Source organism: Paenibacillus sp. tmac-D7 (genome assembly GCF_006519665.1).
In the GTDB taxonomy this organism is placed as follows: domain Bacteria; phylum Bacillota; class Bacilli; order Paenibacillales; family NBRC-103111; genus Paenibacillus_G; species Paenibacillus_G validus.
The window spans coordinates 1-57543 of the sequence record NZ_VIDW01000012.1; the positions used below are offsets into that span (position 1 = coordinate 1).

53 protein-coding genes and 2 riboswitches (1 of these 55 only partly in view) are annotated in these 57543 nt (G+C 58.7%); of the genes, 10 read left to right on the forward strand and 43 right to left on the reverse strand.

All coding sequences use genetic code 11. The features are described 5' to 3' along the window. The coding region (locus tag FKP33_RS10595; RefSeq protein WP_054797960.1) for a 5'-3' exonuclease at positions 1–888 on the reverse strand (888 nt) is incomplete at its 3' end. A gap of 525 nt (positions 889–1413) precedes the next feature. On the opposite strand from FKP33_RS10595, the gene FKP33_RS10600 reads away from it, so the two are divergent. Both FKP33_RS10600 and FKP33_RS10605 read left to right on the forward strand, forming a co-directional pair. After that, positions 1414–2439, forward strand: coding sequence for a LacI family DNA-binding transcriptional regulator (locus tag FKP33_RS10600; protein WP_127608228.1), 1026 nt, complete (start codon positions 1414–1416; stop codon positions 2437–2439). 13 nt (positions 2440–2452) lie between these two features. After that, positions 2453–4429: a glycoside hydrolase family 15 protein gene (locus tag FKP33_RS10605; protein ID WP_141334958.1), complete on the forward strand. Its 1977-nt coding sequence runs from the start codon at positions 2453–2455 to the stop codon at positions 4427–4429. 265 nt (positions 4430–4694) lie between these two features. Here the strand turns inward: FKP33_RS10605 and FKP33_RS10610 are convergent, their stop codons facing one another. Genes FKP33_RS10610 through FKP33_RS10620 form a run of 3 tightly spaced genes read right to left on the reverse strand, consistent with a single transcriptional unit; the run spans position 4695 to position 7430 of the window. Beyond that, positions 4695–5888, reverse strand: a complete 1194-nt coding sequence (locus FKP33_RS10610; protein ID WP_141334960.1) for an aminotransferase class I/II-fold pyridoxal phosphate-dependent enzyme — start codon at positions 5886–5888, stop codon at positions 4695–4697. A gap of 55 nt (positions 5889–5943) precedes the next feature. Next, entirely contained in the window at positions 5944–7020 is a 1077-nt protein-coding gene (locus FKP33_RS10615; RefSeq protein WP_127608231.1) for a site-2 protease family protein, read from the reverse strand. Between the two features lie 23 nt (positions 7021–7043). Then, complete coding sequence (locus tag FKP33_RS10620) at positions 7044–7430, reverse strand: arsenate reductase family protein (protein ID WP_141334962.1); 387 nt, start codon at positions 7428–7430, stop codon at positions 7044–7046. Positions 7431–7589: 159 nt separating this feature from the next. Here FKP33_RS10620 and FKP33_RS10625 point away from each other — a divergent pair, with 159 nt between their 5' ends. After that, positions 7590–8336, forward strand: coding sequence for a YdcF family protein (locus tag FKP33_RS10625; protein WP_141334964.1), 747 nt, complete (start codon positions 7590–7592; stop codon positions 8334–8336). Positions 8337–8399: 63 nt separating this feature from the next. Here the strand turns inward: FKP33_RS10625 and FKP33_RS10630 are convergent, their stop codons facing one another. From FKP33_RS10630 to FKP33_RS10730, 21 genes are all read right to left on the reverse strand, one after another. Further along, positions 8400–9317 (reverse strand): RluA family pseudouridine synthase, encoded by a 918-nt coding sequence (locus FKP33_RS10630; protein WP_141334966.1) that lies wholly within the window; start codon positions 9315–9317, stop codon positions 8400–8402. Further along, the gene (locus FKP33_RS10635; RefSeq protein WP_054797958.1) at positions 9314–9883 is read right to left on the reverse strand and encodes a cob(I)yrinic acid a,c-diamide adenosyltransferase; all 570 of its coding nucleotides are present in this window, start codon (positions 9881–9883) and stop codon (positions 9314–9316) included. Before FKP33_RS10635 ends, FKP33_RS10630 begins: the two co-directional genes overlap by 4 nt. A gap of 22 nt (positions 9884–9905) precedes the next feature. Beyond that, complete coding sequence (locus FKP33_RS10640; RefSeq protein ID WP_141334968.1) at positions 9906–12701, reverse strand: cobyric acid synthase; 2796 nt, start codon at positions 12699–12701, stop codon at positions 9906–9908. A gap of 21 nt (positions 12702–12722) precedes the next feature. Beyond that, the gene (gene cobS / locus FKP33_RS10645; RefSeq protein WP_141334970.1) at positions 12723–13571 is read right to left on the reverse strand and encodes an adenosylcobinamide-GDP ribazoletransferase; all 849 of its coding nucleotides are present in this window, start codon (positions 13569–13571) and stop codon (positions 12723–12725) included. Beyond that, the gene (gene cbiB / locus FKP33_RS10650; protein ID WP_127608236.1) at positions 13550–14536 is read right to left on the reverse strand and encodes an adenosylcobinamide-phosphate synthase CbiB; all 987 of its coding nucleotides are present in this window, start codon (positions 14534–14536) and stop codon (positions 13550–13552) included. The genes cobS and cbiB overlap by 22 nt, the downstream gene beginning before the upstream one ends. 23 nt (positions 14537–14559) lie before the next feature. After that, positions 14560–15105, reverse strand: a complete 546-nt coding sequence (cobU, locus tag FKP33_RS10655) for a bifunctional adenosylcobinamide kinase/adenosylcobinamide-phosphate guanylyltransferase (protein ID WP_141334972.1) — start codon at positions 15103–15105, stop codon at positions 14560–14562. A 118-nt stretch (positions 15106–15223) separates the two neighbouring features. Then, the gene (gene cobT, locus FKP33_RS10660) at positions 15224–16306 is read right to left on the reverse strand and encodes a nicotinate-nucleotide--dimethylbenzimidazole phosphoribosyltransferase (protein WP_141335055.1); all 1083 of its coding nucleotides are present in this window, start codon (positions 16304–16306) and stop codon (positions 15224–15226) included. After that, a complete protein-coding gene (locus FKP33_RS10665; RefSeq protein ID WP_141334973.1) occupies positions 16299–17090 on the reverse strand; it encodes an ABC transporter ATP-binding protein in 792 nt (263 codons plus the stop codon). The genes cobT and FKP33_RS10665 overlap by 8 nt, the downstream gene beginning before the upstream one ends. A gap of 98 nt (positions 17091–17188) precedes the next feature. Next, complete coding sequence (locus tag FKP33_RS10670) at positions 17189–18232, reverse strand: FecCD family ABC transporter permease (RefSeq protein ID WP_141334975.1); 1044 nt, start codon at positions 18230–18232, stop codon at positions 17189–17191. Beyond that, a complete protein-coding gene (locus FKP33_RS10675) occupies positions 18232–19251 on the reverse strand; it encodes an ABC transporter substrate-binding protein (RefSeq protein WP_373423866.1) in 1020 nt (339 codons plus the stop codon). The genes FKP33_RS10670 and FKP33_RS10675 overlap by 1 nt, the downstream gene beginning before the upstream one ends. Before the next feature lie 174 nt (positions 19252–19425). Continuing rightward, a riboswitch (cobalamin riboswitch) is annotated at positions 19426–19639 on the reverse strand. Between the two features lie 35 nt (positions 19640–19674). Further along, positions 19675–20214, reverse strand: a complete 540-nt coding sequence (locus tag FKP33_RS10680) for a hypothetical protein (protein WP_230876052.1) — start codon at positions 20212–20214, stop codon at positions 19675–19677. A 121-nt stretch (positions 20215–20335) separates the two neighbouring features. After that, positions 20336–20605, reverse strand: coding sequence for an aspartyl-phosphate phosphatase Spo0E family protein (locus FKP33_RS10685; protein ID WP_054798132.1), 270 nt, complete (start codon positions 20603–20605; stop codon positions 20336–20338). A gap of 129 nt (positions 20606–20734) precedes the next feature. Beyond that, on the reverse strand, positions 20735–21931 hold the full coding sequence (locus FKP33_RS10690; protein ID WP_127608241.1) for an aminotransferase class I/II-fold pyridoxal phosphate-dependent enzyme: 1197 nt from the start codon (positions 21929–21931) through the stop codon (positions 20735–20737). A 15-nt stretch (positions 21932–21946) separates the two neighbouring features. After that, positions 21947–22438 (reverse strand): Lrp/AsnC family transcriptional regulator, encoded by a 492-nt coding sequence (locus FKP33_RS10695; RefSeq protein ID WP_054798133.1) that lies wholly within the window; start codon positions 22436–22438, stop codon positions 21947–21949. A gap of 177 nt (positions 22439–22615) precedes the next feature. Continuing rightward, a complete protein-coding gene (locus tag FKP33_RS10700; protein WP_054798134.1) occupies positions 22616–22915 on the reverse strand; it encodes a hypothetical protein in 300 nt (99 codons plus the stop codon). A 138-nt stretch (positions 22916–23053) separates the two neighbouring features. Beyond that, complete coding sequence (gene cysK / locus FKP33_RS10705; protein WP_141334979.1) at positions 23054–23980, reverse strand: cysteine synthase A; 927 nt, start codon at positions 23978–23980, stop codon at positions 23054–23056. 114 nt (positions 23981–24094) lie between these two features. Further along, positions 24095–25426 carry an MFS transporter gene (locus FKP33_RS10710; RefSeq protein ID WP_141334980.1) on the reverse strand — a complete coding sequence of 444 codons (1332 nt, stop codon included), beginning with the start codon at positions 25424–25426 and terminating at the stop codon, positions 24095–24097. A gap of 139 nt (positions 25427–25565) precedes the next feature. Further along, complete coding sequence (locus FKP33_RS10715; protein ID WP_054798136.1) at positions 25566–26063, reverse strand: hypothetical protein; 498 nt, start codon at positions 26061–26063, stop codon at positions 25566–25568. 206 nt (positions 26064–26269) lie between these two features. Then, on the reverse strand, positions 26270–26689 hold the full coding sequence (locus tag FKP33_RS10720) for a DUF350 domain-containing protein (protein ID WP_127608268.1): 420 nt from the start codon (positions 26687–26689) through the stop codon (positions 26270–26272). 101 nt (positions 26690–26790) lie between these two features. Continuing rightward, positions 26791–27471, reverse strand: a complete 681-nt coding sequence (locus FKP33_RS10725; protein WP_141334982.1) for a PspA/IM30 family protein — start codon at positions 27469–27471, stop codon at positions 26791–26793. A gap of 159 nt (positions 27472–27630) precedes the next feature. Further along, positions 27631–30018: an endonuclease MutS2 gene (locus FKP33_RS10730; RefSeq protein ID WP_141334984.1), complete on the reverse strand. Its 2388-nt coding sequence runs from the start codon at positions 30016–30018 to the stop codon at positions 27631–27633. Positions 30019–30208: 190 nt separating this feature from the next. On the opposite strand from FKP33_RS10730, the gene FKP33_RS10735 reads away from it, so the two are divergent. From FKP33_RS10735 to FKP33_RS10745, 3 genes are all read left to right on the forward strand, one after another. Further along, a complete protein-coding gene (locus tag FKP33_RS10735; protein ID WP_054798137.1) occupies positions 30209–30577 on the forward strand; it encodes a phage holin family protein in 369 nt (122 codons plus the stop codon). 195 nt (positions 30578–30772) lie between these two features. Next, positions 30773–31186: a cupredoxin domain-containing protein gene (locus FKP33_RS10740; RefSeq protein WP_230876053.1), complete on the forward strand. Its 414-nt coding sequence runs from the start codon at positions 30773–30775 to the stop codon at positions 31184–31186. A 148-nt stretch (positions 31187–31334) separates the two neighbouring features. Continuing rightward, positions 31335–32033 carry an SDR family NAD(P)-dependent oxidoreductase gene (locus FKP33_RS10745; protein WP_054798138.1) on the forward strand — a complete coding sequence of 233 codons (699 nt, stop codon included), beginning with the start codon at positions 31335–31337 and terminating at the stop codon, positions 32031–32033. 658 nt (positions 32034–32691) lie between these two features. On the opposite strand, the gene FKP33_RS10750 is transcribed toward FKP33_RS10745, so the two are convergent. The 4 genes from FKP33_RS10750 to pheS form a co-directional block, all read right to left on the reverse strand. Further along, complete coding sequence (locus FKP33_RS10750) at positions 32692–33258, reverse strand: CvpA family protein (RefSeq protein WP_054798139.1); 567 nt, start codon at positions 33256–33258, stop codon at positions 32692–32694. Position 33259: 1 nt separating this feature from the next. Further along, positions 33260–35839 (reverse strand): cell division protein ZapA, encoded by a 2580-nt coding sequence (zapA, locus tag FKP33_RS10755; protein WP_127608247.1) that lies wholly within the window; start codon positions 35837–35839, stop codon positions 33260–33262. Between the two features lie 112 nt (positions 35840–35951). Then, positions 35952–38402 (reverse strand): phenylalanine--tRNA ligase subunit beta, encoded by a 2451-nt coding sequence (gene pheT / locus FKP33_RS10760; RefSeq protein ID WP_127608248.1) that lies wholly within the window; start codon positions 38400–38402, stop codon positions 35952–35954. Positions 38403–38422: 20 nt separating this feature from the next. Further along, positions 38423–39457, reverse strand: a complete 1035-nt coding sequence (pheS, locus tag FKP33_RS10765; protein WP_127608249.1) for a phenylalanine--tRNA ligase subunit alpha — start codon at positions 39455–39457, stop codon at positions 38423–38425. A 497-nt stretch (positions 39458–39954) separates the two neighbouring features. On the opposite strand from pheS, the gene FKP33_RS10770 reads away from it, so the two are divergent. Together FKP33_RS10770 and FKP33_RS10775 are read left to right on the forward strand one after the other, a co-directional pair. Beyond that, the gene (locus FKP33_RS10770) at positions 39955–40428 is read left to right on the forward strand and encodes a hypothetical protein (protein WP_054798279.1); all 474 of its coding nucleotides are present in this window, start codon (positions 39955–39957) and stop codon (positions 40426–40428) included. A 108-nt stretch (positions 40429–40536) separates the two neighbouring features. Continuing rightward, positions 40537–40746, forward strand: coding sequence for a YwbE family protein (locus FKP33_RS10775; RefSeq protein WP_054798278.1), 210 nt, complete (start codon positions 40537–40539; stop codon positions 40744–40746). Between the two features lie 309 nt (positions 40747–41055). Here FKP33_RS10775 and FKP33_RS10780 read toward each other — a convergent pair whose 3' ends face one another. Next, the gene (locus FKP33_RS10780) at positions 41056–42381 is read right to left on the reverse strand and encodes a cytochrome P450 (RefSeq protein WP_141334986.1); all 1326 of its coding nucleotides are present in this window, start codon (positions 42379–42381) and stop codon (positions 41056–41058) included. Positions 42382–42525: 144 nt separating this feature from the next. On the opposite strand from FKP33_RS10780, the gene FKP33_RS10785 reads away from it, so the two are divergent. After that, complete coding sequence (locus FKP33_RS10785) at positions 42526–43485, forward strand: hypothetical protein (RefSeq protein ID WP_141334988.1); 960 nt, start codon at positions 42526–42528, stop codon at positions 43483–43485. Between the two features lie 70 nt (positions 43486–43555). On the opposite strand, the gene FKP33_RS10790 is transcribed toward FKP33_RS10785, so the two are convergent. The 10 genes from FKP33_RS10790 to cobJ are packed head-to-tail and all read right to left on the reverse strand — an operon-like array spanning position 43556 to position 54469. Then, complete coding sequence (locus FKP33_RS10790; protein ID WP_141334990.1) at positions 43556–44977, reverse strand: cobyrinic acid a,c-diamide synthase CobB; 1422 nt, start codon at positions 44975–44977, stop codon at positions 43556–43558. A gap of 47 nt (positions 44978–45024) precedes the next feature. Then, positions 45025–46170: a cobalt-precorrin 5A hydrolase gene (locus FKP33_RS27675; protein ID WP_141335059.1), complete on the reverse strand. Its 1146-nt coding sequence runs from the start codon at positions 46168–46170 to the stop codon at positions 45025–45027. Continuing rightward, positions 46170–46946 (reverse strand): precorrin-4 C(11)-methyltransferase, encoded by a 777-nt coding sequence (gene cobM / locus FKP33_RS10800; protein ID WP_127608255.1) that lies wholly within the window; start codon positions 46944–46946, stop codon positions 46170–46172. The genes FKP33_RS27675 and cobM overlap by 1 nt, the downstream gene beginning before the upstream one ends. After that, the gene (gene cobI / locus FKP33_RS10805) at positions 46943–47653 is read right to left on the reverse strand and encodes a precorrin-2 C(20)-methyltransferase (RefSeq protein WP_127608256.1); all 711 of its coding nucleotides are present in this window, start codon (positions 47651–47653) and stop codon (positions 46943–46945) included. The genes cobM and cobI overlap by 4 nt, the downstream gene beginning before the upstream one ends. Beyond that, complete coding sequence (locus tag FKP33_RS10810) at positions 47650–48921, reverse strand: bifunctional cobalt-precorrin-7 (C(5))-methyltransferase/cobalt-precorrin-6B (C(15))-methyltransferase (protein WP_054798273.1); 1272 nt, start codon at positions 48919–48921, stop codon at positions 47650–47652. The genes cobI and FKP33_RS10810 overlap by 4 nt, the downstream gene beginning before the upstream one ends. Positions 48922–48928: 7 nt before the next feature. After that, positions 48929–50134 (reverse strand): cobalt-precorrin-5B (C(1))-methyltransferase, encoded by a 1206-nt coding sequence (locus FKP33_RS10815; RefSeq protein ID WP_141334992.1) that lies wholly within the window; start codon positions 50132–50134, stop codon positions 48929–48931. 5 nt (positions 50135–50139) lie between these two features. Then, entirely contained in the window at positions 50140–50790 is a 651-nt protein-coding gene (locus tag FKP33_RS10820) for a precorrin-8X methylmutase (RefSeq protein ID WP_127608259.1), read from the reverse strand. Next, positions 50790–51569: a precorrin-6A reductase gene (gene cobK, locus FKP33_RS10825; RefSeq protein WP_054798272.1), complete on the reverse strand. Its 780-nt coding sequence runs from the start codon at positions 51567–51569 to the stop codon at positions 50790–50792. The genes FKP33_RS10820 and cobK overlap by 1 nt, the downstream gene beginning before the upstream one ends. Then, positions 51566–52729, reverse strand: coding sequence for a sirohydrochlorin chelatase (locus FKP33_RS10830; RefSeq protein WP_141334994.1), 1164 nt, complete (start codon positions 52727–52729; stop codon positions 51566–51568). The genes cobK and FKP33_RS10830 overlap by 4 nt, the downstream gene beginning before the upstream one ends. Before the next feature lie 21 nt (positions 52730–52750). Then, positions 52751–54469: a precorrin-3B C(17)-methyltransferase gene (gene cobJ, locus FKP33_RS10835; RefSeq protein WP_127608261.1), complete on the reverse strand. Its 1719-nt coding sequence runs from the start codon at positions 54467–54469 to the stop codon at positions 52751–52753. 266 nt (positions 54470–54735) lie between these two features. Continuing rightward, a riboswitch (cobalamin riboswitch) is annotated at positions 54736–54938 on the reverse strand. Between the two features lie 291 nt (positions 54939–55229). Here cobJ and FKP33_RS10840 point away from each other — a divergent pair. Further along, the gene (locus FKP33_RS10840) at positions 55230–55604 is read left to right on the forward strand and encodes an MmcQ/YjbR family DNA-binding protein (RefSeq protein ID WP_054799403.1); all 375 of its coding nucleotides are present in this window, start codon (positions 55230–55232) and stop codon (positions 55602–55604) included. A gap of 11 nt (positions 55605–55615) precedes the next feature. Here FKP33_RS10840 and FKP33_RS10845 read toward each other — a convergent pair whose 3' ends face one another. From FKP33_RS10845 to FKP33_RS10855, 3 genes are all read right to left on the reverse strand, one after another. Then, positions 55616–55954 carry a hypothetical protein gene (locus FKP33_RS10845; protein ID WP_372813143.1) on the reverse strand — a complete coding sequence of 113 codons (339 nt, stop codon included), beginning with the start codon at positions 55952–55954 and terminating at the stop codon, positions 55616–55618. Between the two features lie 102 nt (positions 55955–56056). Further along, positions 56057–56497, reverse strand: coding sequence for a hypothetical protein (locus FKP33_RS10850; RefSeq protein ID WP_054797732.1), 441 nt, complete (start codon positions 56495–56497; stop codon positions 56057–56059). Positions 56498–56727: 230 nt separating this feature from the next. Next, positions 56728–57543, reverse strand: partial view of an iron-containing alcohol dehydrogenase gene (locus FKP33_RS10855; RefSeq protein ID WP_141334996.1) — the 3' portion only. It continues 342 nt past the right edge of the window; only the last 816 of its 1158 coding nucleotides appear in the window; the start codon falls outside the window, past its right edge; the stop codon is at positions 56728–56730.

Here is a 57543-nt window from a genome sequence, read left to right on the forward strand (position 1 = left end):
GGCCACGACCGAATGGAACGCCGAGATTTCCTTCACTAGGCTGTTGAACTCAAGCTCCAAAAATTTCTCCCGAACCTTATCGGGATCCGGCCGCCACAAGCTGTCTTCGACCGCACAATCGATCGGGGCGTCGCACTTGATGGTAGCGAGCTCCCGGCATAAATGCAGCATGTCCAGATCGGACTCGATCTTCGCCTTGACCGACTTCGATAGCGAAGGCAAATTGGCAACGATGCCGTCAATCGATTCGTATTCGAGCAGCAGCTTGACGGCCGTCTTCTCGCCGATGCCCTTGACGCCGGGATAGTTATCGCTCGTATCGCCGATCAGCCCCTTCAAATCGATGAACTGGGCGGCGGTAAGCTGTTTCTCCTCGAGCAGCGTTTGCGCATCGTACACGGCGTAGTTGGATGCTCCCTTTTTCATAATAATGACTCTTGTGCGATCCGTCACCAACTGAAGCATGTCGTGGTCCCCGGTTAATATATGTACGTTCGTGTCGTCGCTTTCGAACTTTCGCGCCAGCGTTCCGATGCAGTCGTCCGCCTCGAACCCGGCGATGCCGACATTCGGTATGTTGAAGCTCGATACGACCTCTTTCACCAGATCAAACTGCGGCACAAGCTCTAACGGCGCATCCGGGCGATTCGCCTTGTAGCCGTCATATTTCTCGGTACGGAACGTCTTGCTGCCCATATCCCAGCAGCAGATGACGTGGGTCGGTTTAAACCTGGATATCGCATCCAGCATATATTTGACGAAGCCGTACACCGCGTTGGTCGGCAAGCCGGCACTTGTTTTCCGAATGTATCCCCCATAAGAATTGGCATAGTACCCGCGAAAAAGAAGCGCCATTCCGTCGATCAGCATCACGTTATTGTTGTCCATTCCCTTGCATCGCTCCAACCTTTTTCCTCTCATTATAGCATAGGAACCAAGGGCTCGCATTGGAAACGAAACCCGTCTACAGCTCAGCGCTGTCTATTACCGTCCGAACCGATGTCGTAACAAGCGTTCTCCCGGCCGGGGGCAAACATGGCTGGAAGAGAGCCCTGACAAATACACGAAGGCTGTAGAAACGTTTGCACTATTCCTGTTGCCTTGCAGTATGTTCAACTTATGATTAAAAGCTTTTGCTTTTGCGTAAGCTAGCCGCAAATTTTGCGAGTTGACGGTTTACTTTTCCAACAAAATTAAGATAATATAAGAAAAGCAGCTGTTTGCAGCCCTTTCAAAAAACATTCGTGCTCAAAACGAACCTTCGCTTACGATACACCCAGCACTTGGATCCCAGGATAAACATCCACTTTCCGGTTCGTTAATAAAGCAAATGACTTCAAGAGCAGCCGCAATACAAACGTTTGCACCAACTATGCAAATGGCACAGGCTCGCTCCACTTTCGGAGGAACTCCATGAATGTAACCATTATCGATGTCGCCAAAAAAGCCGGCGTCTCGCCTTCCACCGTATCCCGCGTCATTTCCGGCCATCCGCGGATCAGCCCGGCCACCGTCCGCAAAGTGAAGGACATCATGGAGGAGCTCGGCTATCATCCCAATATGATGGCCAAGAGCCTCGTGTCCAAAACGACGCAGACCATCGGATTGCTGCTGCCCCGCTCCGCAGAGGAATTGTTTTTGAACCAATTTTTCTCCGAGGTGATACGCGGCGTCGTTTCTCAAGCAGCCCGTTCGGAGTACGATCTGATGATGACGACGGGCATCACGGAGCGCGAAGAAGTGGAAGCCGTCACCCGCTTGGTGCGGGGCCGCCGAGTCGACGGCGTTATTTTGCTGTACTCGCGGAATTCCGATCCGGTCATTTCGTTCCTGAAGGAAGAGCGGTTTCCGTTCGTATTGATCGGCCGCAGTGAAGAGCATCCCGATGTTTTATCCGTGGACAACGATAATGTACAAGCCGCTTACGACGTAACCAAGCATTTACTCGCGCAAGGCCACCGGCGAATCGGCTTCGTCAGCGGACCGCCCAATCTGATCGTGTCGCGAGACCGTTTGGAAGGCTACAAGCAGGCGCTCGCAGATGCCGAAGTGGAATTTCATTCGGAGTGGATTGTCGAGGGCGAGTTTTTGCAGGAAAGCGGATACCGGGCGATGTCGTTCTTTATGACGCTCCCGGAACGCCCTACCGCCCTCGTCGTCATGGACGATCTCGTCGCTTTCGGCGTGCTTCGCGGCTTGACCGAGCTCGGCTACAAGGTGCCTCAGGATCTCAGTCTGATCGGCTTCAACAACATCCCGATGTCCGAGCTCGCCTCGCCGCCGATCAGTTCGGTGGACATCGGCATTTACCAACTCGGCTATACCGCTTCTCAAACGTTAATCCGAGCGGTTAAAGGGGAAGCTATCCATCATACGAGAATGATCATTCCGCATCGCTTGATCGCGCGCGAATCATCTCTGCATCACATTCAACCCTAAGGAGCTGAACGCAATGACACAAGACAAAAAGCCTTATCTGATCGACGCAATTGCAGGAAATTCAAGGTTTCTGGCCTCTCTTGGACGAACGGGACGGCTGTTCCGCCTATGGTGGCCGCACATTGACTACCCGCAGCATGTCGACGAAATTCGCAGCGGTTTGTTCGTGGACGGACATACGACGGCAACCACCTGGTTCGACAGCGAGCAGGACGGATGGCGGCATGAGGCCGGTTATGTGCCGCGCACGAATGTATTCCGCGTCGAGGCGGTTTCTTCGCATGTGCCGGTATCCGTCGAAACGTTAGATTACGCCGTACCTTCCGAAGATATTTATGTGCGCAGCTACCGTTTCACGAACCGGGGCAGTGAAGCCGTGTCGTTCCGGTTCCTGTATTACTCTTCGTTCCGTTCGATGGAGACGTCTTATTACCATACGACATCGTTTGAAGAATCGAACGACGCGCTTGTTCATCTGCGCCACGAGTATATTTTTTCGGTCTCCAGTTCAAACGTTTGCGCAGGTTATCAGGCTGGCTCCGCCTGGAGCGACGCGCAAGACGGCGAGCTTGACGGCAACGTGATCGATATGACTCCGGACGGGGCGCTCAGCTGGCGCTTTGACGACGTGCAGCCAGGCGCCGTCATCGATGTGCCCGTCTATATCGCCGCCGGCTCCACCCGGCAGGAAGCTTACGACACCTTGGCCAAAGCGAAAAGCCAGCCCGAAGCGCACTGGCGCGAGCTGACCATCAGCTATTGGCACGGTTTTCTGGCCGCTGCGGTTCCCGCTCCGGCCGCCAGCGAATCGGTTCGCGAGCTGTATGAACGTTCGCTGCTCGCGATGAAGCTGATGTCCGACGAGCGCAGCGGCAGCGTCGTAGCTGCGCCGGAATTCGACGAAGGCTTCACCCGCTGCGGCGGTTACGCCTACTGCTGGGGGCGCGACGCCGCCTTCATCACGACTGCGCTTGACCGCGTCGGCCTTCAGGAACTGTCCACCCGCTTCTACGACTGGACGCTGACGGCCCAGGATCCGGACGGCTCTTGGCAGCAGCGGCATTACCACGACGGACGCCTGGCACCGTCATGGGGGCTGCAGATCGACGAAGGCGCGTCGATCCTATGGGGCATGTGGCAGCACTACGCTCACACCCGGGACGCCGCGTTCGCGGACCGCGTCTGGCCGGCAGTGGCGAAGGGCGCCGATTTCTTGATCGGCTATTTGGACGCCGAAACCGGACTGCCGTTGCCGAGCCGCGATCTGTGGGAGGAGCGCTCGGCTGAGCATACGTATTCGGCTGCGGCCGTATACGGAGGGCTGACCGCCGCGGCATCGTTCGCCCGGCTTCGCGGCGATGAAGCGCTCGCGGCCGGCTGGAGCCGGGCTGCCGATACGATTGCGCGAAGCATCCGCGAGCGATGCTGGAACGAGGAGCGCGGGGCCTTGTACCGCGCGTTGAAGCTGGGCGTGCCGGAAGGCGTTTACCGCGAAGCTGCGGCTCAAGGACAGCCTGTCTCGACATCGGTGAACGCGAAAGGATATGTCACCTATGCGCTTGAGTTCGATCCGGTTCTCGACATCAGCTTGCTTGGGGTGTCCGTGCCATTCGGCGTCCTGCCCGTGGACGATCCGATCATGATCTCCACCGCGGAAGCGGTAGAGCAGGCCCTTACGGCGCCCGTCGTCGGCGGTATCAAGCGTTACGAGAACGACCCCTACATCGGCGGCAATCCTTGGATTCTGACCACGTTGTGGCTATGCCACTACCGGATCGCGCGCGGTCAATACGACGAAGCTTGGCGTCATCTTCAGTGGGCGGTCGAGCATCGCACTGCGATGGGGCTGCTGCCCGAGCAGGTGGATCAATTGACCGGCGAAACGGCATGGGTCGTACCGCTGACTTGGTCGCATGCGATGTATATCCTTGCCGTACAGATGTTAGTCGAGCATGGACAAATCCCGGCCACGCAAGCGACGGAATCTTAATCCCTCTTGCCTACCAAGCTTAGTCCCGCAGCGTTCTTCTTAACCCCCGGTAACCGCTCGCCTTTTCCCGGAGGTGCTGAATAACTGGGCTTGGATGCAAGCAGAAATCAGACACTTCACATAAATAGCGGAACTCTGGTGCGCTATCTGCCTTACTAATCGGCTTTTGAGCCGATCATAAGGCAAATTAGATCCCATGGTTCCGCTATTTGTTTCAATACGCCCCAACCTGTGCAAATCATGTACTGAAGTTCCGCTATTCGATTTACAGACCGCTCTTCTTGCCGATCACTCGCAAAAACTCGCCGATGCGACGGACTGCCTCCAGCAGCCTGTCCTCCTCTTGTACCAGCGCAATTCGGACATATCCTTCGCCTTCTTTCCCGAAGGCGTCTCCCGGGATTACGACAACTCCCGCGGTGTACAGCATTTCCCGGGAAATCTGTCGAGATGTCCATCCGTGCGGGATCGGCGCCCAGATGAACATCGACGCTTTCGGCTTAGGGATTGCCCAACCTGCGGCGTTTAATCCTTCCACGACGATATCTCTCCGCCTTTGATACAACGCGGCTACCGAAACGCTTCCCGGCTCCATATCTTCCCGCATCGCCTCAATTCCCGCCCGCTGCACCGCGAGAAACACCCCGTAATCAATATTCGACTTCAACGTGCGCAGAGCACGCACCGCCTCCGGCTGTCCGACCATAAACGCGATCCGGCAGCCCGCCATATTAAAGCTTTTCGACAACGAATGAAATTCAACGGCGACGTCTTTGGCCCCTTCCACTTCAAGAACGCTCGGCGGCCGAAAGCCGTCAAACGCCATTTCCGAATATGCGATATCGTGGACGATCAGCAAATCATGCTGACGCGCAAAATCGACAAGCCTCTCGAAGAAAGGCAGCGTGGCGACCGCCGACAGCGGATTGCTCGGGTAGTTGAGCAGTATGAACTTCGCCTGCTTCAACACATCCGCCGGAATCCGGTCCAGCTGCGGCAAGAAATCATGTTCCGCACAAAGCGGCACAAGATAAGGCGTCACCCCCGCGATCACGAGACTCGCCGCATAAATAGGGTAACCCGGATCGGGCACGATAGCCACATCGCCCGGGTCGGTCACCGCCAAGGCCAGATGAGAGAGCCCATCCTGCGATCCCATAAGCGCAACCACCTCCGTCTCCGGGTCAAGCTTGACGCCGAAACGATAGTCGTACCATGCCGCCACCGTTTGCCTGAATGCAAGCGTTCCTTCCGTGCCCGGATAACCGTACAACGTCGGGTCTGCCGCCGCCTCGCTTAACGCTCTCCTCACCCGTTCCGAAGGTCCGCGGTCAGGACTGCCGATCCCCAGATCGATCACGTCTATTCCTCGCGCAATCACTTCGCGCTTCCACTGAGCCACCTCAGAAAAAATGGCCGAACCGAGTTCGGCCAACCGTTTGGACTCCCTTTTTTTCATCGAATCCATCCCCGACTTCCACTTAATATGGTGTATCCCATGAATCGTTCATACCTTAAAAGTTAATGCCCGTCAATTCGTGCACCTGCCACATCATGTACAGCAGAACAACGGCCAGCCCCAAATAAGCGGCGCCGAACTTCCATCTAGCCGCCGTCGGCACTTCATAGTACCGATCGTTCTCGTGTACCGAGTAGTCGATCAGGCAAAGCATTTCCAGCTGCAGCCCGTTCTCCTTCTGTACCCGCGGCAGTCCCATCAAGCGTACCCGATGAATAATCGAGGGCTGGCTCATCGGAACCGTACCTCGAAAATCCAGGCTGTCCCAATAGATGTCGACCAGCTGCTGCTCTTCCTTCAAATCGGTATACGTCGTAAAAGACAAATCACGCTTATGCTCGGTTCCCGGAATGATATACCCTTGAGCGATTAGCGGTTCGGCGTCAATCATGAAGCTTAGCGTGAGGGAGCGCTTCTCCCCGTGTTTGCGGTTTTTCACGTATTTCTTATACAGGTCATAGGCAAATAACGCCCAGATCAGCATCAAAATCGGACTAAACCGGTAAATAATGAACGCGAGCCCGCCGATCAGACCGACCAGCCAAAGCCAGCGCGTAACCGCGGTTGAAATGCGGCCGCCGTCCAGCGGATGAATCGGGAGCAAATTCAGCAAATTGATGAAAAAGCCCACATAAGATAACGTATACAGAAAATCGCTATCCTTCACATAGGCTGCGCCGAACACAGCCATCGCCCCGATTGTCCCCAGCAGCGGCCCGCCGAAGGCGAGATACGCTTCCGTTACGGCATCCCGGGGATGACGCTTCATACTGATCATCGCTCCGAGAAACGGAATAAATACCGGCGCCGTCACCGGCAGCCCCTTTTGCTTGGCGGCAAGCACATGACCGAGCTCGTGCACGAAGATAAGCAAGACAACGCCTACGGCGAATTGCCAAGGATAAATGATCGCATACGCTCCGACGGAAATCGCCATCGAGATGATGGCTCCACCGGCTTTGCCTAATTTAAGCAGCGGAAGCAGCAGCTTCAGCTGCGATAACAAGAACATGACTGCGGCTCCGATGAACCATAGGGGGTTTTGCTTGTTCCTCTCTTTTTTTTGCTGCAAACCAGGCCACGCTCCTTCAGGGTTTATACGGACCGGCTCCAGTTTTCCGCGTACTGCTCCGGCTTGAAGCCCACCGTCACCCGTTCGCCGTCCGTTACGACCGGGCGTTTGATCAGCATGCCGTGGGAGGACAACAGCTTGATTTTCTCCTCCTGCGAAAGATGAGGCAGCTTATCTTTCAATTGCAGTTCTTTGTACACGTCGCCCGACGTATTAAACCACTTTTTAATATCGAGTCCGCTTCGTGCAATTAAATCGGTCAGCACTTCCACCGTCGGCGGATGTTCCTTGATATGATGTTTGTTCACAGTCCAGCCTTCGTTTTCAAGCCATTTCACCGCGCTTCGGCACGTGCTGCAGGTCGGATATTCGTAAATCGTAACCGTGTTTTTATCATGCGTTGTCGTCATTGTGTTCAACCTCGTTTCTTGAATTCCCTTTTATTATACCGATGACCCGGAACGGCCTGCAAATCTACGCGTCTCCAGGGTTGAAAAAAGCGATGCCGCGGTCACATAATGAGGAGAAGCCCAGATTCGAAATCCGCTGATAAAGGAGAGCGCCGTCACGTGATTTACGTCATTAAATTTGTATACGCGTTTTTGCTGCCGCCGGGCCTCTTCGTCGCGCTTCTGCTGCTCGCCGCCGGATGGCTGTACCTCAAAGTAAACCGCAAAGCCGGATGGACGATGCTGGCAGCGGCCTTGCTGCTGTATGCAGCTTCGATCCAGCTCGTGAGCGACCCGATCGTGCGCAGTCTGGAGAACCGGTACACTGTTCCTGACCGGCTGGACGGCGACGTATACGTGATGCTGACGGGAGGTGCGCTCGGCGGTGTTGCGAGCCCGGCGGGAGAAGGGCAGCTATCCGGCTCAACGCTTCAACGCGTCGTATCGGCTGCCGAGCTGTACAAGCAGAAGCCGCTGCCGATCCTCGTATCCGGCGGACAAGTGAACGAGAACACCGGGAACGAGGGGCAGCTTTCCAAACGGACGCTGCTCCGCTTAGGCGTACCCGAGCAGGACATTTTGCTCGACGATAAGAGCCGCACCACCCGGGAAAACGCGCAAAACAGCAAGGAGCTGCTGACGAAAACCGGACTGAGCCGCCCGATTCTCATCACGTCGGCCTTCCATATGGCCCGGTCGGTGAAACATTTTGAGGCTCGCCAAGTCATCGTGACTCCGTACCCGGTCGATTTCCGCACGAGTCCGGGCACGCTCCCGCGAACGTACATGCAGCTGTTGACGCCCAAGTCCAGCTCGATGGACGATATCGCGGTCGCGCTGAAGGAATATTTGGGCATGCTCCAGTAAATACGAAAAATCCGCGGGCCGGTTTCTCCGATCGGAGCCGCCCTGCGGATTTTGATTTGCGCTTTACCGTGCAAGTCGTGCCAAGCAATGCTCCATATCGTCCGGCATCGGCGCCTCGAACTCCATCCACCGCTTCAGTGTCGGATGCGTCAAACCAAGCGTGCATGCATGAAGCGCATGCCTGTCGATCCCGGCTTCAGCGGATTCGCTCTTGAAGCCGTACAGCTTATCGCCGAGCAGCGGGTGGCCGAGATGCTGCATATGCACGCGAATCTGGTGTGTCCGCCCCGTCTCCAGCCGCAGCCGGACAAGCGTCGCTTCGGCGAACCGCCGCTCGATCCGGTAGTGCGTGACCGCGGCATAGCCCGTTTCCGTTACGATGCGGAGATGCGGAGCGTCCGGATTGCGGTCGATCGGCGCATTCACGGTGCCGGCATCGTCGGCCATGCGCCCGTGGACGATGGCGAGATACTCTTTCTTCAACTGATGCGCCTGCATCTGCTCGGAAATTTGCTGGTGGACGTAAGGATTTTTGGCTACCGCCAGCGCACCGGACGTCTCCTGGTCCAGCCGGTGAATGGGACGGAAACGGAAGTTTTCTCCGCGCTCGCGCCAGTAATGAACGACGCCGTTCGCGATCGTTCCGGTGTAGTGGCCATGCGTCGGATGCACGATAAGGCCTGCCTCTTTATTGAGCACGAGCAGTTCCTCATCCTCGTATAAAATGTTGAGCGGCATCGGCTGCGGCATAATGTCGTCCGATTGTTCCTCGATCATGCGGACGGCAACCCGATCGCCGGTTCTCACCTTCACATCGATGTATTTCCGCTCGCCGTTCACGGTTATGCCCTGCTCCGTCATTTTTAAGCGCGAGAGCAGCTTGCGGGACACGCCCAAGCGGCTGCGAAGGACAGTACGCAGCACAATGCCGTCGTCTTCCGGCGGCACTACATATTCTAAAGGCTTATAGTAGGTTGTCATGATTTACGTCTGAACACCTCTGCGCTGCGCGCATACTCCACATCGGGGACTGCTGCGCGATGGTTGGCCGTACGGGCGATCGTGAAGAACAAATCGGACAGGCGGTTCAAATACCGGCGGACCTCTTCGTTGATCGGCTGCGTCCGCGCTAACGTCACGACCCGCCGTTCCGCCCGGCGGCATACCGTCCGGCAGACGTGCAGCGTCGAAGATGCCACGCTCCCTCCAGGCAAAATAAACCGCTTGATATCCGGCGTTTCCGCATCGTATTTATCGATCCATGTTTCCAGGCGATCGACCATCTCCGCCGTTACCTTGTAAGGCCGAAGCTCTTGCTTCAGCAAAGCCAAGTCCGAGCCGCAGTCGAACAGCTCATGCTGAATCTCCAGCAAATCGGCGAGTAAATCGGCATCTCTTCCCGCATCCAGGAAGCCCATCGCTTGCCCGACAAAGCTGTTCAATTCGTCCACCGTCCCGTACGCCTCGACCCGAACGTCGTCCTTATCCACACGGCCCCCGATCACACCGGTTTGCCCCGCATCTCCCGTACGCGTATAGATTCGCATTCGAACGCCTCCTGCCTGTTGATTATTTATTTTGTATCATCTCATATAAACGGTCCATATCCAAGTGCATCCGCACGTGGTCGGCCAGCCGGTCGAACGCCGCTTCGCGCCGCTCCAGAAAGCGCAGGGCTGCGGGCAGCGGCTCCCAGCCTTTGGCCACGCGGATTTGATTCAGAAACGCGCGCCTGAAGCCGTCATTATGCAAGATGCCGTGCAGGTACGTCCCCCATTGGCGGCCATTCGCCGATGCGGCACCGTCCGCGGTCAGCTCATCCGAGTCAGGAACCGTTCCTGCAGCAGCGAATCCGCAAGGGCGCACCCGAAATGCGGGTGTTACCGGTTCGAGAAAGGTTGTCCGCCCCATATGAATCTCGTAACCGGTGACGGGGCAGCCGGCTTCGCCGGCGCCGGCGTACAACGCTGTACGGCCTTCGACGCGTACGGTCCGTTTGTCGCTTGCAAACACCGTTTCGGTAGGGAACAGGCCGAGGCCCGGCAGTTCGGGGCGATCGGACTCGACAAGATCAGGATCGAGCAGCCGGGCGCCCAGCATCTGATATCCGGCGCAAATGCCGACGATCCAACCGTCATGAGCCGCCAGCGTCTGGATTTGGCGGTCCAAGCCCGTTTCGCGGAGAAAGAGCAGGTCGTCGACCGTGTTTTTGCTCCCGGGTACGATAACCGCATCCGGCCGGCCAAACTCGGCGGCTGTCGTGACGAATCGAACCCGCACATCCGGTTCGTACAGGAGCGGATCGATATCCGTAAAATTCGACAGGCGCGGGTGGCGGATGACGGCGATGTCGAGCACACCGTCTTCGTCCGGGGTACCCTTGGGAGCGCCATGTCCGCTTGATTCAGCCAGCTTCCGGTCAAGCGAAGCCGAATCCTCGTCTTCGAGGCCGAGGTCAGGCAAATAAGGAATGACCCCGAGCACCGGCTTGCCCGTACGCGCCTCCAGCCAGTCGATGCCCGGCTTCAGCAGCGTCGCGTCGCCGCGAAACTTGTTGATCACGAAGCCCTGAACGCGCGCCCGTTCCTCCGGGGTCAAAATATCGAGCGTCCCGACGAGCGACGCGAACACGCCGCCGCGGTCGATATCCGCGACAAGCAGCACCGGAGCGTCCGCCCACCCGGCAAGCCGCATGTTGACGATATCGCGGTCCTTCAGGTTGACCTCGGCCGGACTGCCCGCCCCTTCAATCACGACGATATCGCATGTTTGCCGAAGCCGGTGCAGGGCCTCTTTCACGACCCCTTCCGCTTCGGGCAAATATCGCTCCCGATATGCGCGCGCGTCCAAATCGCGGTAAGGCTTGCCATGCACGACAACTTGGGACACCATGTCTTTTTTGGGCTTCAACAAAATCGGATTCATATCGGTCGTTGCCGCGATCCGGCAGGCGTCCGCCTGCATCCCTTGTGCCCGCCCGATTTCTTTCCCGTCGGGCGTCACGTAAGAGTTGAGCGACATGTTCTGCGACTTGAAGGGCGCCACCCGATGACCATCCTGCAGCAAAATGCGGCAAAGCGCTGCGGTCAGCAAGCTTTTGCCGACGTCGGACGCCGTGCCCTGCAGCATTAGCGTCGCCGCGTAAGGCGGCGAACCTGCCGAGCCCGCAGGCCCCGGCCGGGCAGCGGCAGCCGCGGCGATTGTGCGGGCGCTTGCAGGGGAGCTCGCCGCCGCCGAAGCTTTTCCAGCAGCTTGACCGTCCGCAAGCAGCGCCTCGAGCGCTTCCCGCAATGCGGCGATCAGCCTGCGATGGTCTTCCGGCCGCTTGACGGCCAGCCGGCCATAGGAGGCATCCAAACCGGGGAACGTCGAAGCGTCGCGGATCAGGATACCCCGTCGGCCCATCTCCCGCTGCAAATCCCCGATCCGCAAGCCTAACGGCCGCAGCGAGAACAATACGAAATTGACCTCGCTATCGTATACTTGAAGCCCGAGCCCCCTCAGCCCGGCGACAAGCTGCTCCCGCGCGGGCTTCAGCCAAGCGAGCGTCCGCTGCGCATAATCGCGGTCGTCGAGAGCGGCCGCGCCGATCCATTGCGCCGGCGCGTTCACGCTCCACGGCACCTGCAGACGCCGCAGCTCGGCGATCCGCTCCGGATGCGCGACCGCGTAGCCGAGCCGGATGCCGGGAACCGCATAAAACTTCGTCATCGATCGGATGACGATCAACCGCCGGCTTTGCGCCGCAGCTCGCGCCAGCGTAAACCGCTCCTCCTCCGCGACGAAATCGAGAAACGCTTCGTCCACGATCGTATGGGGACTCTCGCAGCCTCCCTTGCCGAGGCTGCCTTCTGCAAGCGCCTGCCGCACATCGGCGGGCAGCAATCGGCCCGTCGGGTTGTTCGGGTGACCGAGGAACAGCAGGTCGCACCCCGATGCGGCCGCTTGAAGAGCAGGCAGCTGCAGCTCAAAGCCGCGGTCCGCTTGAACAGGAATATCGACAATACGGCCGCCGCATTTATGGACCGCTTCTTCGTATTCGCTGAAGGAAGGCCGCACCAGGCCGGTCGTCCCGGGCCGCAGCGCCCGCACCGTCAAATCGATCAGCTCCGCGGCTCCGTTGCCGACGAGTATGCAGGCCGGGTCAACGCCGTGTCTGGCGGCCAGCTTCAGCGTCAGCTCCCGCACAGCCGGGTCCGGATAATGCGCGAGCTCCCGCCACCGATCCGCCATCATCGCTCGTACCGCCTCCGGAGGCCCCAAAGGATTCATATTGGAGCTGAAATCCAGAAACCCGTCCTTCGGCTGTCCGAATATGTCGGCCGCCGTCCGCAAATCCCCTCCGTGTCCGTATTGTTCCAGCATGAGACACGCTCCCTTCTTGTATCATCTCACCGCCATCATCCACAGCAGCAGCAGCAGCGCCGCTTCGATCGTTTCATTCATCGCGCCGTACGTGTCGCCGGTCAAGCCGCCCAGCTTTCTGGCGATATACGTGCTCATGACCGCGCCGAGCATACCTGATGTCAAGCCGAACGCCAGCGCCAACCTTAGGCCTTCTCCGGGCGTCGAGCTTATCCAGCCGGCAGCTGTTAAGCCGCAAATGGTTAGCCAAGACAGCGCCAGAGCAAGCGCCGTTTGCACGCCCGCATGCCGCCATCCGACCCCGCGAAAAAAACCGCCCAGCCCGCCGCTTTGCGACGCTCTCGCATAGGGCCAGCCGACGATCGCCGCCACCATGAACCAGCGGCTCCACAACGGCGCAAGCGAGACGAGCGGCCAGCTGGAGGGCAGTCGTTCGCCGGATGTGCCGAGCAGCTCGGACAACAGCGACCATTTGATGAGCAGCAGCAGCACGCAAGCAATGACGCCCATGGCGCCGACGCGGCTGTCTTTCATAATTTCAAGCATACGCTCGCGAGAGCGGTGACTGAAAATTCCGTCCGCCGTATCCATGAGACCGTCCAGATGCAGCGCGCCGGTCAAGGCGATCCAGCCGCAGAGCGTCAGTGCAGCCGCTACCGTCGGCGGCAGGCCCAAGGCCGTCAGCATACCGCCGAGTACAGCAACGAGCCCCCCCAGCACCCAGCCGACGAACGGATAAAAAACGACGCTCCGCCGAAACAAAGCGTCATCGTACTCGAGCCGGACCGGCACCGGAAGCCGGGTCAAAAACTGAAAGGCCGCCGCGCAAGCGGCACCCCACGCTCCGATCAGAGCGACAACAGCGCGCATATCAGCAGCCCTCCTGCCATGAGATAACTGACGCCGTACAGCATCCCCACCGTGCGGACGATATCGTCCCGTCCGCGCTGCCGCAGCGGCCAGCCCATCCGGGCGCGTTCGCTGGCGCGCCCATGGTAGACGTTCACGCCGCCAAGCTCGATGCCCAGCGCGCCGGCCGCCGCCGATTCAGGAATGCCGCTGTTCGGACTCGGATGCAGCTTCGCGAAGCGAAGCACCGCCATCGCCGCGCGCTTTCCCGACATACCCGGCGCGCAGCACGCCCACACTACGAGCAGCAGGCCGGCCAGCCGGGCGGGTATGTAATTGAGCACATCGTCCCAGCGCGCCGAGGCCCAGCCGAAATCCGCATACTTGTCGTTCTTGTACCCGACCATCGAATCCAGCGTGTTCGTCGCCCGGTACAGCATCGCCAGCGGCGCGCCTCCCAATAAAGCGAAACAAATCGGAGCTGTGAACGCATCGACGATGTTCTCCGCCACCGTCTCCACCGTGGCGCGCGTCAGCTCCGGCTCCTCCAGCTTCGTCGTATCGCGCCCGACGATATAACCGGTGAAGGTGCGCGCTTCGGCAAGCCGTCCTTCCCGCAGCGGCACATAAACGGCCATCGCCGCTTGCTTCAGGCCTTTGACCGCGATGGTGGTCGAGATGAACCATACGTTAACCGCGTACCCAAGCCATGGATGGATCCAAAACGCCGCCCAGACGATGGCGTAGATGACGGCAAACGCCAAACCTACCGTCAGCGCTGTCAATACGAGCCCGCGCCTGCGAAGCGAAGCGGGCGGCAACGGCCGCCCGTCCTCTCTTAGCCGGCGCTCCAGCCATCCGATCCATCGCCCGATCCACACAACCGGATGCGTCAACCAGCGCCAGGCCGGATCGCCGACGATCCAATCCGTGACGATCGCGGCCAAGGCCATCCAGGCCGCTTCTTCCCAACTGTATACAAGCAACTCCGTTCCCTCGCCTTCCCCGGCTACAGACGAAACTCACGGCTTTTCAACTCAACGGCAATGCCGGCCGTAACCAGAAACACCTGGTCCGCTTCCCGGGCCAGACGCTGGTTCATACGACCGGACAAATCGCGGAATAACCGTCCCAGCTTATTTTCGGGCACAAGCCCGCTGCCGACTTCGTTCGTGACAAGCACGACAGGCCGTTCCAGCTCCCGGAAAGCTTCAACCAGCTCCCCGATCTTCCCTTCCAGCAGCCGATCGCGGGCGCTGTGCCCCTCAAAGCGCAGCAGCCAGTTCGACAGCCATAAGGTCAGGCAGTCGACCAGCACGACCGGCGCATCCGCCTGACGCAGCGTCTCCGCCAGCGCGTAAGGCGCTTCCGCCGTCGTCCATGAAAAACCGCGCTCTTCGCGCTCCTGGCGATGAAGCCCGATACGCTCTTTCATCTCTTCGTCATACGCGTGCGCCGTCGCAACGTACAACCCTTCGGGGGCGAGCGTGGCGGCATACCGCTCCGCGAAGGAGCTTTTGCCGCTGCGCGCGCCGCCCGTCACCAACACCTTCATTGCACGAGCCTCCCGATGCTATCTGTTTTTGTGAATGCCTACGCCAAATGCCAAATGCCGAACCTTGAACGAAACCGCTCAGCCGCCTCCCCTATCTCCCGTCCGCGGACCGGTGGGGCTACACCTTCTCCGGCGTACTCTTATCCACCGCTTGCGAGATGCCGGCATCGTCGAACGTCGCCATCTGGCTCATAATATTTACGGCCGCTTCGATAAGAGGGAAGGCGAGCACAGCGCCCGTTCCTTCGCCGAGCCGCATATCCATGCGCAATATCGGCGCAAGGCCGATTCGCTCCAGCAGGCGGGCATGCCCCTGCTCGTGCGACAGGTGCGAAGCGAGCATATACGACGTGCTGAGCGGGGCAAGCCGCGATGCGACCAGCGCAGCCGCCGACGAGATGAAGCCGTCGATCACGACCGGGCAGCGATGCCGGGCGGCCCCGAGAATGACGCCGACAAGCCCGGCGATCTCCAGCCCGCCCACCTTCGCCAGCACGTCGATCGGATCGTCGGCATTCGGCCGATTCCGCTCGATCGCCCGGCGAATGACGTCCTGCTTATGCGCCAGCCGCACGTCGTCAATGCCGGTCCCGCGCCCTGTCGCTTGCACCGTGTCGGTCGCGCCGAGCACGGATAAAATCGCCGAGCTGGCCGTCGTGTTGCCGATGCCCATCTCGCCCGCCGCGAACAGCCGGTAACCGCGCGCGGCCAGCTCGCCGGTCAAGTCGAAGCCGGCGGCAATCGCCGCAATCGCTTCTTCACGCGTCATCGCCGGGCCCTGCGCCATGTTGGCCGTTCCTTTGCGCACCTTGCGCGAGACGAGCGACGGATGGCTCAAGTCGGCATTCACGCCGACGTCGACGCAAACGACATCGGCTCCGACCTGGCGTGCCAGCACGTTGACGGCCGCACCGCCGTTCAAGAAGTTCAATACCATCTGCGGCGTCACTTCCGACGGGAAGGCGCTCACGCCCTCCTCGCACACGCCGTGGTCGCCGGCCATCACAATGACCGCTTTACGCGACAAATCCGGGTACAACTGCCCCGTAATCCCGGCAAGCTGCTTCGCCATATCCTCAAGCCGGCCTAAGCTGCCCGGCGGCTTCGTCAGCCGATCCAGCCGCGCTGCGGCTTCCGCCCACTTGCCGTCATTTATAGGCTCAATACCGGAAACGAAGTCCTTCCACCTGTCGTTATTCATCATGAACGCCCCCTGCCAATAAAATTTGCGGGACGCCCCGTTCGGGATGAGACACCACGAACGGCCGCGTACCGTATACCCTTTCGAGCAAATCCTCCTGCAGCACATCCCCCGCTCCGCCAATCCCGGCAATGACGCCTTCGTGCAGCAGCAGCAGCCGGTCACAATATTGCGCGGCCAAGTTCAGATCGTGAAGCACCGAGACGACCGTCATGCCGCACTCCTTCTGCCACAGGCGAATCCTATCCATCATCTCGAACTGGAAGCCGATATCGAGGAACGTCGTCGGCTCGTCCAGCAGCAGCAGCTTCGGCTGCTGCGCCATCGCCTTGCCGAGCGCGACACGCTGGCGTTCTCCGCCGCTCAGCGCGTCGACCGGGCGTTCCCGCAGCGGCTCGAGCTTGAGCCAGCGAATGACGCGGTCGACCAAGGCGGCGGCGTCTTCCGCTTCATCGCCGAACCAGTTCTGATACGGGTAACGGCCCATCTCCACCACTTCCTGCACCGTGAAGCCAACCGGCGGCAGCGCATCCTGCTGCAGCACCGCGACCTGCCGGGCCAGCGCTTTACGCGAGTACTCGCCGATCGGCTTGCCCGAAAGCTTCACCGTCCCGCCGTCTATCGGCTCGACGCCGGCCATAGCCTGCAGCAGCGTCGATTTGCCGCCGCCGTTCGGACCGAGAATGCCAAACCATTCCCCCGGCTCCACCTGAAAGTCGATGCCGTTCAGAACTGTCCGCGCGCCGTACCGCTTCACCACCCGTTCCATCGCAACCTCGATCATGGCAAGTCCCCCTTCGCCGCATTCGCCAATCTCCGCCTAACCGCCGTCCAGCCTCCTCCTTCGTTTCCTAGCGTCCCCTTACCGTTTCCCTGCTGCGCTCACACCGCTTGGTCCCGAATGATGCGCTTTCGTCGTCGCAACAAATAAGCGAAGAACGGCGCGCCCATGAATGCGGTCACCACGCCTAGCGGAATCTCCGTCGGACTAAACAGCGTGCGCGCAAGCGTATCCGCGAGCAGCACGTAGATGGCGCCGCCTATCACCGATAACGGCAGCAGCAGGCGGTAATCCGGCCCGGCGAGCAGCCGCAGCAAGTGCGGCACGAGCAGTCCGACGAACGCGATCACGCCGGAGACGGATACGGCCGCCGCCGTAATTAACGTGGAAGCGATCAATACGATCAGCTTGGTGCGCTCGATGTTGACGCCTAAGTATGCCGCTTGCCGCTCGCCTAGCGCGAATACGTTCATGGCCCGGCCGTAACCGGTCAGCACCGCTACGCCAATTACCAGGTAAGGCAGCAATATCAACGTATACGACCAACCGCGAAGCGCCAAGCTGCCCATCAGCCAAAATATAATTTCATTGATGACCTGCTTCGACATCGAGACCATCAGCGAGACCAGGGCCGACAAAAACGCCTGCATCACCACACCCGATAAAATCACCGTTTCGATCCGCAGCTTGCCATCCGCTCTCGCCAGCATCAGCACGACCGCAAGCGTTAGCGTTCCTGTACCGAAGGCGACCGCCGGAATGCTCCATTCGCCGAATACATACTGCAAGCCGAATAAGATAAGAAAGGAAGCGCCGACCGACGCGCCCGAGGAAACGCCGAGCGTGTACGGATCGGCCAGCGGATTGCGCAGCACCCCTTGGAAAGCGGCGCCAGCCAGTCCCAAGGCCGCTCCGACGAGCATCCCGAGCACGACGCGAGGCAGCCTGACCTTCCACACGATTTGCTCCGAAGACGTTTGCCAATCTACCGTTAAGCGCCCCTCCATGCCAGGCAGGTGATGCAGCAATATTTTCCAGACGTGCACGAAAGGCACCTGCACCGAGCCGACCGATAATGAGACGGTTGCGGCTAACAGAAGCAAGACAAGGCAAGGTCCGCCCCATAGCATCAGCTTCCGCTTCATTAGTTCACCAGTTCCGGATAAATCCCTTTGGCGATTTCCTTCAAGCCTTCCGTAATTCGCGGACCCGGACGGCTTGTCGTATCTTTATCGATGCCGGCCAGCTTGTTTCCTTTCACCGCTTCGAGCTGATCCCAGCCGCTGCGCTCGCGAATGATTTGGTCGAGCGATTTTTTCGACTTGTCGTCGATCAAATTTTTCGGATACAAAATGACCTGCGGGTTTGCGGCGATGACTTTCTCTTCGCTCAGCTTGACGTACCCTTTCTCCGATGCGTACACGTTGATCCCGCCTGCCGTCTCGATCAGTTCGCTCAAAAACTCGCCCGAACCGACGGTATAGCCCGGGGAAAATTCGATGAACACTTTTTTCCTCTGCTCCGGCTTTACTGATTTTACAGCGTCGACCACGCTTTGCCGATCCGCTTTCATTTGCTCGACGAGCTTCCGGGCTTCTTCTTGGCGATCGAAAATTTCGCCCATTCTCTCAATGTTCGCCAGGACGTCGTCCATCGTTTTCGGCTGTACCTGATACAGATTGATCTTCAGCTCGCGCAGCTTGTCCACCGTCGGCGCTTTCATGGAAACGCCGGTCAGAACAAGATCGGCGCCCGCTCCGATCAGCGCTTCTTCGTTCGGCTTCGTGATGCTGCCGAGCTTCGGCTTCGTCGCAGCTTCCGCCGGGTAATCGCAATAATCCGAGACGCCGACGATTTTACTCCCGAGTCCGAGCGCAAACAAGATCTCCGTTTCGCTCGGCGACGTCGAAGCGATCCGCTCCGGCGCTTTCTCAAACACGAATTCCTTGCCTGTCGCATCCTGCACCTTCAGCGGGTATGTCGTCCGCTTCGCTTGCTCCGTTCCTTCCTGCTGGCCGCTCTGCGCTTTCGGCGGGTCGACGAGCTGACCTTGGTTCGGCGCGGTCGCCTTACTGCCGCAAGCAGCCAATGCGGCCGCAAGCGCTAAGCTGACGACGGCCGTCGTCAGCTTTCGCAAGTGTCGTTTCGTGCTGGTATTCATCATCTTTTCTCTCCTTCATTCATCATTGGCTAGAACGTTCCCTTGACTGAACATACAAAAAAACCTCCGCCTGCGGACGCGAATCCGGAGCAGAGGGCATGTTTCAGACCCGGTCCCGGGTCGTAAAGACCTGGGGCCGGAGCAAACCGCCGCTGCGCTCCTTTTCCGCGAAAGGAACAAGCGTATGAAGTTCGGGCAGGTTTCCTGGCTTCCGGGCTCCTTTCGGCGCTTTCTCGCCTTCCCAACCGGCAATTGCCGGCAAGTGGCTATCAGAGAGAGCTTATCGCCCGGTTACAGTGGCGGGACCGCGCCGGAATCGCACCGGCTTCCCTTTTAACCTGCGAACCAGCGGCTTTCGCCGCCCGCAGGCACCCGAACCTTTATTTAGAACAACGCCGCTTATTGCCCAATCGTTCAGGACAACGGCTATTTTTGCGCAATGTGCTTCATCACTTGCTTCGCTTTTTCAATATCCGGCGCATTTTGCGGAATGAACGCGTACAAGTCTTGGCCGCTCAGGCCCAGATCGGCGAACCATGTCGTCTTCTCGACCGGGATGCCGAATAAGTGCTTTTCGAGCTTGCCGTCCGGATTCCCGTCCACCGGCAGTTCCAGCACTCCGTCCGGGAAGTCTTCCGCCTTCGCCAATTCGTCGAGCGGCACGTATCCACCCTGCTTACCCAAGCCCCGGAATTGATCGCCGGGAAGGATGAGAATACCGTTACCGGCCGCCGCAACCTCAATGATCATCTTCTCGAGCGAAAACATCGGGGAGACCGCGACAGCCACCGTTGGGGCTTCTCCCACTTTAGACACAAGGGCCGCTTCAAGCTTCTCCGCCGCACCGCCCGGCATGCTTGTCGATGACATGATAAAAATCGGCACGTCCGCTTTCGTTCCTCCGCCGCCGCATCCGGCCAGAAGCATAAGGACCAACGCGATGACCAGCCAGCTTCCTTTCCTCAAATCCTTTTCCTCCCATTTGCCGCGTTGCGTCAAAACATTCATCTGCCAGGTCTCTATCGACCTATCTTACCATACCCGAAAGGCTTGTATCAAAATATAAGGAATAACGAAAAGAAGCCGTTCAGGAACGGCTTCCACGATGACGATTCATATATTCATTAATTTTAATGTCCAGTTCCATGCTAATCTCGACGACTCGAGGGGAAGTTAACGTATTCCCGCTTTGGACTAACGATTCCAGCTCTTGTCGCAGACGGTAAATTTCATCTTCTAAAGACGTTGCGGATGAGTTTGTTTTCCGTTTACCAAAAATCCACTTGGCATTGCGATCGTTCTCTTGAATCCATACGACGTTCAAATACTGCCGAAGCCGATATTCCGGAAATGCCATCGTTCATCCCTCCCGTTCCCGATCTTTAGACCTATGGATAACAGCTTCATAAAGGATTTATCTATGAAACTTCCATACATCTAACATACCAGTTTTGGAGAAACTTGAAAATGACTATTTTTGTCGAACCTACAACTTTTTCATGAAATTTCCTATTCGATCGATCGCTTCCGTCAATTGACTGACCGAATAGGCGTAGGAACAGCGTAAAAAACCTTCGCCGCCCAGTCCGAACGCAGATCCGGGCACCGCCGCGACCTTCCCCTCGAATAAAAGGCGCTGCGCAAATTCCTCCGAGGTAAGGCCGGTCGCTTGAATCGAAGGAAACGCATAAAACGCTCCTTGCGGCTCATGGCACGGCAAACCGATCTGGCTGAAACCATGCACAACTAACCGCCTGCGCTGATTGTACGACTCCACCATCCGGTCCTTCTCCTCCAGCCCGTGCCGAAGCGCTTCGATGGCCGCCACTTGGCCCATTGACGGCGCGCACATGACGGTGTATTGATGGATTTTCAGCATGGCCGCAATCAAATCGCGGTGTCCGCAAGCATACCCCATCCGCCATCCGGTCATGGCGAAAGCCTTGGAGAACCCGCTAACCAGAATCGTCCGGTCGCGCATGCCGGGTATGGAGGCGAAGCTGACGTGCTTTTTCTCATACGTCAGCTCGGCGTATATTTCGTCCGAGATGACGATAAGATCGTGCTCCTCGACGATTTTGGCGATAGGCAGCCAATCCTCATAGGTCATGATGCCTCCCGTCGGATTGCTGGGGTAGCACAAAATCAGCACTTTAGAGCGAGGCGTGATGGCCGCTTTCAATGCTTCAGGCGTCAGCTTGAACTGATCTTTGGCGAACGTCTCGATCCCTACGGGAATGCCGCCGCCGATTTTCGTAATCGGGCTATACGAAATATAACAAGGCTCCGGGATCAGAATCTCGTCGCCCGGCGTAACCAACACGCGAAGCGCCAGGTCGATCGCTTCGCTGCCGCCGACCGTAACGAGCACCTCGTCCGTCGGTTCGTAAGGGACCTGGAACGAATCGTACAAGTATTCGGCGATAGCTTCGCGCAGCTCCGGCAAGCCGGAATTCGGCGTATATTTGGTGTTTCCCCTCTCCAGCGCATAGACGCATGCTTCTCTGACGTGCCAAGGCGTGCTAAAGTCCGGTTCGCCGACGCCAAGGGAGATGATATCTTTACTGCCGACAGTCAGATCGAAAAACTTGCGGATCCCCGAAGGCGGAATTTCGCGTACAAGCGGAGCAATATAGCTCGACATCGATTTCTTGGTTTGACTTTGACTTTGTTGTTCTATCATCGTTCACGACGTCCTTTACGGTGAGATTAGCAGACGGCTGTCGTCCTGATGATCCTCGAACGAAATCCCGTCCTGTTTATACTTTTTCAAAATAAAATGCGTCTTCGTCGACAGCACGCGATCGATCGGGGACAACTTGTTCGATACGAACGACGCGACTTCCTTGAGCGTCTTGCCTTCAATTTCAACAAGCAAATCGTACGCTCCCGACATCAAGTAAACCGACTTCACTTCCGGATATAAGTTAATACGCTCCGCTATGGCATCGAAACCGCGGCCGCGTTCAGGTGTAATCTGCACTTCGATTAAAGCGGTGACTTTCTCGCTATCCACTTTGGCCCAATTCACGACCGTCGCGTATTTTACGATAACGTTCGCTTCCTCGAGCTCGCGGATCGCCTCCGCCACTTCCGCCTCCGGTGCCGCAAGCATAGTCGCGATCAGGGCTGGTGTGCGGCGAGCGTCTTCCTTCAGCAGCTCAATGATTTTCATTTTGAATTGTTCCATGGACTCATCCTCCTGTTTAAACAAGAAACTATTTCTTCATATTACACCTATCGCACCCGCTTGGCAAAGCAAAAATAGGTGATTCCTCTTCGAGGTTCCGGGCGCAAAAAAAAGGCGTTCAGCTTCACTCCGCTGGACACCTGATATGGGCACTGGTAGGATTGGCGGGCTTGGCCGCTATGAATGAACGGACGACTTCGACGATGCAACGGGCAGCAGCTTACGCATATACATTTCAATCTCCCGGTTACGGTACTCCGGCAATATGGAAAATTCCATCTGCGAAGCGGCGTTATTGTCCGACAGCCGGCCGAGGCCAACTAATCGTTCTTGATCATAAGCGGCGATAATACGCCCGCTTTGACATATCGTTTCATATTCGAAGACCGGAAAGCCGTCGGCTTCTCCCGCCATAGAGTCGATCCATTGACGAAATTGCGCTTCACCCGGAAGCTCGTTATGCAGCGCGATTTTCATTTCGCGATTCTCCTCCCCTGATTCAGGACCGTAACATCCACCTGCTTTATATTGATTATTATACACATTATTGAATAAATATGCAAACTATCTGAATGAAAAATACCCGGCTTCTTAGCCGAGTATCTTTGTATTCGTTTAAAAAATATCCATGCTTAAATAGCGTTCGCCCGTATCGGGAGCTATGCATAACACCCGTTTGCCGGCTCCAAGCCTGCGCGCCACCTGCAACCCGGTCCACACCGACGCCCCTGCCGACGGCCCGACAAGAATGCCCTCGCGCCTGGCGAGCTCGCGCATCGTATGCAGCGCGTCCTCGTCGGATACTTGCACAATCTCGTCGTATACGCTCGTATTCAAGATCGCCGGAACAAAGCCCGGGCTCGTCCCGACCAGCTTGTGCGGCCCCGGCTTGCCTCCGGACAGCACCGGCGAGCCCTTAGGCTCGACGACATAAACCTGGATGTCCGGCAGCTCCTTGCGAAGCGCTTCACCCGTACCGGTAATCGTGCCTCCCGTTCCGGAAGTGGCGACGAACGCATCGAGACGCCCTTCCATCTGCTCGAGAATTTCGAGCGCCGTCGTCACCCGGTGGATGTCCGGGTTCGCGGGGTTTTCAAACTGCTGCGGAATGAAGCTGTCGGGGATTTGCCCGCGAAGCTCCTCGGCCTTCCGGATAGCCCCTGGCATGCGCTCCTCGGCTGGCGTGAGCACAACTTCGGCCCCATAGGCTTTCAGAATATTAATCCGCTCCTTCGACATATTATCCGGCATGATCAATATCGCCCGGTACCCTTTGGCCGCCGCATTCATCGCCAGTCCGATCCCCGTGTTCCCGCTCGTCGGCTCGATAATCGTAGCCCCCGGCTTCAGACGCCCGTCCTTCTCAGCTTGTATAATCAAATTATAAGCGGCCCGGTCCTTCACGCTGCCGCTGGGATTGAAATATTCAAGCTTTACATACAATTCGGCATCGTCTTCGCCTGCCAGCCGCCGAATCCGAACTGCGGGAGTGTCCCCGATCAGCTCGGTGATGCTGTTTACCATTCTTGTTCGCTTCGTCATACCGCGCCGCTCCTTTACTTCCGCTTGCGCCGGGTGCGAACACCCGGGCCTATGGCCTTAATTGTAAAGACCCGGACCGCCCGAGGTCAAGTCGGCCGTTTGTCTGGCCCGCCATCACGCGGCATGCGCCTTGCGCATGAAGTAATAGGCGGCCAGCGGCGAGCTGCCGATGCCGAGCAGCAGCCAGTTCATCACCGCAGGAGAGCTCGCGAAGGAAATGACGGCGATGAACACGGCTGTGCCGAGCAGCCTTCCCGCATTCAGCGCCAGCTCGCGCATAACGATGTACTCCTCGCGAAGCTTCGCGCTCTCCTCTTCTTTGCCGATTAAATCGAAGACGATAGTCGTCATAGGGATGCTGTACAGCGGATAGAAAATCGCGGCCCCTATTCCAAAAATCAGCAGCGTCGTGAAGCTTACCTTCCAGAAGAAAGGCAAAATGATCAGAACCAGCATCACAACGCCGATCAGCATGGCCATTCGCCGAAATCTTGGCTTCAACAGACGCCCTGCCAGCATGAAGAACACCAGCGAGACGGCCGAGGAAATGAGCGCGAAATTGCCGAGCTTCATCTCGTTGCCCGTATGCACATACACGAGCAGCGCAATCATGAAGCCGAACACGCCCTCGCGGCAGCCTTGAGCGACAAGCGCGGCGCTGACCGTGCGCCATGCGGTATCCTTTTGCCTTAAACATCGCCATGTCAGCATCCATTCATAAGTGCCGGTCGTCTTCCGCTTTTTCAGAAAAAAGCTGACGATCACGCCGACGACAAAGACGACCAGCGACAGCGTAAAAATAAACCGGTATCCGCTGACGGCGCCCATTCGTACGATCAACATACCGGAAAGCCACGGGGCAATCATCCCGACGCCCGACCCGATGAGGCCGACCCAGCCGTTGAACCGGTCACGACTGTCGGGATCCGTCACTTCGAAATAAACGACATTGAACGCAAGCCAAAAAAAGCCCGCGGCGAGCCCCTGCGTTACGCCGAGCAGCACGAAATATTCAGCTGCGCTTTCGCCGAACCACAGCACAATCAAGTAGAACAGCGCGGAAACCGCCACGCCGGCACGCAGACAATTCATCTTGTTATGTTCCTTCACCCATTTACCCGAGACCCAGAACGTCAGCGCCATCGTCAAATGATGAATCAGCGTAAACCAACCGATCAGCGTGAAATCTTGCTTCGCCTTCCACAAGTACACGTTAACGAACGTCCCGGATAAAGCGTTGCCTGCCGCAAAAAAACCGCTTACCGCAAGCAGCAGTCTGGACTGTGCGGAGAGCGGCTCGCCTTTCTTCAGGACGGATTTGCGGCCGCCCCGCTTTCCTTCCTCTTCATGTTCCCCCCGCACCTCACGCCATTCGTGCCGGTCTTTCCCGTCTTGCAGCAAGCCCGTCCTGCCATGGTGCGAATCATGTTTCGATCCGGTGTACATGCCCTCACCCTCTCTTTGGAGTGTGTAAGCTTTAGCTTCCCCAATCGGCCGGAAAGCATGACCTGAAGCAAAAAAAAGAAATCCTCCGCCGGCGGCCCAGCTTCGGATTCCCTTTTTTTGTACATCGTTGCTATCGAATTTACGCCTTCCCGTGCTGCTTGAGCAGCTCGATCATCGCCACGCGATCCTTCTCCGCCAATACATGCTCAACCTTGAAGCATGACGGGCAAACGTATACCTGGCTCGCATGCGAAGCGGAAAGCAGCGGTTTCTTGATCGCCTGATGAACGAACGGTACGAACGAATCCGGCGACGTCCGGGTGCCCGCGAGCAGCATAAAGCTTTGACAGGACGTGCACTCGGGCGCTTCCTCTTGATGGTCCAGCAGCCGCTGCACGCCTTCCTCATATTCGTCGTCCATGGCTTCCAGCTCGGCCTCGTCCATATCGTCGTATTCTTCGTCTTCATCCTCGTCAAACTGGATCGATTGTCCTGTCTGCTTGACCGTTAATTGAATGCTGCGGTAATCGCCCAAGTCATTATAGCAATGCGGACACGAAGTCTCCGGTCCGATCTCGGGATCCCATACAATTTCGGTTTGGCACCAAGGGCAAAACAAATCTTCCGCTTGCGACAATCGTCATACCTCCTCGGGTGACCGGCCTCGGGTCCATGCTCCATATCGCCGGGCCACTCTCTTCATGCATATTTAATAAAATAGTAAACGCCCGCGCCCAAAAACACAAGCGCAAGCGCAAACAAGGTCCCCCATAAATACTTCAATCTCCGCACCTCTCCCTCGGGGCTTGTTCATCTTCTATTGGTGTCTGCAAGCCGGTGCCCTTAGGTCACGCTCGCGCCGATCACATACGAGAGCGAGATGGAAAGAATCATCGAGAGAAAGCCGACCGCGCGATTATCCTTTTGGATTTGTTCGTCGATTTTGAAGTAGGGCGTCAAAAACTCAAAAATAAAATAGGCTGCAAGCAGCAATACAAAACCGTATCCCGCCCAAATCAGCGAATGCAGTACGGAATCGTTGTTAAGAATCGCAAACCGGAACAAGTTGCATATGCCGAAAATTTTACCGCCCGTCGCCATCGCAACCGCCACATTGCCGTTCTTGATTTCTTCCCAATCCTTGTATTTCGTAACCAACTCGAAAACCGCCAAGAAGACGACGAGCGCCAATACGGCGACCGAAAAAAACGCCAAGGTTTCCACATACGGATTTCCCATCAAACGATCCACCTCTTCATTCATCATGATCGATTGCCCCTGCCTCTCCATGCATATGGTTGCTCACATCCGAGAACAGCCGACGAGACTGAAGGCGATTAACCTTCAGTCTCGTCCATATCGTCTTATTCCGATTGTTTCTTGGCAGCCAGTTTGGCACGCAAAGCGGCTAGCTCGTCTTCGACGCCGTCGTTCTTGCCAAGCGCATCGAGCTCGTCGTCCAAGCTTTTGTTTTTGCCGCGCAGTTCATTGCTCGCTTCGGCTTCCGCTTCAAGCTGAAGCACCTTCTCGCTCATACGGTCGAAGCCTTTGGCCGCATTATCGGTACCGAAGCCGGACATCGCCTGGTTGATTTGCTTCTGCGCTTTAGCCGCTTCCGCCCGGGCCACCAGCACTTCCTTCTTGCTCTTCAACTTGCCGAATTCGTCTTTCATTTCGGCCAGCTGGCCGCGAAGGCGATCTGCATTCGCTTTGGCCGTATCGAACTGCGCTTTCATTTCGTCGTAACGCGCCTGATGCTCCTTCTTGTCCTGAAGCGCGCGGCGGGCCAAATCTTCGTTGCCGGATTCAAGCGCCTTGAGCGCCTGCTCTTCGCGCTTTTGCACCATTTCCAGCGCTTCCTCATACTGCTGCTTGAACTTTTTCTCAATCGCGATCTGCTTCGCGACTGCGGTTTCCGCTTCGAGGATGTCCTCTTCCATATCGCGGAGGAACTGGTTCAGCATTTTCACCGGATCTTCGGCCTTGTCAAGCAAGTCGTTAATCGAAGCCATCGTCAAATCGCGCAATCGTTTAAAAATCCCCATCTTTACCTAACATCCTCTCAAATTATTATTTATGTGGAAAACAAGCCTGCAGACCCTTCAACCTGAACATCGATGTTTACACTTCTTTATTACGAAAGCAAGAGGCTTTTCGTTTCAGAGGATCGCAGAAAAAATTCGATATGCGCGTTCGACTCGGGACTATTTCAGTTCGGCAACGGTTACTCCGGCCCCGCCCTCATTGTAATTGCCCATGCGGTAGCTTTTCACATGCTTGTGCTTGCGTAAATATTCTTGCACCCCGGAACGCAGAACGCCGGTTCCTTTGCCGTGAATGATATAGACCTGGCCGAAATTCGCCAAATACGATTCGTCGAGAAATCTGTCGATTTCCACAATCGCCTCCTCGACATTCGCGCCCCGCAGATCAAGCTCCATCTTCGCGTTGTCGTCACGCGTCCGCTTCAGGCTTGACGTCGCCTTCGGCTGCTGGGGCTTCGGCTGCGCGGAAGCCGCTTTAATCAGCTCAACGTCAGCTTTATTCACCTTCAGCTTGAGAATGCCGAGCTGTACCGAAACCTCATGCTCGCCCACGATCTCGACGACATGACCCTTCTGCCCGACCGTGGTCACGAGCACCTCGTCGCCCGGCTCCAGGCGATCCGGCTTCTTCTTCGCCGATTTGACCGCGTGTTTGGCCTTCAACTCCGGCACGGCGTCGTTCATTTTACGCTTCAGCTCGCTGATCTTGTGATCCTTAACGCCCCCGGCCTCCTCGCGCTGCAGGCGGCGCAGCTCGGCAATGACTTCCTCGGCTTCGCGCCGGGCTTTAGCTACCGCCTCCCGCGCTTCGCGTTCGGCGCGCTCGAGCATCTTGTCGCGCTGTTCTTCAAACTTCTGCCGTTCGCGCTTCAGCTCCTCGCGGAGCGTCTCGACTTCGTTGCGCAGCTGTGCCGCCGTCGTCCGCTCGGCTTCAGCCTGCAGCGTGTTCTCCTCGAGCGTGGCAATCATCGATTCAACCCGCTGCTCTTCCTCGCCCACTTGACCGCGAGCGCTCTCGATGATGGCGCGCGGCAGGCCAAGCCGCTCGGCAATCGCGAACGCGTTGCTTCGTCCGGGCACGCCGATCAGCAGCCGGTAAGTCGGCCGCAGCGTCTGCACGTCGAACTCCATGCTGGCGTTAATGACGCCTGGACGGTCGTACGCGTACGCCTTCAACTCGCTGTAATGCGTCGTGGCGATAATCCGGCAGCCCATCCGGTGCATGAAATCAAGAATCGAGATGGCGAGGGCAGAGCCTTCCGCAGGATCCGTGCCGGCGCCGAGCTCGTCGAGGAGCACCAGGCTTTTTGGCGTCATTTCTTTCAGAATCCGGATAATATTCGTCATGTGGCTGGAGAACGTACTGAGGTTTTGCTCGATGCTTTGCTCGTCGCCAATATCGGCGTAAATGGCGTCGAAGACGCACAATTGACTGCCCTCTTCGGCCGGAACGAACAGTCCCGACATCGCCATCAGCGACAGCAGACCGACCGTTTTCAACGAGACGGTCTTACCGCCTGTATTCGGGCCGGTAACGATGATGGAAGAATATTTATTGCCGATTTCCACGTCGATCGGTACGACTTGCTCGCTCGCGATGAGCGGATGCCGGCCGCGCTTCAGCTTGATGAAGCCGCGGTCGTTCAAAATCGGCAGCGTCGCTTTCATCTCCCGGGCGAGTCCCGCTTTGGCGAAAATAAAATCGAGCTCGGCCAGCGCCTCGACATTGACGAGCAGCGTATCCGCGGCTTCGGCGACGAGCACCGTCAGCATGCGCAATATTTTTTCGACTTCGATTTCTTCCTTGAGCTTCAGCTCGCGGACGCGGTTATTCATCTGTACGACGGCTTCCGGCTCAATAAACAACGTGGCGCCCGACGCCGACTGATCATGGATCATTCCGCCAAAATGACTGCGGTATTCCTGCTTCACCGGGATGACATACCGGTCATTGCGGATCGTGACCAGGTTGTCCTGCAGCATTTTTTGAATCGAGGGGGTACGCACCATCTGCTCCAGACGCTCACGCGCCTTCGATTCGCTGCCCCGCAGCTCATGACGGATCCGCGCCAGCTCCGGACTTGCGCTATCGACCACGTTCGCATTCTCGTCGATACATTGGCGGATGCGGTCTTCCATCGGCTTATGATCGGTTAGCTGTCCAATAAGCTCCATTAATGACGGGATCGCGTAATCGTCGTTTACGTCGCTTAAGAAGCGTCCCAGCCGCCTGCCGCCCTGACTCGTCATCGCGACGTCGAGCAGCTCCGACGGATTCAGAACGCCGCCGATGCGCGCGCGATGCAAGGCGTTCCGAATATTCCGAATACCGCCGAACGGCGCCGCGCCCTTGAGACGGTCGGCATTGACCGCTTCGTCGGTCGCTTGAAGCCTTTTTTTCACCTCGGGAAACAGTCCGCTAGGCACCGTCTCCAGCACCCGTTCTTGTCCGAGCGAGGTTGAAGCATGGTTGGCGCACCGTTCCAAGACGGAGTGATAGTCCAGCGTATTCAATATTTTTTCATTATACGATTTCGTAGGTTTCATCAGTTTCCCCATGGGTCCCTGCCTTTCTGGCTTAACCATTTACACCTGCTATTATATCCAACTTGCGGAACCAAAGCGAATGATTTTCCCTTCACCTTCCATTCATACCGGCCGGGGTTCAAGGCAACCCTAAATGTTGCACCGGATGAGCATGCTGCACAATAAGTTCCGCTAAGGAGGAATGAGTCTGATGTATCTGTTAGGTCATCTAGTCCGATTTATTGTCTCCGCTCTTATGCTGCTCGTAGTAAGCTGGATCGTTCCCGGCTTCACTGTCGGAGGATTCTGGAGCGCGTTCTTCCTGGCCCTGGTCATCGCTGTCGCCGCCTGGGTTATCGAAGGCGTGTTCGGCAAGCGAATTACGCCGTTCGGCCGGGGTATCGTCGGTTTTCTCGTGAGCGCACTCGTCATTTGGCTCGCCCAGTTTATTGTCGGCGGCGTTTCGACAAGCATTGTCGGCGCGATTCTGGCCGCCCTTGTGGTCGGGATTATCGATTTGTTCATTCCGGTCAAAACGCCGTTCGAACATGGCATTTCAGGACGGGAAGACGCCAAGTAACAACCACGGTTCATCCCAGCCGCGAACGAACCGTTTCCCGCGGTGCGGCTGGGTTTTTCACTTGCCCGGGCTACTTCACGATCTGTTCATATTGTTGTCACCCGCCCGACACAGCCAAAAGTCCCTCTTCGAGTTACACTTACTTTACGGGATGCAGCAATGCCCGGACATGTAAATGAGACGGAGGGATTACAAATGAGAATCAAGATGAATATGAATAAATGGATCGTAACGTTAGCGGCATTCGCCCTTATGCTTTCCTTAGCGGCATGCGGGGCGAAGGAAGCCCCTAAAGCGGCAGAGCAGCCGCCAGCTTCGACAGGAGCTTCCAGCTCAAGCTCCTCGGCTCAGCAAGTGAAGCTGGTCGCCACCAATTTCCAATTCGATCAGAAGGAATACAAGGTGAAACAAGGCCAAGACGTCACCTTTACGCTGGAAAACAAAGAAGGCATGCACGGCATCTCGATCAACGGTTTGAATGTGAAGCTGGATAACGGGTCGAAGACGGCTACCGTGAAGGCCGACAAAGCCGGCACCTATGATATTATTTGCACCGTTCCTTGCGGGCAGGGCCACATCTCCATGAAATCGAAATTGATCGTCGAATAAATCGAATATACCGCAGAAGCGTCCTTTCTCGAAAGGGACGCTTTTTTTATGAAGTAACTTTTCCTTATGCGATTTATCAGGAAATATAATTTCCCCTCTGTACCAGCGGCTGTTATAATAATAAAAAATCGGCAAAGGAGCGGACAGGATGGTAAATTTGGCAAGCTTGAAGGGAAAAACGGCGATTGTTACAGGAGCAGGAACAGGACTTGGACGGGCTACGGCGATAACGTTGGCGGCCGCGGGCGTTACCGTCGTATTGTGCGGCCGGCGACTCGGTAAAATCGAAGCGGTCGCCGCCGAAATTGCAGCCAGCGGCGGCTCGGCCTTGGCCGTACAGGCCGACGTCAGCCAAGAAGCCGATGTAAATAGGCTTGTTCGCACAGCCGTGGAACGATTCGGTACGATTCATATTCTGATTAATAACGCCGCCGTTTACGAAACCGGACAAGTGATTGATACGGAGCTCTCGGCTTGGAACGAACAGATCAGCGTCAACCTCACCGGAGCCTTCCTGATGACGCGCGCCGTGCTGCCGACGATGCGCAAGCAAAAAGGCGGGCACATCATCAACATCACCTCTTCGCTCGCTACCAACGGAGCGGGCGGCTTCGCCGCATACAGCGCCAGCAAAGCCGGGCTCGAGTCGCTGACCCGGACAACGGCCGAGGAAGAAAGCAGCTACCGGATTCTGGCGAACCTGTTCAATCCAGGCACGATCAAGTCCGAAATGCACGCCACCGGTAAAGACCCGCACCTCGTCGCCCCGGATATCGCTGCTCTGGCTGCGCTAAGCAACCCCGGCTTCACCGGGAGGCTGGTCGAAGCGGGAACGGTGTTGGAATAAGGCGCATAGCGCGAAAGCGGGGAGCCGAAGGCGGAACGCGAAGGCGAGAAGGCTGGCTCGGTGGCCGCAGCGGCGGGACGCGATGACAGGGACGCGATCGCGGAACCAGATGCGTTATCCACGTTTTTGTTTTGGCGTTTGGTATAATAGCGGAACTTGGGGCGGCTGCGGTCGCATTTTCACCTCTCTGCAGCGTTTGTAGCGAAATTCCCCCGTATAAGAGACCACAGTTCCGCTTTTGCCCGAATGGGTGCTGAAAGTTGAGAATCAAGGTACCCGTGTTCCGCTATTTTTGGAAAGTATGCCAAAAAGGACTCCTTGCGGAGTCCCTGACGGTGAACACAATTTGGTCACTGCTCTGAACCTTATGAATCTCGGGTCTACCCTCATTGAACACTATGCAGTACGGATACTACAATAACGTCTCTGCGGCACATCCCCTCGCTTCTAGTCGGATTCAACAACAACTTCCCCGGCATTGCTCGTTAGAACCTCCAACGGAACCACACCTCTCTCGCTTTCACCGTCGAAGTCTAATATGAACCGTTCATCTCGAAAATATACGCCGCTCGTCAAACCTATTTTGCATGATGGCCTGTGGTGAACGTCGGACATCTCATAGATGCAGATCGCAGCGGCATGGCAAGCGCTGTACAAGTTACGCTTTCACCCGCTCCGAGCGGTTCTCCCACATTTCCTGCAGCTTGTCGGTCACGACGGGCGTATGCTCCAACATATACGGGGCTGTCATCGACGTTTGGAGCAAGCGCTGCGCCGTATCGTTAGGAAAGACCGTCATGACGTGTACGGCGATCAACGCGATCAGCCCCGCTTCCACGAACCCGAGCGCGGCGCCGCTCCACTTGTTTACCGTCTTGATGCCCGGTGCGGCGGCCAGCCAGTTCAGCAGCCTTCCGGCTACGCTGAAGCCGAGCTTGACGCCAAACAGCAGAATGCCGAAAGCCAGCGCGTTGTAGACATACGTATCGAGATGCAGGCCTTCCGCCAAAAACGCGTACTTGCGGTACGTCTCATGCTCCGACAAGTTCAACAGGCTGCGAATCCACGGGGCCGTGTCGTCATAAAAAGCAAACGCCGCGACATAGGCCAGAAACAAACCGACAAACGAAACGAGTTGCCCGACGAAACCGCGGGCGTAACCGAGCACGGTTCCGGCGGCAACGACCGCCAGAACCGCGTAATCCAAGCCATTCATCGGCTGCATGCTAATCTTTCTCCACAAGTTCGATCCACTCGTTATATTCGACCTGCAGCTTCTCGTATTCCGATTTCAGCGATTCCAGCTCGCGGAACACCCGCTCGGCCTTCTCCTGCTGCGCGTCATACTCGGCTTGCAGCGCTTGGTGCTGCCCGATTTGGAGCTTCAGCTCCTCTTGCAGCTCATTGTACAGCTCCACCTGCAAGCTAAGTTCACGCTGCTGTGAGACGAACTCTTTCTGCAATTGACCGGCCTGCGAAACCGCAGCTTCCAGTTCGTTAATCCGCGAGGCTTGCGAGGCAAGACGGGCAGTCAGGACGTTGTGCTCTTCGAGCGACGTTTTTTGCTTCGCTTCCCAGGCCGCGCATTGTTCCTGCAGGGCGCGACTGAATTCTTGGGCGCCCAACACTTCCTTCTGCGCGTCGATCAAGCGGCGTTCCCGTTCTTCAAGCTGACGCTCGAGCTCGGCAAGCCGCGTTCGAAGCTGTTCATTCTCTTGGGTGCTCGAGGACTCCTGCTCCGCGAGCCGTTGAACCATCTCTTGATACTTCTTCTGGAGCTCGTCATACAGCTCCTGCACCAGCCCAAGCTCCTCCTGCTTGCCCTGCAGCAAGGTACGCAGCTCGTCCGCTTGTGACGCCTGGATTTCGCTCCGCCGCTGCCACTGGCTGCTGCTCTCCTGCAGCTGCAGGTTATACGCCTGCTGCTGCCCGAGCTGCCGCTCCAGCTCCTGGCCGCGCTGCTCCCGCTCCGCGAGCTCCTGCTGCAGCTCCGCTGCCCGGGCCGCCCGCGCCTCCAGCTCCACTCGCGCACGAGCCTCCGCCTCGGCCAGCTCGCTCACACGGCGCTGCTCCAGCGCCTCCAGTTCGCGGGCATGCTCCGCGCGCAGCGCTGCCTCCGCTTCCGCCAGCTCCCGTATGCGCGCAGCTTCCGCCTCAAGCGCCTGACGCAGCTCCGCTTCTCGCGTTACGCTGTCTTCGCGCTGACCGGCCAGCTCGGCTTCGAGCACGCCGTACAGCTCAAGCTGCAGCTCGAGCTCCTCCGCCTGCTCCCGCTGAGCCGAACGCAGCGCCTCCAGCTCCGCCTGCAGCCCATCCGCACGCTGCTGCTGCTCGCGGCATTGCTCGAGCTGCTCGCCAAGCTGCACCTGCAGCCGGCGGTGCTGCTCTTGCTGCTCGCGCAGCTCCTCTGCCCTGCGCTGCTCGGCCGCTTCGAGCGCGCGAGCGGTCTCCGCTTCGCACTCCGCCAGCCGCGCGTCAGCCGCCGCTGCCTGCTCGGCCGCTTCCCGTCCAAGCTCCGCAATGCGGCGCTCCAGCTCCGCTTCGCGCTCCGCCAGACGCGCGTCGGCCGCTGCCGCCTGCTCGGCCGCTTCCTGCTTCAGCTCGGCTTGGCGCGCTGCCTCCACTTCGAGCGCAAGCCGCGCGCGCTCTTCCGAGGCGGCCAGCTGCGCTTTCAGCTCCGCTTCACGCGAGCTGCTTTGCTCCAGCAGCTCGTCATAGAGCGCCACCTGCAGCTCCACTTCCTGCTGCCTGCCGCCGAGCTGCTCCTGCAGCTGATCCAGCTGCTCGCTCAGCTCGGCGTACTGCCGCTCGCCCGTCGCGACGCGCTCAGCAAGAAGCTCCCGCTCAGCGGACAAGCCGCTCAAGCGAAGCTCCAACGCAGCACGCGACTCTTCGCCTTCGCGCAGCCGCAACGCGAGCTGCTCCGCTTCGCGTGACTGCTCGGCCGTAAGCTCCTCCAGCTCGCGCAGCCGCGCCGCCAGCGTCTCGCGCTCTCCTTGCGCTTCACCCAAACGGCGCTCCAGCTCGGCGCGCTGCCGCTCGCAGTCAGCGATCTGCTGCGCAGCTTGCTCCGCTTTGCGCAATTGCTCCGCATGCTCCAGCTCCAGCGCCGCCAAGCTTTCCGCCAGACGGCTGCGCTGCGATTGCTCTTCGCCGAGACGCAGCCGCAGTTCCTCGCGCAGGCGCTCGCTTTCCTGCAGCAGCTGCCCCAGACGCTCCGTCTCGCGAGCCTGCTCCGCGCTGCGTCCTTCGAACTCGCGCGCACGCTCCAGCGCTTCGGCCATCTGCACTTCGAGCTGGGTCAGCCGTTCCTCCCGGATGCGCAGCAGCTCGGTTTTCTCGGTCAGCTCCGTTTCAGCGACTTCGTACAAAGCGCCCAGCTCCTCGACCTGCCCCTGCAGCTCGACTTGCTTCCCTTCGAACGCCGCTTTAACGGCAAGCAGCTCATCGCGTTCCGCCGACAACGACCGCAGCCGCTCGCGATCGGCGTCAACCGACTGTTGAAGCTCCCCATACTTATCCGTTAAAGCCGCCAGCTCGCCCTGCACCCTCGCAAGCTCCCGCTGCTGTTCCTGCGCAGCTTCGACCTCCTGCTGCATGCGGGTCCATTCGTCCGCCATATTGACGGCCGCAAGAACGGCGATTTTAGGCAGATCCAGACGCGGACTGCCGGCGGCGATGCGGTGCATTTGGTCGTTCACGACGGCAACGACGCGTTTTATATAGGAAGGGCTGGATTTGGATACTAATTTATATTGGGAGCCATAGATGTCGACGGTCATCCGTACTTTATCTTCACCGTTCACGAAGCCGTTCCCCTTTCACACAAAAAATTCTCCGTATCCTGAATTATTCGATACGGAGAATTGCTTTTCCTGCTAGGAGTTAATACGTTTTGTCGGTCAAAAGCAGCCTTCGTTATTTACGCAATTCCGCGCCGTAGGAAGCTTCCAGCGCCGCCACGACGCGGACGTGCAGCTCGCTGACTTCCTCGTCGGTCAGCGTCCGCTCAGGCGTCCGGTAGACGAGCGATATCGCAACGCTCTTCTTCGACGAGTCGATCCGGTCGCCTGTGTAAATATCGAACACCTGAATCGATTCGAGCCAATCGCCGGCCGTAGCTTGCGCCGTTGCGATCAGATCGCCGACGGCGACAGCGCGGTCCACCACGAGCGCCATATCGCGAGTAATCGCCGGGAACCGGGGCAGTTGGCGGTACGTAAACCGTTCGCCGGCCAGCTTCGCGAGCGTCTCCAGCTCCACTTCGAGCACATACGTGTCGGCGAGATCTTTGGCCTGCTGCAGCGCGGGGTGAAGCTGACCGATCGTACCGATCACCCGGCAAACGCCGTCTTCCTCCACTTCGATCGAAGCGGTACGTCCCGGATGGAAGCCTTCCGGCTTAGCAGCGACGTAACGAATGCCCTCGATGCCCAAGTACGACACAACGCGCTCAAACACACCCTTCAGGTCGAAAAAGTCGACATTGCCCGGCTTTCCGGTCCAATGCAGCTCGCTGCGCTTGCCGGTCATCAGCGCGGACAGCAGCAGCTTCTCTTCCGGAAGCTTGCTCAGCGACGACTCGCTGCTCAAGAAGACGCGTCCGATCTCAAACAGCGCCACGTCGTCGATGTTCCGGTTGCGGTTATACAAGGCCGCATCGATCAAATGCGGCACAAGGCTCGTGCGCAGCACGCTGCGCTCCTCGCTCATCGGCATCGCCAGCGCCACCGGCTGCGCATCCCGATAAGCCCCGGCGAACGATGCGATTTGCTCCGGATGCGTGAACGAATACGTGATCGCCTCATGCAGCCCGCTGCCCGTCATTAAGCGGCGGACTGTCCGGCGTATCGCTTGTTCTTTCGTCAAGGCGCCAGGCGTCGTCTCCGTGTTCATCAGCGTCGTCGGGATGTTGTCGTACCCGTGCAGACGGGCCACTTCTTCAATCAAATCGACGGTGCGGGTAATGTCTCCGCGACGGCTCGGCACATGAACAAGCAGCCCGTCCTGCTCCAGCGGCTCGAACGTGAAGTTCAGCCGTCGGAAGATCGATGTCACTTCGTCCATCGTCAAGCTCGTCCCCAGGTAACTGTTAATGCGGCCGAGCGTGATTTCGATTTGCACCGGACGATGCTCGCGCGCCACAGCTTCGACGATACCGGAGGCCACCTGACCGCCCGCAAGCTCGGCCATGAGCGCTGCGGCCCGGTTTAACGCCGGAATAACCGCTTCCGGGTTCACTTCCTTCTCGAAGCGCAGCGAGGCTTCCGAACGCAGGCCCAGCTGACGCGACGTCTTGCGGATCGTGCCGCCGTCGAACTTCGCGGATTCGAGCAGGATGCGCGTCGTGCCCTCCGACACCTCGGAATTCGCGCCGCCCATCACGCCCGCGAGTCCGACCGGCTTCGTACCGTCCGTAATCAGCAGCATATGCGGCTCGAGCGTCCGCTCCACGTCGTCCAGCGTCACCAGCTTCTCGCCTTCGCGCGCGAAGCGGACGTCGATGTGCCCGTTCGCCAGACGGTCGGCGTCAAACGCATGCAGCGGTTGGCCGTATTCCAGCATCACGTAGTTCGTGACGTCGACAATGTTGCTGATCGGGCGGATGCCCGCCGCCATGAGGCGGTTTTGCAGCCAGAGCGGGGAAGGCCCGATCTTCACGCCTTCAATCAGCCGCGCCGCATAATGCGAGCAGGCGTCCTTGGCCGTAATTTCGACCGAAATACGATCGGATGCTGTAACGGGCGACTCCGTATCCTGCAGACCGGACGCGCTATCCGGGGTCTTGACGTCGCGACCGAGAATCGCTCCGATTTCATAAGCCGCGCCCAGCATGCTTAAAGCATCGGACCGATTCGGCGTCAAGTCGAGGTCCATCACCTCGTCATTAATCGCCAGCACTTCCAGAATGTCCGCGCCGATCGGCGTATCCGCCGGCAGCACGAGAATGCCTTCTTGAATTTCCTTCGGCAGCAGCTTGTCGTTGAGACCGAGCTCTTTCGCCGAGCAGATCATGCCCTGCGACTCGACGCCGCGCAGCTTCGCGCGTTTAATAACGAGACCGTCCGGCAGCTTCGCGCCGACGATGGCGACGGGCACCTTTTGCCCCGCGTCCACATTTTTCGCTCCGCATACGATTTGCAGCTCCTCGGCTTGGCCGACGTCCACCTTACAAACGCTCAGCTTGTCGGCATCCGGGTGCTTTTCGCGGGATTTCACGTAACCGACCACGACGCCGGTCACGCCTTTGTTCCGGTTTTCCACGATATCGACTTCAATGCCGCTGCGCGTCAGCTTCTCGGCGAGCTCGTTCGCCGTATAACCGCTTACGTCGACATATTGAGATAACCATTGGTAAGATACTTTCACCTAGTCCACGCTCCTCTCTCTTACAAGTGGACGAACTGCTTCAAGAATCGCAGATCGTTCGTATAGAAATGACGAATGTCTTCAATGTCGTACTTCAGCATCGCGATCCGCTCGACCCCGAGGCCGAACGCAAAGCCGCTGTACTCCTCCGGATCGTACCCGGCCATCTCCAGCACGCGCGGATGCACCATACCGGAGCCGAGAATTTCCAGCCATCCGGTATGTTTGCACACGCGGCAGCCGTGTCCGCCGCACATGGCGCAGGTGACGTCCACCTCGGCGCTCGGCTCCGTGAACGGGAAGAAGCTCGGGCGCATCCGGATTTGCGTTTGCTTGCCGAACAGCTCCCGCATGAACTGGAGCAGCGTCCCTTTGAGATCGCTCATGCGGATGTTGCGGTCGATGACCAGCCCTTCGATTTGCGTAAACATGTGCGAATGCGTCGCATCGTCGTCGTCGCGCCGGTAGACGCGGCCCGGACAAATGATTTTGATCGGCACATGGCCCTTCATCTTCTCGAGCGTACGCACCTGAACCGGAGACGTATGGGTCCGCATCAAAATTTCTTCCGTCACGTAGAACGAATCCTGCATGTCGCGCGCCGGATGGTTTTTCGGCAGGTTGAGCGCTTCAAAGTTGTAGTAATCCTGCTCCACTTCCGGCCCTTCCGCGACCGTATAGCCCATCCCGATGAAAATGTCTTCGATTTCCTCGATCACCTTGCTGATCGGATGCACCGCCCCGCGTGCAACCGGACGTCCCGGCAGCGTCACGTCGATCGTCTCGGCTGCCAGCCGCGCCTCGGTTTCCGCCCGGTTGTACTCGGCCTGCTTCGCCTCGATCACGTCCTCGATAGCCCCGCGCACCTCGTTGGCCACCTGCCCGATGAGCGGGCGCTCCTCCGCGCTCAACGCTCCCATCCCGCGCAGCACTTCGGTCAGCGGACCTTTTTTGCCCAAATATTTGATCCGCAGATCGTTCAACTGCTGCTGGTTCTGCACGCCCGCCAGCTCGCCGAGCGCCTCGTCCTTCAACTGCAACAAACGTTCTTTCATCGTGATCTTACCCTCCTTAAGTGTTGTACGAATGCTCCATATCCACGCCACGCAAAAAAGGCCTCCCCGTCCCGGATAAGGGACGAAAAAGCCGTGGTACCACCCTTGTTAGAAAGCTGCGACGCCGCACTTGAACAGGGCGACTCGAAGCGCTTCTCACTTCGTTGAACATAACGGTTCGTAAACCGGTGACCCTCTACTTGCCGCAGCGATAGCTTTCGCGGTTTCAAGGGACTGCTCGGGAGCGAACTTCGGCAGCCTGATTCTTTCGGACCCGCTCTCAATCTCCGGCGGGGCCTCCCTGTGAAGAAGCACTGCTTACTTGTCTCCGTCCACGCATTTGACGGTATGGATTTAACAAGTATTATATGCAAATGGGCCTGCAGATGCAAGGGCGTCCGCCCTTCCGGTCCGGTTCGGCGGTTTGGAATCCGAAGGGGCTGTGGTATAATTCATGGATAATCATGCTAGCAGATGACGAAAAAGTGGGGTCCTTCATGTTAACCTTCGAACAAAAATTGTCCGTGATCGAATCGTTCCCCGAACTGACGCGTAAAGACGTGTCGCTCGGGCGCATTAATTTTCATTATGAAGAAAGCGGCTACGACAAGAAAATCGTCGTCTATCACCTGCACCCGAACGGCAACGGCTTCGTCTATGCCGGTCATACGGCGGACTATGCGACGGACGAGCGCGGTCTCGTGAACATCCGCGACTACTCGGCCGAGGAACTGCGCAAGCTGATTCGGGCGTCGATCCAATCGCTCGCCCCGAAGACATCCGCCGAGCAGGCCGTCAGCGGCGATGCGGCGGAGGAAGAACGCTGGCACGGGCCGAACGGCCAGACGCTGCTGCTCATTCACGAGGACGAGCTGTGGTACCTGTACGCCGGCTTGAATCTGGAATCCGCCTTCGAAACGTATGAAGAAGCGGCCCGGTATTTGCAAGAGGAAGGCTTCAAGCGCCCGTAATGGGTGCGGAAGAACCTCTGTGAACGCGAACACCGCGGACACTCGGACTTGAACTTGAACTTGAATTTGAATTTGAACAAAGCAATCGGATTGGAGTGCAAACGAACCATGCTTACAGGACAGCAGCGCAGTCACATTCGCCCGGGGCTCGAGGTCGATATCGTGCTGAAGCAAGACCAGCGGACCGGCAAGACGACCCGCGGGATCGTCAAGGACATTCTCACGAACTCTCCGACGCATCCGCACGGCATTAAAGTCCGGCTGCAGGACGGCCAGGTCGGTCGCGTGAAAGCCATTATCGGCGCCGCTAATTCTTAACGGACGAACACCCCCGTATCCTGCCGGAGCCGGGGGTGTTCGTCTGTTATAGAGAAGGAATGTTCTCCGCCTTTCTTCGAAAATTTTCGAAAACTTGCAACTTGGCTCCATTTTGTTTCGTCTGGATAAGGTACGTCTCGTACACATAGAGAGAGGCGCGAACCATATGAAAGGGGAGTCCTCCGTTATGAAACTGCTTAAAAATGTGCTTCTTGTTCTTCTAGGCTGCGCTCTATGCTACCTGCTCGTCGGCGTGCAGTTTGTTGACCTCATTCGCTCTCTCGTCGCTTAAAAACTTCCATGACTGACTTACGTTCGGCGGCATGGACGCATCCGCAAGCCGCCTTTGACCCGCAAGGAAATCAGCGGCTCGGGGATAGCCGCAGCTTCCGTTGTGCGCTCGAACCGGTACGCCCTGCCCAGCTCCGCGAGAATAAGCGCCGCTTCCATCATCGCGAACTGCGAGCCGATGCAGCCGCGCGAGCCGCCGCCGAACGGAAAATAAGCGAACCTCGGCCAGCCGGCGCTTTCCTCGGCAAACCGCTCCGGCCGGAACGCGTAAGGGTCGCCGAATACGCGCGGATTCCGGTGAACCGCATAGGGACTGATCAGAAACGAGCTTCCCGCCGGGAAGGTTTCCCCCAGCACGTCCACCTCACGCTCCGCCTCCCGCAGAATCGTCCAGGCCGGCGGATATAGCCGCAGCGTCTCTTGTATGATCTGCTGGGTGTACTTGAGCTTGCGATACTGCTCGAACGCCGGGCCTTCCGATTGCCCGGGCGCATCGACTTCGGCGTGAAATTTGGCGGCGGCGTCCGGCTCCCGGTCGAGCGAATACCATGCCCACACAAGCGCATTGGCCGTCGTTTCATGACCGGCAATCAGCATCGTCATCAGTTGATCGCGGACTTCCGTATCCGTGATCGGCTTTCCATCCTCGTCCTTCGTATCGAGCAGCAAGCCAAGGAGGCTTTCCTCGTACCGGTCGGGCCGTTTTCTTGCATCCGTTATCGCTTCCCGAACAACCGACTCCAGCGTACGAATCGCCCGTTTGTGTACGCGGTGTCCCCGTGTCGGCACACCGAACGGGACGATGAACGGAAAGAACAACGTACGTGCCGACTCGCGAATCGCGATATCGACGGCGTCCGCCAATTCTTTCTTCCGCTCTGCGACATCCGTTGCGAACATGCCTTTGGCAATGACGGATAACGTCAGGCGCATCATCTCGTCATGCAGCTCCACAGGCTGTCCGTCCTGCAGCGATTCGATCGCTCGCCGCGATTCCTCCGCGACAATACGCGCGTACGCCTGAATCCGTTCTTTGTAGAACGCGGGCATCAAATATTTCTTCTGCCGCCGGTGCTCCTCTTTTTCCGACGTCAGCAGCCCGTCACCGATCGTCCTTCGAAGCACTTCCGAGCTTCGGCCCTTGCGGAAATACGCTTCCCTGGCGACCAGGATTTCGTGGATGAATTCCGGCGCATTGACGATATAAGAGGGACGCTTCTCTCCCGAACGCAGGGAAATCACGTCGCCGTCCTGCAGCACCTCTACTAACAAGCCGAGCGGATCGCGTTGAAATGCGATAAAATTGCGCATGCGCGACGTGCGGATGTCTACGATGCGAGACATAGCTTGAACGCCTCCTCCGAAACCCTATGGATGTATGTCCCAAAGTATACCATGTTTAGAAGAACGCAGGCATTTATCGGGCGGGAACCGTTTCAAGAAGCAAGATATACGTAACGAAAGTGTGCGAAAAGGGAGGAAGAGAAGGTGAGGAAACGCTGGATTTGGATGATGACGCTATTATTGCCGCTGACGGCTCTCGCTTGGGCCGCCTTCCCGCATCCGTGCGCCGCCTGTTCTTGTGCGGCGGTCACTCCGCTGCAAGCCGCCGAACAAGCGGCGGCAGTTTTCGAGGGGAAGGTGCTGGGCATCCGCGAGACGTACGATCCATACGATGAAAGCGGGGCAATCGGAAGACGATATGCCGTTCGCCTGGAGGTCGATTCGATCCGGAAAGGCGAGCTGCCCTCGGAAGCTATCGTGTACACCGGCTTCCATTCGTGCGGCATTGATTTTAAGCAGGGGGAAACGTATTTGGTATACGCGCAGGAGCGGCATCCCGGCGAGCTGGAGACGCATCTTTGCGCAGGGACGAAGGCGCTGACGGATGCCCGGGACGATTTGGCCCTGCTGCCCGTCGGCGTAAAGCCTTCCACCCAAGCCGATCTCTCCGGCAGCCTGATGACGGAGGTACCGGGCTGGCTGGCCTTGTATGCGAAGCAGGCGTGGAACAAGCTGACGCAGCCGCACGCGCTTGCCAAGCCGGGCTTGCTTGCGTTAGGGTTCGCCATCGCCTGTGCTTTCGTTGCGACGAAGCGCAAACGGCTGCCGCTCTATAGCCTTTCGCGCGTTATCGGCTTGTGCGGCGGAGTGTACAGCTCGGCCCTGTGGGTCAGCCTCATCTGGCTGAATCCCTACGCGCCGCTTTCCAATCCCGGCGAATGGCTGGCGGTGCTGCTGTTCGGTCTCGCTCCTGCACTGCTCGCCATCGTCTCCTCCGTTCGGCGGCGGCCATGGGGAATGCTGGCGGCTCTGCTGTGGGCCGCCCCGCTAAGCTTATATGTGGCGGCGACGCCTGGAGTCTTTCGCTGGGCAGGCGTCGCGCTTCCGCTCTATATGCTGGCTTGGCTGATGATGAAGCTGCACAAGGACTCGTCAGCGCGTTGATGCAATGCCCTGCAGCGGTGGGCGGTGCAGGTTCGCGCAAGGATCGCGCAGGCAAGATCAGCATAAGCCGCTAGGCTCGCTCCGCCTTGTAGGCCTCGCATTCTGCGAGCCAGCGCGGGACGATGCCCGGATTCGACGCAAAGTGAAGGTGCGTGTAGCCGGCAATCAGCCGGTTCCGCAGAGCGCCTTCGGTCTTCGTCCCGCGCATGCCTTTCGTCTCGTAGGCATGCGCCGGGAGCGCCGTCTCGTCAGGCGGCTCGTAGACGGAGTAGTGGAACTCGTGCCCGCGCGCAGCCTCGCCTTCCGGCAGCAGGAAGTTGCCGGGTAAACCGGTCACCTCGCGCAGTCCGAGCGCCGCCAGCCTCCGCTGCATCGTCACCTGTCCGGGGACGAGGCCGACCATCGGGAAGCTGCGTCCGTCCGTATCGCGGATCGACCCGGTCAAGTACATGAAGCCGCCGCACTCGGCCAGCGTCGGCAGGCCTTGCTCCACCGCCCGCCGGATCGATTCGGCGACCGCGGTTTGCGCGCCGAGCCGCTCGGCAAACTCCTCGGGGAAGCCGCCTCCGATGTACAGGCCGCCCGCATCCTCCGGCAGCGGCTCCCCGGCCAGCGGTGAGAAGAAGCGCAGCCGGGCGCCGTACAGCTCCAGCAGCTCGAGATTTTCCTCGTAGTAGAAATGGAACGCGGCGTCGCGGGCGACAGCCAAGGTTACCGGGTATTTCCTCGCCGGTTCCGCGAAGATCCGATTCGCCGGACTCGGAGGCAGCCCAAGCTCGTCCGCGAGCTCGCTTAGCTCCAGCAGCTTGTCCATATCGGTTGTCTGCTGCAGCCTCTCCGCGAGGGCGTCGAATAAGCCTCCAAGCTCGCCCCGTTCGATGGAAGGCACGAGGCCGAGGTGCCGCTCCGGCACCGACAGCGCCTCTTCCCGCAGCAAATAACCGATGACCGGAACGCCGCACTCCTGTTCGATCGCTTCCTTCACGATGCGGTAATGCCCGGCGCTTCCGACCTTGTTGGCGAAGACGGCCGCGATTCGCACGCGCGGATCAAGCAGCTGAAAGCCCTTGACGATTGCCGCCGCACTGCGCGCCATGCTTTGGCAGTTGACGACGAGCAGCACCGGAGAACCGAGCAGCAGACTGATTTCGGCCGTGCTGCCGACGTTCGATTTCGGGTCTTTGCCATCGTAAAAGCCCATCACGCCTTCGATCACGGCAAGGTCCGCATCCGCCGACGCGCGTTCGTACAGCTCCCGCACCGCTTCCGCTCCGAACATCCAGCTATCCAGATTCCGCGACGGTCTGCCCGTTACCGCCTTGTGATACGTCGGGTCGATATAGTCCGGCCCGCATTTAAACCCCTGCACCTTCAATCCTTTGCCTCTCAGGGCGGCCATGATGCCGAGCGTCACCGTCGTTTTGCCGGCGCCGCTTCCGGTGCCCGCAATCACGAGACAACGCCGGCCTGCCGCCGCACACTCCTGATCCATCCTGCCAATCCCCCTAAATAACGTTTGGATAAGCCGCCCCGCCTCCGTTATTTTAAAAAAGGCGCGACGGCTACCGAAATCGTGACGTTGCCGCTTTTTTTCTTCGTCAAGGCCAACTGCTGCGCACCCGTATATCGTTTGGCGGCCGGTTCGCTGACGCCGTACGCTCCGGTAAACTTGTACACCGTGTCGGACGGGTCGTCGATCGGCATCTCGTTCAGCTCCTGCGGCGTATAGCACACGAGCGGCCAGCCGTGCGAGCGGCATACCGCAAGCAGCCCTTCCTCGTCCTGTTTCAGGTCGATCGTACAGACCGCCTTTACGCTTTGCAAGGAAAAACGAAGCTCGCTGAGCGTATCGCGCACAGCCGCTTCGATCTCCTCGGCGGACGTCCCGCGGTTGCAGCCGATGCCGAGCGCAATCACTTTAGGGCGGTACAGCACGCCGTTCGCCAGAATCGGCAGCTCCTCCGGCTCCAGCAGCCGGTGCGTCACCACCAGCGCCGCCTGCGGCTCGTCCGCCAGCGCGCTTGAGATATCGCCGTATGTGCGGATATGCGGCGGCAGCGGCGTGTCGTGCAGCCACCAATCCGGCTCGCCCGACTCCTGCACGACGGCGACGCGCTCCTCGTTCACGACCGACGCGCTGACCGGCGTCAGCTTGTCGGCGCTGTCCCACGTCCAGCCGAAACGGCGGCCGAACAAGTCGACCGCGATCGTCTTCTGCACGTCGGACGCCGTCGTGATGACGGCTCTGGCGCCGAGCGCCGCCGCCACCTCGCGCGTCAGCTCGTTCGCGCCGCCCAAATGGCCCGACAGCACGCTGATGACGTGCTCGCCCTTGTCGTCAATGACGACGATGCCGGGGTCCTTCTTCTTATCTTCCAGCAATGGAGCGATCATCCGGACGACCGCGCCCAGCGATATGATGCAGACAAGCCCCTGATAAGCCGGAAAAAGCGCCGGATACAGCAGGCGCACGCTGCCCTCGAACAGCTGGATGCCTCGCTCCGCCTCGTCTCCGCGCGCAAACTTGGACATGTAATACACATCGGTGGCGCCGCCGAACGACGCTTGCAGGCGCCGGGCCAGCTCCGCGCCGTGCTTCGTGATCGCGACAACCGCATAATCGCCGCTGCGCCGGATTTCCGGCACGGCTCCTTCCTGCAGCTTGATGGCGGCGGGCGTTTGCATCACGGCTTCACCCCCTTGCGGTAGCCGTGAGTGAACGTGGCGTCGTACAGCTTCGAGCGGTACGCGTCATTCTCGTGAATATGCGGATCGAGCGCCCAACCGGCCAAAATCATCGCGTGCTTTCGAATGCCGTTCACCCGCATATCTTCGTCGAGCCGCTCCAGCGTGGAACGGACGACCACTTGATCCGGCCACGAGGCCCGCTGCACGACGGCAACCGGCGTCTGGGGCGACCAGCCCGCTTCCGTCAGCTCGCGCACGACCTTCTTGGTGAGCGTCGCGCTAAGAAATAGCGCAAGCGTGCAATGGTGCTTGGCCAGATCGCGCAGCTGCTCGCGTTCCGGCATCGGCGTGCGTCCTTCCACGCGCGTCAGAATGACCGTCTGCGTCAGCTCGGGAATCGTCAGCTCGGCGCCGATCGCGGCGGCCGAAGCGAAGACGGAGCTGACGCCGGGCACGACTTCGATGCCGATGCCTTCGCGCTTGAGCAGCGCCGCCTGTTCCATGATGGCGCCGAACATCGACGGATCGCCGGTATGGACGCGGGCGACCATTTTCCCCGCCCTGACCCGGTCGGCCATGATTCCCACCATCTCTTCCAGGCTCATGCCGGCGCTCAGCAGCACTTCCGCCTCCGGCTTCGCACGCGCGATCAGCTCATCGTTGACGAGCGAATCGGTGTACAGCACGACGTCCGCTTCCTGCAGGAGGCGCAGCCCTTTGACCGTAATCAAATCCGGGTCGCCGGGGCCCGCGCCGATTATATATACTTTCATTTTCTCACCACCATCAGCGTTAAATATTCGAGCTCCCGCCCCGCCAAGTCGGCAACGTTGCGCCATATTTGCTCCTCGGCCGAGGTCACCTTGGTCAGGACGGACGCCTTGTCCGTCAAGCCGAGATCGCCCAGCACGCGCAGCATCAGGTCGATGACCTTCGCTACCTTGATGAACACGACGGCATCGTGGGTTTCGAGCGCCGTCCGCATCGCCTCGTAATCGTCCGTCGCCGGTACGATCGCCACCTGTTCGTCGCCGTCCGCCAGCGGAATGCCGAGTCTCGAAGCCGAAGCGTTGATCGACGAAATGCCGGGCACGGACACCGCCTGCACCTCGGGATGGCGCTCGTTCATGAGCCGCATCAAATGAATATAAGTGCTGTACAGCATCGTGTCGCCCTCGGTGACGAAGGCGACGTCTTTCCCTTGATTCAAGTGCTCCCACACGGTATCGACCGTTTTGTTCCACTGCTTCTCCAGCGCCTCGCGGTCTTTCGTCATCGGGAACGTCAGCCCGAGCATCGTTTTCTCCGTCGTGTCCACATACAGCTCGGTAATGGCAAGGGCATAGCTTTTGGCCCCCGATTTTTTACGCGGGTAAGCGATGACAGGACATTGTTTCAACAGGCGGAACGCCTTCACCGTAATTAATTCCGGGTCGCCCGGCCCGACGCCGAGCCCGTAAAGCGTACCAAGGTTAGTCATCTTGAGGTTTCCTTTCTGTCTGTGAGGGTGCACTCGTGATCCGCCGGTTTCCGCCGGGCGGCGATGATGTAAACCGGATTTAAGCTTTCAAACCGCGTCATATCGAGGATCGGCTTGCTGCGGCTCAATTGAGCGAGTGTGATGTCGGCCCGGAAGCCTTCATCGGCAAAAGCTTGCGCAGCTGCCGCCAGGTTCTCAATCGTCACCGCGTTCAACACGATCGTACCGCCCTGTCTTAGACGCGAGCAGCACAGCGCCAGCAGATCCCGCAGCTCGCCGCCGCTGCCGCCGATGAACACGGCGTCGGGGTCCGGGAACGACTCCAGCCCTTCGGGAGCTTTAGCGTGCACGAGCGTGATGTCCGTGCGGAACTTGCGCGCGTTCTCGCGGGCGTTGGCCAGATCGCCTTCGTTCTTCTCAACGGCGTACACGGCCCCCTCCGGGCAGAGGCGAGCGGCTTCGATGGCCACCGATCCGGTGCACGTGCCGATGTCCCACACGATGCTGTCCCGCTTCAGGCCGAGCGCGGCGATGCTCAACACGCGCACTTCGCGCTTCGTGATGAGCCCTTTATCCGGCTTCCGCTGGGCGAATTCGGCGTCGTCAATGCCGAGCGGCCATGCCGGGGGCATGACGCCGGGGCTTTTGGCGCGCAGCACGACGACGTTCAACGGCGCGAAGTCGCCGCTCGAGAGGGCCGCAAGGTCGGTTAAACCGTACCAGCCGGTCCGCTCCTTCTCTCCGCCCAGATGCTCGGCGACGAACGCCTCATATTCCGTCATCCCGTACTCCAGCAAATAGGCCGCAACGGCCGCCGGATGGTTGATCTCGTCGGTGAGCAGCGCCACCTTCGGCTTGCCGTCGATCCGCTGCGCCAACCCCCGGATCGGCCGACCGTGAAGGCTTACTGTGAAGGCATCGTGCCAGCCTTCGCCGATCCGCGCGAACGCAAGCTGGACCGAGCTCACGAATGGCAATACCTCGATCCGGCCGGGCAGCTTCGCCGCCAAATACCCCCCGATGCCGTAAAACAGCGGGTCCCCGGATGCGAGCACCACCGTGCTCCGGCTCTCGTTGCGCAGTTGTTCGACGAGTTCGCCAAGCCCGCTGCGAATCATGACTTTCTCCGCCGGGCTGTCGTGGAACATCTCCAGCTGCCGTTCCCCGCCGACAAGCACCCCGCATTGTGCGATCCGCTGCAAATAAGCGTCCGGCAATCCGGCCCTCCCGTCATCGCCGACGCCCATCACCACGATCGTATTTTCCATGTTCCTCTCACCTTTCCCTGTCGCTTCCGGATTGTTCCCCCGGCCCGTGTGAAGCTGTTGCGGCAGATCGCCCCAGCAGATCGCCCTTCATCGAGATAATAACGGTTTCGATCTGAAGGCTTTCGTCCGGCTCGCCTTCCGCCTGCCGTTCGCGCAGGTCCGCCGGGCGGCTCCTGCTCCCGGTTTCCTTAAGCAACGCTCGGCAGCAGTATTCGCCCATCCGCTGGAAGAAGGCCTCGTTCCCGAGCGCCTGCATCATATCGCCGACCTGTGCGGCCGTATTGGCTTCCCGGATCTGCTGCAGCGTCTCCCCGGACGCCCCGGCCTGCTCCGCCAGCCCGGCGAGAAAGCCGAAGTCGACGGGGGCGCTTTTGGAGTGCACCATCATCACGCCCTGCGCTACTTTGGAAAATTTGCCCATCATGCCAACGAGGGTGATGCGCCTGATGCCCTGCCTGGCGCATTGCTGCACGGCAAATCCGACAAAGTCGCCCATTTCGACGAACGCCTCCTCCGGCAGCGCCGGATACAGCTCCATGCCGAACTTTTCCGTGCGGCCTCCGGTGGAGAGGACGATATGACGGACGCCGCTCTTGACGGCCACCCGAATCGCTTGGGCGACGCTTGCTTTGTAGGCCGCCGTCGAGAAAGGCACGACGATACCGCGCGTGCCGAGAATCGAGATGCCGCCCAAGATGCCGAGCCGCGCATTGAGCGTTTTCTTCGCAATCTCTTCGCCCTCCGGCACCGATACGACGACCCGCACGCCACGGTGAATCTCGTAGCGGTTGAGCACGGCCGCAACCGCTTCGCGGATCATTTTGCGCGGCACCGGATTGATGGCAGCCTGACCGACGTCGACGGGCAGCCCCGGCTTCGTCACCCGACCAACGCCGATGCCGCCGTCGATGTCTATGCCTTCCTCCGGGGTCCACGAGACCTCGGTTATAATTCTCGCGCCATGCGTTGCGTCCGGGTCGTCGCCGCCGTCCTTGATGACTTCGGCGCAAGCCCGCGTCTGCTCGAATTCGCACCGGACGATGTCGAACGTCACATCCTGCCCGATCGGCAGCCGGATCGTCGACTTCATAACCGTTTCCTGCACAATGAGCGCCTCCAGCGCCGCCTGAGCAGCCGCCGTGGCGCAAGCGCCCGTCGTATACCCGTGACGAAGCGGCTTCGTCTCCTGGTTGTCCGCACCGGCCTTGACCATGTCTGTTACCCCTGACGCTCCGCGAGCAGCGACAGCGCATTAACGGTCGCAACCGCGACCGGACTTCCGCCTTTGCGGCCGATATTCGTGATGAACGGCACGTCCAGCTTCAGCAGCTCTTCCTTCGATTCCGCCGCCGACACGAAGCCGACCGGGACACCGATGATTAAACCGGGACGCGCTTCGCCCTCCTTGACGAGCCGAATCAGCTCCAGCAGCGCCGTCGGAGCGTTGCCGATCGCATAGATCGCGCCGTCCGCTTCCCGCGCCGCCTTGCGCGTCGCGATGATCGCGCGCGTCGTATTGAGCCGCTTCGCCTCCTGCATCACGTCGGGATCGGATATGTACACCCGCACCTCGCCCCCGAACTTCTCCAGACGCGGCTTGCTGATGCCGACCTGCACCATCTGCACATCCGCCACGATCGGCTTGCCGCTGCGGATCGCCTGAATACCGGCCTGTACGGCATCCGGATGAAACACGAGGCTGCGCCCCAGCTCGAAATCGGCCGAAGCATGAATAACCCGCTGCACGACTTTATACTGCTCCTCGGCATAATCGTGCGGGCCGAATTCCTCCGTAATCATCTCGAAGCTTTTTTCTTCAATTTCCTGCGGCTGTACGGTCACCGGTTTAAAATCCGTGCGAAAATCCATTACCGACGCACCTCCTGTGCAATTTGTCCGAGCTCGGCGAGCACGCCGTCAAACTCCGTGTAGACGACCCCGTAATCAAGCGCCGGCCGGCCGATCACAATCGTGTCGATGTCCATCTCAAGCGCGGCCGACAGCTTCTCTTCCACGGCGCCGACTTGTCCGCTTTCCTTCGTGATCAGCACCGTGACGCCGTAATGCCGATAGAACGCCTGATTGATTTCCTTCGAAAATGGCCCCTGCATGGCCACGATGTTCCTCTGCTCGACGCCGAGCTGCTCGCACTTCTCCATGTTGTCTTTACGGGGCAGCATGCGCGCGACCAGCGTCGTATCCGGCAGCCCGACCAGCTTCTCGGCAAACACCTGCAGCGTCTTGCTGCCCGTGGCGAGGAATACGACACCGCGCTTTTGCGCCGCCAATTCCGCCGCCTGCTCGTAGTCGTCGACGAAGGAAAGGCGCGGGTGGGCGGCGAACTTCCCGCGCTCGCGCTCATAGCGGACGTAAGGCACGTCCGCCGTGCGGGCCGCCGCCATCGCATTGCGCGACGCTTCCTCGGCGAACGGGTGCGTCGCGTCGACGACCGCCTGGACGCTGCGGCTGCGGATCAGCTCCACGAGCGCCGCTTCGGACAGCCTCCCGACCTGCGTCGGAACACCGGCCTCCATGAGGCTCTTCGCCGCACTCTCGGTGACGACGGTCGCCAGCAGCTCGTAGCCGGCTTGCCGGATGCGTATTGCCAGCTCACGCGCGTCGCTCGTTCCGGCCATGACGAGGATCATGCGGGCACCTCCTTCGTAGAAGCCGGAGACGGCGCTGCCTCCTGCGGCTGCTCGCGATGCTGATCCTGTTGTTCATGGCCGGGATGGCGCTTATGCTCATGATCATGATCATCGGCATGCGCGTGGACATGGCTGTGTTCCTGTTGATGCTTAGGTTCGTGGTCATGCTCGTGCTCGTCGCCGTGCGCATGAATGTGTTCGTGCTCATGGTTATGAGCGTGCTCGTCGCCGTGTGCATGACGGTGCCCGTGCTCATGTTCGTGACGGTGCTCGTCGCCGTGTGCATGACGGTGCTCGTGCTCATGATGATGATCGTGCCCATGGTGATGACTGTGGTCATGATCATGATCATGGTGATGATGCTTCATCGCTTCCAGCCGGAATTGACACATGTCGCAATTCATCCGCACCTGCCCCTGCAGCGCTTCCTGTGCGCGCTCCCGCATAATCTCGCGCAGCATCGGGTGGAACCCGAAGTATTCGGCAAGCACGAACTCGCGGTCCGGATACGTCTCCGCGAACGAGGCCGTCAGCTGCTCCAGCCTCTTGATCAGTACGCCCGTGAACAAAAAGTACGGCAGCAGCACGATGCGTTTCGCGCCCAGCCTGACACAGCGGTCCACGCCTTCGTCGGCCCGCGGGGCGGTTACGCCGATGAACGCCGTCTCGACCCATTGCACGTTGAGCCGTTCCCACAGCAACCGGGATATTTTAAACAAATCGCTGTTCGCATCGGCGTCGCTGCTTCCTCTTCCGATCAATAGCAGCGCCGTATCCGGCGATTCGATCAAACCGTCGACACCGGCCTCCGCCAGCCGGGTCTGCAAAATATCCAGCGCCAGCTCGTGCACGCCGATCGGTCGGCTGTAAATAAATTCGACACCGGGAAACTGACGCTTCGCCTCATCCATAGCCGCCGGAATATGGAGCTTCGCATGTCCCGCCGCAAACAGCGTAATCGGCACAACGCCAACCCGGGTCGCCCCCCGGGCGACGCACGCGGCAAAGCCTTCCCGCATGGAAGGGGACTCGAACTCCAAAAAACATGTTTCTACAATCGGCACATCCAGCCCGTTCTCCACCGAACGGACAAAGGCGCGCACCTCTTCGTTTCCTTCCGGATCACGGCTTCCGTGACCGACAAATAACAAGGCGTCCATCTACGATCCGCCTCCCTTCGTTTAATCGCCGCAGACGGCATTTTCAATCTTGAACACCGGCACTTCCCGGTAACGATATCCTTCAAGCTCCTTGATCCGGCTATAATATTTATGAAAACGCTCGTTCGGATGGGCCTCATCCGCATACCGCCTGACGATCCGCTCCACCGTCTCCAGCAAGCGATCCGGCTCTACGCCTTCAGCCACCGGGATGCCCGGATGAGCGTTGCGGCCTACCGTTTTGCCGCCGAGGAACAGATCGAACTTTTCCTTGCGGTACACGATGCCGATATCTTCCCGCACCGCGCCGTAACAAGCCATTCCGCAGCCGTTGAAACCGATGCGCAGCTCCTTTGGCACCTTCAGGCCGCCGATTCGCTGCTGCAGATCCTCCAGGTAAGGAACCGAATCCGCTTTGTCCATATTGCAAAAATCGCATGCCTTGATTTGCGCGACATCGCCGACCGGCGCCAGCAGCAGCCCAGCCGCCTCCAGCCGCGATACCGCCTGCTGCGGCTCCGAAGTCACGAGCCTCACAAGCCATTGATGATGCGGCGTATATTCAATCGAACCGTCTTCGCCCACGATGTCGGCCAGCAGCGTCAGTTGGGCGGCCGTCAATCTCTTCTCCGCGAGCCCGGGGCTGACGGCGAACTCGAGAATCTCCCGCCGCCGGAACGGATCGCTTTCGCGCTGCCAGGACGGCGTCTCGGCCGGCGCTCCGGCGTTCGCCGCACCGCGCTGCGTCTCCACGAGCCGCAGCGCCTCGAGCGCCAACGCTAGCGGCGACGCGGCAGCGTCCCCCGCTGCGCCCTCCGCTTCCTTCGCAGCCGTCGCCTCTGCGGCAGCCGCTTCGCTCTTCGCCGCTCCCGCTGCCGGCTCTCGCTCCGCCGTCGCAACAGCGCCTTCCCGCGCTTCGAGCGACCACGGCTCCGCCTCGGCGCGCAGCCGCTCATGCGGCTTCAACGGCTGCACGTCCGCGCCGAGCGTATACTTGCGCTGGTAGCCGCGCGGCGTAATCATCAGACCGTCGTAGACGACCGTCGCCGAGTTGCCGATAATAACCGTCGTCAGCATGCCGATGTCGTGCTCCAGCATGCGTTCGAGCGTCGTGATGGCAATCTCTTCCCGGTCCCGGTAGGCGCTTTTGACAATACCAACCGGCGTTTGCGGCGACCGGTAACGCAGCAGCACGCTGCGCGTCTCGACGATTTGCCGGGTGCGCCGGCCGCTTCGCGGGTTATATAACGCGATGACGAAGTCGGCCGCCGCCGCCGCTTCGACCCGCCTAATAATGAGGTCCCAGGGCGTCAAATGGTCGCTCAGGCTGATCGTGCAGGCATCGTGCATGATCGGCGCGCCAAGCAGCGAACCCGTCGAGTTGATCGCCGAGATGCCCGGAATCACCTCCACGTTGACACCGGTGTCCCGACGCCAGCCTTGCTCCATCAATACTTCGTAGACGAGGCCGGCCATCCCGTACACCCCCGCGTCCCCGCTCGAGATAACCGCGACTTTCCGGCCGGCCTGCGCCTGCCGAACCGCCTCCTGCGCCCGGCTGACCTCCTCGGTCATCCCGGTACGTACGATATGCTGCCCGCTCAGTAAACCGCGGATCAAATCCACGTATGTGTTGTAGCCGATGATGACCTCGCTCTCCATGATCGCTTCTTTCGCCGCTTGCGTCATATGCTCGAAGCTGCCGGGGCCAAATCCGATAACCGATAGCTTGCCTTTCATCGTTTCGTCCTCCCTTCCAGTCGCTGAACGATAATAGCGGAACCATCAAACAAACCAACCCACGCAAAAAAAGCATCCTTCCTCTCGGAAAGATGCTTGACGATAAAGTGAACCGGCTGCTGCCGGGGTAAATTCCCGCGCGTTTGCCGAATATGACGGCAAGCGCTTGGCTCTAACCCGCAGTACGCCTGAACCCATTCCCGTACACCCCCCTATCCGCGTAGGCTTTCTGGTGACTTTGCCGCTCTCGTCGCGTTCGATCGTGACAAGGCAGCGGAAAACAGGCAGGTCTCCTGACTTGCGTCTCATCGCTTTTTCACGCGCCTTCCCATCGACGAATCGACAGTGGCCTGGATCGGAAAAAGCTCCTCGCTTACAGTGGCGGGACCGTGCCGGACTTACACCGGCTTCCCTATTAAGCCGATACGCGCAATGGCGGCATATCGGCACCTGTTCTCTGAACTCAATATAAAATTAGGTACGTATTCACGCATTTCTTTGATAATCAACTCCCATGATAGCACGATTATTTCAAGACTGTCCAACTCTTTGTCGGAAAGGGAGCTTGATGCGGGAGGTTGAGATGACACGCGTCAGGAGTGCTTGCCGCTTTTGTCGCCGCGCTGGGCGCCCGACCTGATGCCTATGCCCCGTGGTCACGCAAGTCTTCGGCCAGCTGCGGTTATGGCTTTTCATCAGAGCCGGGATCGGATATGCTGAAATAAAGGCAAAACCGCCGCTGAAAGGAGCCTCTTGTCAAATGAATCACGAGTTATTGATCGCCCTGGCGTTGAAGAAACCCGGAACCAGTCTGCGGTACCCGTTCGAGCCCGATCTTCCGGTGCTTTATGTCGGCAGCAAAATGTTCGCCTTATTAGGCCATCAATCCGGCGTCCCGAGCGTCAATCTGAAGGCCGATCCGGACACAATCTGGCTGATGCGCCAGACGTATCCAGACACCGTGCTGCCGGGATATCATATGAACAAAAGGCATTGGAATACCGTCATCTTGAACGGAAAGCTGGCGGATGAGGAGCTTGAGAACATGCTTGAAGAGTCGTATCAGCTTGTCAGACGGAACTTGTCAAAAGCGGAGAAGGAAGCGATCTGGGGCCCCGGGCAGCGAAAGAGCTGAGCCTCTTAACGTTACTCCCCGCGATGTGTATCCCGTGCCGTGAATGCGGCGATCGCGCCGAGCAAGATCAGCATGGAGGCCGCCCACAGAACGCCGCCAATGCCGAGCCACAGCGAGTTTCCTTCCGAAGCCATCGAAGGGTGCGTCGGCCTCGTGCCGATCGCCTTCAGACAGCAGGCCACCGCTGCGCTGAACACCACGAAATGCGCGATCACCCACCCGAAGGCGCTGCGGTATACTTCTTTTCGCCCTTTTATCCAAAGCAAAATGACAAAAACAAACGAAATGCCCATGACGATGCCGAAACCGCCGACGAGCAGCGCCATCGTTTCCTGTTCCATCGGTAACAAGGCTGTTCCCCTCCCCCTGGTACGTTTTTCATAGGGATTCCCCCGTTCCTCGTGGACGGCCCGGGATAGATACACGTTTCTTCCCGCCGCAAGCCCTTCCCTCTACGAACGATTCGGAATGACAACGACGGAATTAAAGTAACGCAGAAAGTCGCACATCATTTTAAACTTCACCATGTAATCCTCGAAGCTTCCCTGCATGCCTTCGGCCAACTGATGAAGCTGCCAGGCGTTGCGGTACAGAAATTCGAGCACTTGCTCCTCGGTTTTAGGCTTATGCAGGTCCGTGCCGTGAAGAATTTCGAATTCCAGCAGTATCCTGCCTCTGTAATAAGGATGCACGTTCACCACGTTGCCGGGGTTCGGATTCGGTTCGATGTAGGCCAGACCTGTTTGTTCGAAAGGCAGCATCAGCAGGTTCGTAACCCGGTCTTCCAGCTGTACGGTATAAGCCAGTCCGTGATGAAGCGAGATCATAAACGGATAATTGTCAAACTCTTTCTTTTTGAGACGTTCATAAAAGAACTCTAAAAATGACGGCATGGTTCCACCCTTTTTCGCAATCTCTCTCAACTTGAATTTTCGTAAGCGCTCTTCTTTCAGCTTCCGCCGATTCGAACATCTTCCGATGAAAATATTACTATAAGTTTACACGATCTACCACTCGCGTAGTGAAAAGCCCGCAAAAAAAAAAGACGCCAGGCAAATTCCCCTGGCGTCTGGCGTCTTATTCAAGCGTCACATTTCGGCCTGCCACGCCCTTCGACGTGCTCCTATCCTTGAAGCGCTCTGCGGTAAACATGACGAATATCGTCTAAAGTTAAGGCTTTGGGACTCCGCTGCAGCAAGCGTGTTTGCTTGGCTCCGTCCTGGGCCAGCAGCTCGATATCCTTCTCTTCAATGCCATAGGCCTGAAGGGAGGACGGGATGCCGACATCTTGAGTCAGGTCGCGAATCGCCTGAAGCGCGGCGAGCGCATTGTCCCGAGTGGATGCCTCTTTGCGTCCTACCCCCATAACGAAGGCAACCTTCTCCATCTTCTCCAGGCAGGAGGGAAGAATAAATTCATACACATAAGGCAGCATGAGAGCGTTCGATTCCCCGTGTGAAATATGGAATAATCCGCCGAGCGGGTAAGCCAGCGCATGAACGCCGGCCGTCCCTGCATTGAAGAAGGCCATTCCCGCCAGCATACTCCCCCAGGACATAGCTCTTCTTGCCTCTTGATCGTGGCCTTGCCATACCGCTTTGCGAAGATTTTTGGCGATCAAATCCATCGCTTCCAACGCCAGCGCATCCGTGAGCGTAGAGGATTGGATCGACGTATAAGCTTCAAGCGCGTGAGTGAAGGCATCTACGCCAGTGGCAGCCGTTACACGGGGTGGAACGCTGTACGTGAATTCTGGGTCTACAATCGCGACATCCGCCAGCAGGTAGTTGTGGGTAATGACGTCCTTGGTTGACTCCAGGTTAAAGACGGCGATATCCGTTACCTCAGACCCTGTCCCTGATGTTGTCGGGATCAGGATTTTCGGAAGCCCCTTATGCTGCAGCTTCTTGGTGCCGGTCAAATTTAAATAATCCGCTAT

Excerpts from the sequence above, each read along its gene's own strand:
- FKP33_RS10600 (WP_127608228.1), top strand. The coding sequence starts at position 1,414 with ATGAATGTAACCATTATCGATGTCGCCAAAAAAGCCGGCGTCTCGCCT.
- FKP33_RS10605 (WP_141334958.1), top strand. The coding sequence starts at position 2,453 with ATGACACAAGACAAAAAGCCTTATCTGATCGACGCAATTGCAGGAAAT.
- FKP33_RS10610 (WP_141334960.1), bottom strand. The coding sequence starts at position 5,888 with ATGAAAAAAAGGGAGTCCAAACGGTTGGCCGAACTCGGTTCGGCCATT.
- FKP33_RS10620 (WP_141334962.1), bottom strand. The coding sequence starts at position 7,430 with ATGACGACAACGCATGATAAAAACACGGTTACGATTTACGAATATCCG.
- FKP33_RS10630 (WP_141334966.1), bottom strand. The coding sequence starts at position 9,317 with ATGACAACCTACTATAAGCCTTTAGAATATGTAGTGCCGCCGGAAGAC.
- FKP33_RS10635 (WP_054797958.1), bottom strand. The coding sequence starts at position 9,883 with ATGCGAATCTATACGCGTACGGGAGATGCGGGGCAAACCGGTGTGATC.
- FKP33_RS10640 (WP_141334968.1), bottom strand. The coding sequence starts at position 12,701 with ATGCTGGAACAATACGGACACGGAGGGGATTTGCGGACGGCGGCCGAC.
- cobS (WP_141334970.1), bottom strand. The coding sequence starts at position 13,571 with ATGCGCGCTGTTGTCGCTCTGATCGGAGCGTGGGGTGCCGCTTGCGCG.
- cobU (WP_141334972.1), bottom strand. The coding sequence starts at position 15,105 with ATGAAGGTGTTGGTGACGGGCGGCGCGCGCAGCGGCAAAAGCTCCTTC.
- cobT (WP_141335055.1), bottom strand. The coding sequence starts at position 16,306 with ATGAATAACGACAGGTGGAAGGACTTCGTTTCCGGTATTGAGCCTATA.
- FKP33_RS10665 (WP_141334973.1), bottom strand. The coding sequence starts at position 17,090 with ATGATCGAGGTTGCGATGGAACGGGTGGTGAAGCGGTACGGCGCGCGG.
- FKP33_RS10670 (WP_141334975.1), bottom strand. The coding sequence starts at position 18,232 with ATGAAGCGGAAGCTGATGCTATGGGGCGGACCTTGCCTTGTCTTGCTT.
- FKP33_RS10675 (WP_373423866.1), bottom strand. The coding sequence starts at position 19,251 with ATGATGAATACCAGCACGAAACGACACTTGCGAAAGCTGACGACGGCC.
- FKP33_RS10685 (WP_054798132.1), bottom strand. The coding sequence starts at position 20,605 with ATGGCATTTCCGGAATATCGGCTTCGGCAGTATTTGAACGTCGTATGG.
- FKP33_RS10690 (WP_127608241.1), bottom strand. The coding sequence starts at position 21,931 with ATGATAGAACAACAAAGTCAAAGTCAAACCAAGAAATCGATGTCGAGC.
- FKP33_RS10695 (WP_054798133.1), bottom strand. The coding sequence starts at position 22,438 with ATGGAACAATTCAAAATGAAAATCATTGAGCTGCTGAAGGAAGACGCT.
- FKP33_RS10700 (WP_054798134.1), bottom strand. The coding sequence starts at position 22,915 with ATGAAAATCGCGCTGCATAACGAGCTTCCGGGTGAAGCGCAATTTCGT.
- cysK (WP_141334979.1), bottom strand. The coding sequence starts at position 23,980 with ATGACGAAGCGAACAAGAATGGTAAACAGCATCACCGAGCTGATCGGG.
- FKP33_RS10710 (WP_141334980.1), bottom strand. The coding sequence starts at position 25,426 with ATGTACACCGGATCGAAACATGATTCGCACCATGGCAGGACGGGCTTG.
- FKP33_RS10720 (WP_127608268.1), bottom strand. The coding sequence starts at position 26,689 with ATGAATGAAGAGGTGGATCGTTTGATGGGAAATCCGTATGTGGAAACC.
- FKP33_RS10725 (WP_141334982.1), bottom strand. The coding sequence starts at position 27,471 with ATGGGGATTTTTAAACGATTGCGCGATTTGACGATGGCTTCGATTAAC.
- FKP33_RS10730 (WP_141334984.1), bottom strand. The coding sequence starts at position 30,018 with ATGAAACCTACGAAATCGTATAATGAAAAAATATTGAATACGCTGGAC.
- FKP33_RS10735 (WP_054798137.1), top strand. The coding sequence starts at position 30,209 with ATGTATCTGTTAGGTCATCTAGTCCGATTTATTGTCTCCGCTCTTATG.
- FKP33_RS10740 (WP_230876053.1), top strand. The coding sequence starts at position 30,773 with ATGAGAATCAAGATGAATATGAATAAATGGATCGTAACGTTAGCGGCA.
- FKP33_RS10745 (WP_054798138.1), top strand. The coding sequence starts at position 31,335 with ATGGTAAATTTGGCAAGCTTGAAGGGAAAAACGGCGATTGTTACAGGA.
- FKP33_RS10750 (WP_054798139.1), bottom strand. The coding sequence starts at position 33,258 with ATGCAGCCGATGAATGGCTTGGATTACGCGGTTCTGGCGGTCGTTGCC.
- pheS (WP_127608249.1), bottom strand. The coding sequence starts at position 39,457 with ATGAAAGAACGTTTGTTGCAGTTGAAGGACGAGGCGCTCGGCGAGCTG.
- FKP33_RS10770 (WP_054798279.1), top strand. The coding sequence starts at position 39,955 with ATGTTAACCTTCGAACAAAAATTGTCCGTGATCGAATCGTTCCCCGAA.
- FKP33_RS10775 (WP_054798278.1), top strand. The coding sequence starts at position 40,537 with ATGCTTACAGGACAGCAGCGCAGTCACATTCGCCCGGGGCTCGAGGTC.
- FKP33_RS10780 (WP_141334986.1), bottom strand. The coding sequence starts at position 42,381 with ATGTCTCGCATCGTAGACATCCGCACGTCGCGCATGCGCAATTTTATC.
- FKP33_RS10790 (WP_141334990.1), bottom strand. The coding sequence starts at position 44,977 with ATGGATCAGGAGTGTGCGGCGGCAGGCCGGCGTTGTCTCGTGATTGCG.
- FKP33_RS27675 (WP_141335059.1), bottom strand. The coding sequence starts at position 46,170 with ATGCAAACGCCCGCCGCCATCAAGCTGCAGGAAGGAGCCGTGCCGGAA.
- cobM (WP_127608255.1), bottom strand. The coding sequence starts at position 46,946 with ATGAAAGTATATATAATCGGCGCGGGCCCCGGCGACCCGGATTTGATT.
- cobI (WP_127608256.1), bottom strand. The coding sequence starts at position 47,653 with ATGACTAACCTTGGTACGCTTTACGGGCTCGGCGTCGGGCCGGGCGAC.
- FKP33_RS10810 (WP_054798273.1), bottom strand. The coding sequence starts at position 48,921 with ATGGAAAATACGATCGTGGTGATGGGCGTCGGCGATGACGGGAGGGCC.
- FKP33_RS10815 (WP_141334992.1), bottom strand. The coding sequence starts at position 50,134 with ATGGTCAAGGCCGGTGCGGACAACCAGGAGACGAAGCCGCTTCGTCAC.
- FKP33_RS10820 (WP_127608259.1), bottom strand. The coding sequence starts at position 50,790 with ATGGATTTTCGCACGGATTTTAAACCGGTGACCGTACAGCCGCAGGAA.
- cobK (WP_054798272.1), bottom strand. The coding sequence starts at position 51,569 with ATGATCCTCGTCATGGCCGGAACGAGCGACGCGCGTGAGCTGGCAATA.
- FKP33_RS10830 (WP_141334994.1), bottom strand. The coding sequence starts at position 52,729 with ATGGACGCCTTGTTATTTGTCGGTCACGGAAGCCGTGATCCGGAAGGA.
- cobJ (WP_127608261.1), bottom strand. The coding sequence starts at position 54,469 with ATGAAAGGCAAGCTATCGGTTATCGGATTTGGCCCCGGCAGCTTCGAG.
- FKP33_RS10840 (WP_054799403.1), top strand. The coding sequence starts at position 55,230 with ATGAATCACGAGTTATTGATCGCCCTGGCGTTGAAGAAACCCGGAACC.
- FKP33_RS10850 (WP_054797732.1), bottom strand. The coding sequence starts at position 56,497 with ATGCCGTCATTTTTAGAGTTCTTTTATGAACGTCTCAAAAAGAAAGAG.